45 protein-coding genes, 1 tRNA gene and 1 pseudogene (2 of these 47 cut by a window edge) are annotated in these 57,671 nt (G+C 32.3%); 21 read left to right on the top strand and 26 right to left on the bottom strand.

Going from position 1 to position 57,671, the window contains the following annotated elements; translation table 11 throughout:
* The 3 genes in view from KO500_RS08735 to KO500_RS08725 are tightly spaced (each overlapping or abutting the next) and all read left to right on the top strand, a layout consistent with a single transcriptional unit that may run on beyond the window.
* Positions 1-111, top strand: partial view of a HesA/MoeB/ThiF family protein gene (locus tag KO500_RS08735; RefSeq protein ID WP_215956152.1) — the 3' end only. The gene continues 960 nt to the left of window position 1, outside the view; only the last 111 of its 1,071 coding nucleotides appear in the window; its start codon lies off the left edge, out of view; its stop codon occupies positions 109-111.
* Positions 98-874, top strand: coding sequence for a sulfite exporter TauE/SafE family protein (locus KO500_RS08730; protein WP_215956245.1), 777 nt, complete (start codon positions 98-100; stop codon positions 872-874). Before KO500_RS08735 ends, KO500_RS08730 begins: the two co-directional genes overlap by 14 nt.
* Entirely contained in the window at positions 871-2,061 is a 1,191-nt protein-coding gene (locus KO500_RS08725) for a molybdopterin molybdotransferase MoeA (RefSeq protein WP_215956151.1), read from the top strand. Before KO500_RS08730 ends, KO500_RS08725 begins: the two co-directional genes overlap by 4 nt.
* A gap of 61 nt (positions 2,062-2,122) precedes the next feature.
* Here the strand turns inward: KO500_RS08725 and KO500_RS08720 are convergent, their stop codons facing one another.
* The 3 genes from KO500_RS08720 to KO500_RS08710 all read right to left on the bottom strand — a co-directional run bounded on the left by KO500_RS08720 (position 2,123) and on the right by KO500_RS08710 (position 7,585).
* The gene (locus KO500_RS08720) at positions 2,123-3,418 is read right to left on the bottom strand and encodes an amidohydrolase family protein (protein WP_215956150.1); all 1,296 of its coding nucleotides are present in this window, start codon (positions 3,416-3,418) and stop codon (positions 2,123-2,125) included.
* Positions 3,419-3,428: 10 nt separating this feature from the next.
* Entirely contained in the window at positions 3,429-6,377 is a 2,949-nt protein-coding gene (locus KO500_RS08715) for an amidohydrolase family protein (protein WP_215956149.1), read from the bottom strand.
* A 140-nt stretch (positions 6,378-6,517) separates the two neighbouring features.
* Positions 6,518-7,585: a DUF3810 domain-containing protein gene (locus KO500_RS08710; protein ID WP_215956148.1), complete on the bottom strand. Its 1,068-nt coding sequence runs from the start codon at positions 7,583-7,585 to the stop codon at positions 6,518-6,520.
* A gap of 84 nt (positions 7,586-7,669) precedes the next feature.
* Here KO500_RS08710 and KO500_RS08705 point away from each other — a divergent pair, with 84 nt between their 5' ends.
* Positions 7,670-9,127 carry an aminoacyl-histidine dipeptidase gene (locus tag KO500_RS08705; protein WP_215956147.1) on the top strand — a complete coding sequence of 486 codons (1,458 nt, stop codon included), beginning with the start codon at positions 7,670-7,672 and terminating at the stop codon, positions 9,125-9,127.
* Positions 9,128-9,204: 77 nt separating this feature from the next.
* On the opposite strand, the gene KO500_RS08700 is transcribed toward KO500_RS08705, so the two are convergent.
* The 4 genes from KO500_RS08700 to KO500_RS08685 form a co-directional block, all read right to left on the bottom strand.
* Positions 9,205-10,308, bottom strand: coding sequence for a glycoside hydrolase family 5 protein (locus KO500_RS08700; RefSeq protein ID WP_215956146.1), 1,104 nt, complete (start codon positions 10,306-10,308; stop codon positions 9,205-9,207).
* 195 nt (positions 10,309-10,503) lie between these two features.
* Positions 10,504-11,643, bottom strand: a complete 1,140-nt coding sequence (locus tag KO500_RS08695) for a peptidylprolyl isomerase (protein ID WP_215956145.1) — start codon at positions 11,641-11,643, stop codon at positions 10,504-10,506.
* A 23-nt stretch (positions 11,644-11,666) separates the two neighbouring features.
* On the bottom strand, positions 11,667-12,200 hold the full coding sequence (gene gldI / locus KO500_RS08690) for a gliding motility-associated peptidyl-prolyl isomerase GldI (protein ID WP_215956144.1): 534 nt from the start codon (positions 12,198-12,200) through the stop codon (positions 11,667-11,669).
* Positions 12,200-13,216, bottom strand: a complete 1,017-nt coding sequence (locus KO500_RS08685; protein WP_215956143.1) for a DHH family phosphoesterase — start codon at positions 13,214-13,216, stop codon at positions 12,200-12,202. Before KO500_RS08685 ends, gldI begins: the two co-directional genes overlap by 1 nt.
* 78 nt (positions 13,217-13,294) lie before the next feature.
* Between KO500_RS08685 and KO500_RS08680 the strand changes: the two genes are divergently transcribed.
* Positions 13,295-14,332 (top strand): alkaline phosphatase D family protein, encoded by a 1,038-nt coding sequence (locus KO500_RS08680; RefSeq protein ID WP_215956142.1) that lies wholly within the window; start codon positions 13,295-13,297, stop codon positions 14,330-14,332.
* A 101-nt stretch (positions 14,333-14,433) separates the two neighbouring features.
* Positions 14,434-14,853, top strand: a complete 420-nt coding sequence (locus tag KO500_RS08675) for a nucleoside-diphosphate kinase (RefSeq protein ID WP_215956141.1) — start codon at positions 14,434-14,436, stop codon at positions 14,851-14,853.
* A 79-nt stretch (positions 14,854-14,932) separates the two neighbouring features.
* On the opposite strand, the gene KO500_RS08670 is transcribed toward KO500_RS08675, so the two are convergent.
* From KO500_RS08670 to recF, 3 genes are read right to left on the bottom strand one after another with little or no spacing between them, the layout of a single operon-like run.
* Positions 14,933-15,229, bottom strand: coding sequence for a DUF721 domain-containing protein (locus tag KO500_RS08670; protein ID WP_215956140.1), 297 nt, complete (start codon positions 15,227-15,229; stop codon positions 14,933-14,935).
* Positions 15,229-15,651, bottom strand: a complete 423-nt coding sequence (locus tag KO500_RS08665) for a hypothetical protein (RefSeq protein WP_215956139.1) — start codon at positions 15,649-15,651, stop codon at positions 15,229-15,231. Before KO500_RS08665 ends, KO500_RS08670 begins: the two co-directional genes overlap by 1 nt.
* Before the next feature lie 47 nt (positions 15,652-15,698).
* Complete coding sequence (gene recF / locus KO500_RS08660; protein WP_215956138.1) at positions 15,699-16,784, bottom strand: DNA replication/repair protein RecF; 1,086 nt, start codon at positions 16,782-16,784, stop codon at positions 15,699-15,701.
* 125 nt (positions 16,785-16,909) lie between these two features.
* Between recF and KO500_RS08655 the strand changes: the two genes are divergently transcribed.
* From KO500_RS08655 to KO500_RS08625, 7 genes are all read left to right on the top strand, one after another.
* A complete protein-coding gene (locus KO500_RS08655; RefSeq protein ID WP_215956137.1) occupies positions 16,910-17,683 on the top strand; it encodes a tetratricopeptide repeat protein in 774 nt (257 codons plus the stop codon).
* A 7-nt stretch (positions 17,684-17,690) separates the two neighbouring features.
* Positions 17,691-18,173, top strand: coding sequence for a 6,7-dimethyl-8-ribityllumazine synthase (gene ribH, locus KO500_RS08650; RefSeq protein WP_215956136.1), 483 nt, complete (start codon positions 17,691-17,693; stop codon positions 18,171-18,173).
* Positions 18,174-18,292: 119 nt separating this feature from the next.
* Positions 18,293-18,610 (top strand): hypothetical protein, encoded by a 318-nt coding sequence (locus KO500_RS08645; protein ID WP_252732459.1) that lies wholly within the window; start codon positions 18,293-18,295, stop codon positions 18,608-18,610.
* Positions 18,610-20,490, top strand: a complete 1,881-nt coding sequence (mutL, locus tag KO500_RS08640; RefSeq protein ID WP_215956135.1) for a DNA mismatch repair endonuclease MutL — start codon at positions 18,610-18,612, stop codon at positions 20,488-20,490. Before KO500_RS08645 ends, mutL begins: the two co-directional genes overlap by 1 nt.
* Positions 20,490-21,233: a rhomboid family intramembrane serine protease gene (locus tag KO500_RS08635; protein ID WP_215956134.1), complete on the top strand. Its 744-nt coding sequence runs from the start codon at positions 20,490-20,492 to the stop codon at positions 21,231-21,233. Before mutL ends, KO500_RS08635 begins: the two co-directional genes overlap by 1 nt.
* Position 21,234: 1 nt before the next feature.
* Positions 21,235-22,101 carry a rhomboid family intramembrane serine protease gene (locus KO500_RS08630; RefSeq protein ID WP_215956133.1) on the top strand — a complete coding sequence of 289 codons (867 nt, stop codon included), beginning with the start codon at positions 21,235-21,237 and terminating at the stop codon, positions 22,099-22,101.
* A 4-nt stretch (positions 22,102-22,105) separates the two neighbouring features.
* A complete protein-coding gene (locus KO500_RS08625; protein ID WP_215956132.1) occupies positions 22,106-23,125 on the top strand; it encodes an endonuclease/exonuclease/phosphatase family protein in 1,020 nt (339 codons plus the stop codon).
* Positions 23,126-23,128: 3 nt separating this feature from the next.
* On the opposite strand, the gene KO500_RS17320 is transcribed toward KO500_RS08625, so the two are convergent.
* The 11 genes and pseudogenes from KO500_RS17320 to udk form a co-directional block, all read right to left on the bottom strand.
* Positions 23,129-23,437, bottom strand: a complete 309-nt coding sequence (locus KO500_RS17320) for a DUF6122 family protein (protein ID WP_252732458.1) — start codon at positions 23,435-23,437, stop codon at positions 23,129-23,131.
* Complete coding sequence (locus KO500_RS08620) at positions 23,430-24,065, bottom strand: WbqC family protein (RefSeq protein WP_215956131.1); 636 nt, start codon at positions 24,063-24,065, stop codon at positions 23,430-23,432. The genes KO500_RS17320 and KO500_RS08620 overlap by 8 nt, the downstream gene beginning before the upstream one ends.
* A 49-nt stretch (positions 24,066-24,114) precedes the next feature.
* Positions 24,115-25,812, bottom strand: coding sequence for a signal peptidase I (lepB, locus tag KO500_RS08615; protein WP_215956130.1), 1,698 nt, complete (start codon positions 25,810-25,812; stop codon positions 24,115-24,117).
* Positions 25,813-25,833: 21 nt separating this feature from the next.
* Positions 25,834-26,538: a 4-hydroxy-tetrahydrodipicolinate reductase gene (gene dapB / locus KO500_RS08610; RefSeq protein WP_215956129.1), complete on the bottom strand. Its 705-nt coding sequence runs from the start codon at positions 26,536-26,538 to the stop codon at positions 25,834-25,836.
* A 2-nt stretch (positions 26,539-26,540) separates the two neighbouring features.
* On the bottom strand, positions 26,541-27,209 hold the full coding sequence (locus KO500_RS08605) for a DUF5683 domain-containing protein (protein ID WP_215956128.1): 669 nt from the start codon (positions 27,207-27,209) through the stop codon (positions 26,541-26,543).
* Positions 27,199-28,104, bottom strand: a complete 906-nt coding sequence (locus KO500_RS08600; protein WP_215956127.1) for a ParB/RepB/Spo0J family partition protein — start codon at positions 28,102-28,104, stop codon at positions 27,199-27,201. The genes KO500_RS08605 and KO500_RS08600 overlap by 11 nt, the downstream gene beginning before the upstream one ends.
* A gap of 3 nt (positions 28,105-28,107) precedes the next feature.
* Complete coding sequence (locus KO500_RS08595; RefSeq protein ID WP_215956126.1) at positions 28,108-28,881, bottom strand: ParA family protein; 774 nt, start codon at positions 28,879-28,881, stop codon at positions 28,108-28,110.
* 433 nt (positions 28,882-29,314) lie between these two features.
* Positions 29,315-30,946 (bottom strand): annotated as a pseudogene (locus KO500_RS08590) (methylmalonyl-CoA mutase family protein); the annotation flags it as partial.
* A complete protein-coding gene (locus KO500_RS08585; RefSeq protein WP_215956125.1) occupies positions 30,939-32,303 on the bottom strand; it encodes a methylmalonyl-CoA mutase subunit beta in 1,365 nt (454 codons plus the stop codon). The pseudogene KO500_RS08590 and the gene KO500_RS08585, both read right to left, overlap by 8 nt.
* The gene (locus tag KO500_RS08580) at positions 32,296-32,628 is read right to left on the bottom strand and encodes an FtsB family cell division protein (protein WP_215956124.1); all 333 of its coding nucleotides are present in this window, start codon (positions 32,626-32,628) and stop codon (positions 32,296-32,298) included. The genes KO500_RS08585 and KO500_RS08580 overlap by 8 nt, the downstream gene beginning before the upstream one ends.
* A 34-nt stretch (positions 32,629-32,662) precedes the next feature.
* Positions 32,663-33,271 carry a uridine kinase gene (gene udk / locus KO500_RS08575; RefSeq protein ID WP_215956123.1) on the bottom strand — a complete coding sequence of 203 codons (609 nt, stop codon included), beginning with the start codon at positions 33,269-33,271 and terminating at the stop codon, positions 32,663-32,665.
* A 151-nt stretch (positions 33,272-33,422) separates the two neighbouring features.
* Here udk and KO500_RS08570 point away from each other — a divergent pair, with 151 nt between their 5' ends.
* On the top strand, positions 33,423-34,634 hold the full coding sequence (locus KO500_RS08570; protein WP_215956122.1) for a multidrug effflux MFS transporter: 1,212 nt from the start codon (positions 33,423-33,425) through the stop codon (positions 34,632-34,634).
* 76 nt (positions 34,635-34,710) lie between these two features.
* Here the strand turns inward: KO500_RS08570 and acs are convergent, their stop codons facing one another.
* From acs to nagB, 5 genes are all read right to left on the bottom strand, one after another.
* Entirely contained in the window at positions 34,711-36,618 is a 1,908-nt protein-coding gene (gene acs, locus KO500_RS08565) for an acetate--CoA ligase (protein ID WP_215956121.1), read from the bottom strand.
* A gap of 310 nt (positions 36,619-36,928) precedes the next feature.
* A complete protein-coding gene (locus KO500_RS08560) occupies positions 36,929-38,005 on the bottom strand; it encodes an anhydro-N-acetylmuramic acid kinase (protein WP_215956120.1) in 1,077 nt (358 codons plus the stop codon).
* 2 nt (positions 38,006-38,007) lie between these two features.
* Positions 38,008-39,597, bottom strand: a complete 1,590-nt coding sequence (locus KO500_RS08555; RefSeq protein ID WP_215956119.1) for a glycoside hydrolase family 3 protein — start codon at positions 39,595-39,597, stop codon at positions 38,008-38,010.
* Positions 39,590-40,864 (bottom strand): MFS transporter, encoded by a 1,275-nt coding sequence (locus KO500_RS08550; RefSeq protein WP_215956118.1) that lies wholly within the window; start codon positions 40,862-40,864, stop codon positions 39,590-39,592. The genes KO500_RS08555 and KO500_RS08550 overlap by 8 nt, the downstream gene beginning before the upstream one ends.
* Positions 40,865-41,006: 142 nt before the next feature.
* Positions 41,007-42,947, bottom strand: coding sequence for a glucosamine-6-phosphate deaminase (gene nagB / locus KO500_RS08545; RefSeq protein WP_215956117.1), 1,941 nt, complete (start codon positions 42,945-42,947; stop codon positions 41,007-41,009).
* A 187-nt stretch (positions 42,948-43,134) separates the two neighbouring features.
* Here nagB and KO500_RS08540 point away from each other — a divergent pair, with 187 nt between their 5' ends.
* The 7 genes from KO500_RS08540 to KO500_RS08510 form a co-directional block, all read left to right on the top strand.
* Positions 43,135-43,884, top strand: a complete 750-nt coding sequence (locus KO500_RS08540) for a DeoR/GlpR family DNA-binding transcription regulator (protein ID WP_215956116.1) — start codon at positions 43,135-43,137, stop codon at positions 43,882-43,884.
* A gap of 5 nt (positions 43,885-43,889) precedes the next feature.
* Complete coding sequence (gene murQ / locus KO500_RS08535; RefSeq protein ID WP_215956115.1) at positions 43,890-44,702, top strand: N-acetylmuramic acid 6-phosphate etherase; 813 nt, start codon at positions 43,890-43,892, stop codon at positions 44,700-44,702.
* A 472-nt stretch (positions 44,703-45,174) separates the two neighbouring features.
* Positions 45,175-53,754 (top strand): T9SS type B sorting domain-containing protein, encoded by an 8,580-nt coding sequence (locus KO500_RS08530; RefSeq protein ID WP_215956114.1) that lies wholly within the window; start codon positions 45,175-45,177, stop codon positions 53,752-53,754.
* 131 nt (positions 53,755-53,885) lie between these two features.
* Positions 53,886-53,960 (top strand) — tRNA-Pro (locus tag KO500_RS08525).
* Between the two features lie 307 nt (positions 53,961-54,267).
* Positions 54,268-55,341: a polysaccharide lyase family 7 protein gene (locus KO500_RS08520; protein WP_215956113.1), complete on the top strand. Its 1,074-nt coding sequence runs from the start codon at positions 54,268-54,270 to the stop codon at positions 55,339-55,341.
* Positions 55,342-55,380: 39 nt separating this feature from the next.
* Positions 55,381-56,658 carry an Nramp family divalent metal transporter gene (locus KO500_RS08515; RefSeq protein WP_215956112.1) on the top strand — a complete coding sequence of 426 codons (1,278 nt, stop codon included), beginning with the start codon at positions 55,381-55,383 and terminating at the stop codon, positions 56,656-56,658.
* An 11-nt stretch (positions 56,659-56,669) separates the two neighbouring features.
* On the top strand, positions 56,670-57,671 hold the beginning of the coding sequence (locus tag KO500_RS08510; protein WP_215956111.1) for a chondroitinase-B domain-containing protein. 1,344 nt of this gene lie beyond the right edge of the window; the window shows 1,002 of its 2,346 coding nt (coding positions 1-1,002); its start codon is at positions 56,670-56,672; its stop codon lies beyond the right edge, outside the window.

Here is a 57,671-nt window from a genome sequence, read left to right as displayed (position 1 = left end):
GGTATTCGTAGTCAGAAAGCTATAACTTTATTATCAGAAAAAGTACCAGAAGCAACACTGATTAATGTAACAGGCGGTATTAATAAATGGAATGAGTATGTTATTAGATAGTACTCATTTAATACTACTCTGTTTAGGGTTTTTTATTGTAGCAACATTATATTCTTCTGTTGGTTTTGGTGGCGGTTCTAGTTATTTAGCCTTACTAACTTTATTCTTGCCTAGTTTTTTTGCTATTCGCTCCATTGCGCTAATTTGTAATTTAGTAGTAGTTAGTGGTAGTACTTATTTATATTTTAAGCACAATCACGCAAAAATTAAAGATTTTATTCCTTTTATACTCACTAGTATTCCACTGGCATTTATAGGAGCAACTTTTAAGCTTGATGAGTATATTTTTTTTATCATTCTAGGGGTGTTACTAATACTTTCAGCAATTGTGTTAGCAGGTCAAACATTTTCTAAAAATAAAATAGAAAAAGAGGTGAAAAAATATCCTGCATATTTTAGTTATGTTACGGGAGGTGTAATTGGTTTTTTATCTGGTTTAGTGGGTATTGGCGGTGGTATTTTTTTGGCGCCATTATTAAATCATTTCAAATGGAACACACCAATCAAAATTGCTGCTTTGGCAAGTTTTTTTATTTTAGTAAATTCGGTTTCTGGAATTCTAGGATTGCTTAATGCGGGAACATTACAACTTCCTTGGAAAGAAACATTTTTTTTAATAATTGCTGTTTTTTTAGGCGGACAATTAGGAATTAGAATTAGTTTAAAAAAATTAACACCAAATAACATTAAACGATTAACAGCCTTATTAGTTTTTATTGTTGGTATTCGGGTGTTGCTTAAAAACGGATTAGAAGTGTTATGATAACATATGATGAAGCCTTTAGGAGGGTGATGCTGTACACACAAGATTTTGGGGAAGAAACAGTAGATTTAATGTCTAGTCAAAACAGAATTTTGGCGGAGACAATATATGCTGATAGAGATTTTCCTCCATTTAATAGATCAACAAAAGATGGAATTGCTATTAATCAATCTGCTTTAGAAAAAGGTTTGCGCACTTTTAAAATAGAAGGTGTAATAAGTGCAGGAATGCCGCAACAGATATTACAAGATAGTTCAAATTGTCTAGAAATAATGACTGGTGCCGTTTTGCCTGAAAACGCAGACACTATTATTATGTATGAAGATGTTGATCTTAAAGATGGTTCCGCTACAATAAATGCAGACCCAAAAAAAGGACAAAATATACATTTTAAAGGTAGTGATAAAAAAGAGGGTACAGTTTTATTGGATAAGGGAATTCAAATTTCTGCTTCTGAAATAGGTATTTTAGCATCTGTTGGTAAAAGTGAAGTGTTGGTAAAAAAATTACCTAAGGTTTGTGTTATTTCTACTGGTGATGAATTGGTGCCAGTTGATGAAACTCCTTTGTCACATCAAGTGAGAACATCAAATGTACTTTCGTTGAAAGCGGCTTTGCTCGAGGAAAAAATTGATGCTACTCATTTACATATTTATGATGACAAAAAAGGTATTGAAGAAAGACTGAAAATAGCTACTAAGCATTATGATGTTTTATTATTAAGCGGTGGTGTATCAAAAGGTAAGTTTGATTTTATTCCTGAAGTGTTAGATGAACTTGGTGTTGAAAAAATATTTCATAAAGTATTGCAACGACCAGGAAGACCTTTTTGGTTTGGTGTGCATGAAGAATACAAAACAGTGGTTTTTTCTTTTCCTGGAAATCCAATTTCAACTTTTTCTAATTATCATGTCTATTTTACACCTTGGTTAAAAAACTCCTTAGGTTTAGGTGTAAAGGATGAATTTGTAGAATTGGATAATGATACACCAATGCATCCATACTTAACATTATACGTTCCTGTAAAAACGAAATTTGAAAACGGTAAACTGTATGCCAAAACTGTTGAAAATAACGGTTCAGGAGATTTAACGTGTTTAGCTGAAGTAGATGGTTTTGTCTGTTTAGCATCAAGAGATACCGAATATAAAGAAGGTGAATTAGTTCCGTTTATTCCTTCGAAATAAAAAATAAAAAAAGCGACTGAAGAAATTCAGTCGCTTTTTCAACAATATAAATATTACTTTTCTATTTAGTCTCTTCGTATTTATTCATGTAACGTTTCCAAAGTTCTGTTTGGTGCGTTTCTAGTGAGATATCTCTACCATCAATATATGCTTTACTTAAAATATTTGTACGCATATCTAAAGCATCTCCTTCTGAAATAAAAAGAGTAGCGCTTTTGCCTACTTCTAAGGTTCCGTAATCAGCATCAATTCCTAAAATTTTGGCATTATTACTAGTAATTAACTGTAGTGCAATTTCTTTATCTAAACCTTGACCAACAATTTGACCTGCATAGAAAGGTAAATTTCTAGTCTGAAAATTAGATGCAGAAGCGTTTTGTAAACCAACCAGCAGACCTGCGTCAACTAATAATTTGGGGTTTTTATAAGGTAAATCATAATCATCATCTTCAAATTCAGGTAATGTATGCGTAAAATTAACTAAAATGGCTATATCATTTTTCTTTAAGAAATCTGTGATTTTATGAGCTTCATATCCACCAACCAATACAACTTCTTTTATATTATTTTCTTTAGCTAAAGTAATAGCATCTATTATTTCTTTTTCACCGTTTGCATATATGTATAATTTTTTTGAACCATCAAATAAACCTTGCATCGCTTTAAAAGCAAGATTCATTTCTTTAGGAGTGGACTTTCCATAAGCAAATGAATTTTTAATAAAACTTTTAATTTTATCTAACTCTTCAACATACTTGTCATTAGGTTTAAAACCAGAGTCTACACCAAAACTTCTACGGTCTTGCTTGAAATAATTTGGCCAATGCATATGAATGCCATCATCTTCTTTAACAATAGCATCTTCCCAATTCCAAGCATCAAATTGTACAATTGATGAGGTTCCTGAGATACGGCCACCTTTTGGTGTTACTTGAGCCAATAATACTCCATTAGGTCTCATGCTTTCTACAACTTTAGACTCAGCATTGTAGGCTATGATACTGCGTATATGCGGAATCATATCACCAATTTCATCTTGGTCATCACTTGCACGTACGGCATTAACTTCCACTAAGCCTAGTGACTTTGCAGGTGCAATAAAACCAGGGTAAATATGTTTGTCATTAGCGTTTATAACGGTACCTTTTCGTGCTATTTTCATGTTAGCACTACCAACGTAGGTTATTTTTCCGCCTTCAAAAATTACTAATGAGTTTTCTATAATTTTTCCATTACCTAAATGCGCAGTAGCGCCTTCAATTGTAATGGCTTCTGTCTGTTTTTTAGCGGGTGTTTGTTGGGCGAAACCAACACTTATACAGCTAAAAATTAAGAGTGTATATAATATTTTTTTCATGTTTGTATTTTTATAATGAATCACAATGAAATTCTTTATTCAATTTTTTTCTAGGCTTTTGAGTAGGTTTTCCACTTTCCTTTTCCTTAAGCATCATATTGATTAAGATGTTTCTTTCTTCTTGAATAAGTTTTCTTTGCTGCTTGTCTTTTTCAATATCAAAATATATGGTACCATCAATTATTGTTTTTTCTGCCTTAGCATAAACAGATAGCGGGTGATCTGTCCAAAGAACAACATCAGCATCTTTACCAACTTTTAAACTTCCAGTTCGATCATCAAGATGTAAAAGTTTAGCAGGGTTTATAGTTACCATTTTCCAAGCTTCTTCTTCTGAAACATCACCATATTTTACAATTTTACCAGCTTCTTGGTTTAGTCTACGTGACATTTCGCGGTCATCACTATTAATTGCAACTGTTACCCCTTGGCTATGCATTATTGCAGCATTATAAGGTATGGCGTCATTTACTTCATATTTGTACGCCCACCAATCGCTAAAAGTAGAACCACCAACACCATGCTCGGCCATTTTATCAGCAACTTTGTAACCTTCGAGTATGTGTGTGAAAGTGTTGATTTTGAAATTAAACTTTTCAGCAACTTTCATTAGCATGTTTATTTCACTTTGTACATAAGAGTGGCAACTAATAAAAACTTCACCATTTAAAATTTGAGCAATAACTTCCATTTCTTCATCATAGCGATAAGGCTTTCCGCTTTTTTTAAGTTCGTCATATTCTTTACCTCTTTGAAAGTAGTTCATATAAACTTGCTCAACACCCATTCTAGTTTGTGGAAAACGGCTAAAGCTCCCCCAGTTAGATTGTTTTACATTTTCACCTAAGGCAAATTTTATAAATTTAGGACTGTTGCTATAAATCATTTTATCAGCAGTTTCTCCCCATTTTAATTTTATAATTGCTGAGCGTCCACCAATAGGGTTTGCAGAACCGTGCAATAGTTGTGATGTTGTTACACCACCACCTAAGTTTCTGTAAATATTCATATCCTCACTATTTACAGCATCTTCCATAGTAACTTCAGCAGAGGAATTTTGTCCGGCTTCATTAACACTATATAAGCCAATATGCGAATGTTCATCAATAACACCAGCAGTAACGTGCTTTCCGGTAGCATCAATTACTTTAGCACCGCCAGCACTTAAGTCTTTTCCTATCTTACTTATTTTTCCATTTTTAATAAGTAAATCAGTATTTTTTAAAATACCATCATCTTCACTCGTCCAAACTGTTGCATTTTTAAATAGTATAGTCTCTTGTTTTGGTTTAGTAGCACTACCATAACCAATATTAGGGTAGTGGATAGGCATTAGAGTAAGAGCTTCTTTTTCTTTTTCTTTCTTTTCTTTTTCAGAAAAGCTTTTTGTTTTTATAGCTTTAAAACTTGTTTCTTCACCTGTTGGTAAAATTAAGCGACCACTTAATTCATCAGAAGAATTGCTTGCCAAGCTTGTCATTCTATATAGCTCATCATTTTTAGTAGAAAATGATAAGTCTAACCAATTGTTGACATATTTAATTTTAGAATCAAGCTTTATGGTATCTTCTTTAATTGTAGCTTTTGGTTTACTGGTTTGTCCTGCAATATTAAGCTTGAATGTTTTATTAGCAACAATCAAATCATAATCACCACGTATATCTTTTAAGTTGATATCATTTACTACACTTTTTTGACCTTGAACCCAGTTTTCATAAAGTGTAGTATTCTTGTCAAAAATATCACCAGAAGCAATTAAGAAGTTTGCATAACTACCTGATTTTAATGATCCTATTTGAGAACTTTTGCCTAAAATCTGAGCAGGAATTGTTGTTAATGCTTCTAAAGCTTTTGTTTTTGAAAGTCCGTAAGTAATGGCTTTCAATAAATTTTCTTTAAATGTTTTTGTAGATTTTGAATCGTAAAGTGTAATAGCGTATTGAACTCCGTTTTCACTCAATACTTTTGGGTTTGAAGGAGCTAAGTTCCAATGGCGCATATTATCTAAAGAGACATAACCAGCTTGATAAGGGTTCGAAACATCAAAAGCTACAGGGAAATTTAAAGGAAGAATATATTTAGCATTTGTCGCTTTAATTTCTGTGATACTTTCATACTCATCACCACCTGCTAAAATAGTATATTGAATTCCGTTAGCGTCTCCTATTTTATCAGCAAGTAAATCTTTAAATTTATCTTTTGCTTCAATAATTTGGGGAAGGTTTTTGTTTGCTATTAATGCCTCTAAAGAACGGTCTTTGGTATCAATATTACCTTTTGCATACCAATCCATATCATTATACATTTGGCGTAAAAGTGCAGTAGTTCCCATTAATGAGGTTGGGTATGCTTGTTTTTTAGTAATACTTCTGTTAAATGAAAAGTATTGAGCTGATTTATCATCAAGTACGCGATTAGCATCAGTTCCTTCAGAATTCAATGCGATAAGTATACCAGTTCCACGTGCAATACCATCTTGTAAGTGTGTATTTACAATTCCGAAACCAGCTTCACGCAATTCTTTGGCTTTTTTAGCATCAAACTTATACGTAGCAATGGCATTTGTTTCTGGCATAATGTGATCGTTCCAATAAAAACCTTCTCTAGTAGGTTCATATTCGGCTGTTCTACCTCTGCCAGGAGCTCTTTCAGGTTTTTTTATCCCAAAATCTGAATAAATATCAATAAAAGAAGGGTAGATAGATTTTCCTGAGACATCAATTGTTACAGTGTTTTTAGGTATTGTAACAGATTTTCCAGCTTGAACAACTTTACCGTTTTGAATAAGTAGAGTACCGTTTTCAATTACTTGATTTGGAGTAACATAGATTTTGGCATTTGTAAAAGCTGTGTAGTTGTTGTTTTTTGATTTTACACCGTCATTCTTCGGGAAATAATCTTGTGCAAGCAAAAAACTGCTACACCATAACATGGTGAGCACGAGTAAACGTGTTTTCATAAAAGTATTTTTGTTAATTAGTCTCTCTAAAAATAAGAGATAAACTTTTAAAAGACAGTATTGTTAATTTTTTTAACATCGAGTTAAGATATTAATGAAAGACTAGTAAAAAAGAACAATTAATATTAGTGAATAGAAAATTACAAAGGATGTTTTTGATGATAGCTTACAAGTAGTAAAACTACACGACTATAGCTTTCTATTCCGTCTTTCTGGTTATTTGCCTTTAAGAAAGAGCTGAAAATGGCTTTGAAAATAGGTTCGGTAACGTTTTCATACTGTTTCCAGAAAGCGGCTAATTCCTGATAATTTTTTTTGACACCAGGGTTAATCTGTAAAAGTAGTTTTTCAAAAGCTTCTTTATCATTTCTTTTAATATCTCTTAAACAATAATTTAAAGCGTAAGCATAAGCACTATATTTAAAATAACGATCATCATTATTCAATGTAACCAAATAACCAATTAAATTAGTTTCGTTTTCAGCGGAATATCCAATCTGGTGTCCCATTTCATGACCTGCAATTACTGGAAATCTAAAATTTGGCACTAAACTATTTACTTGTGCTTCATTAGTAAAGGGGTTCAGATAGCCACCATAGCCCATATAACTAAGTCCAATACTAAATAATGATTCTTTAGTGCTTGGTTGTTCGTATTTTAAGAAAGGGTGTATTTTTTTTAAACGAGCGTAACCTTCAATTGTTTTTTTGAATATTACCTTATTTAAATATGGATTTTTAACCATTTTAGTGCTATCATTTGTAATAGCCACTTGAGCTTCATTAGTTTTTGATATGAGTAAGGTTACAAAATCAAGTAAATCTTCTTTATCATGATTTTCAGTAATATTCAATTTACTGGCAATGGGTTCGCGGTAATAATTCAACCCCCAAGAAATATGAAATGTAAAGTAAGCAACGGCTAAGACAAATAAGATATTTCTTAAAAAAATAAGTTTGTTATCCCAAATGTATTTTCTTTTTACAAAAACGTATCTAATTGCTAGTATAATCAATATAGCGTATAATATATCGCCAATTGAAAAAGGTATCCACCCAAATAAAAAACGAAAAAATTTTGAAATATAGTTGTAAAGGTTGTCGCTGTAGTACCTTTCAATAAGGTTAGGGTAATGACTAATCCATTTGATAAAAAGTATTTGCGGTACTATGGATAGCGCTATTATGTTTTTAAAATTACCCTTCATTTAAAATTTAATAATCTTTTGTGCTATCAAAAATAGTGTAATCTTTTAGTATCCGTATTTTTGAGGTAGAATTATGATATAATTATGAGTAAAGAAGTACGACAATTAGTGCCAAACAATGTTTGGAATAAATTTGCAGATTTAAATGCAGTACCAAGACCTTCAAAAAAAGAAGAGCGTGTAATTGCATTTATGCTTGACTTTGGGAAGTCTTTAGGTCTTCAAACTTTTGAAGATGAGGTTGGTAATGTAATTATCAGAAAACCTGCAACCTTAGGGTATGAAAATAGAAAGATGGTTACACTACAATCGCATTTAGATATGGTGCATCAAAAAAATAACGATACTACTTTTGATTTTGATACAGAAGGTATTGCTATGGTTATTGATGGTGATTGGGTAAAAGCTAAAGGAACAACACTTGGTGCTGATAATGGTATGGGTGTTGCAACTATTATGGCTTTGTTAGAAAGTACTGATATTCCGCACCCTGCATTAGAAGCTTTGTTTACTATTGATGAAGAAACTGGTATGACAGGTGCAATGGGTTTAAAAGGTGGAATTTTACAAGGTGATATTCTTTTAAATTTAGATACCGAAGAAGATGATGAGATTGATATAGGTTGTGCTGGTGGTGTAGATATTACTGCAAAACGTACCTATAACGAAAAACCTGTGCCAAGAGGAGTGCAAGCTTTTAAAATTACAGTAAAAGGTCTAACAGGTGGGCATAGTGGTATGGATATTCATAAGGGTTTGGGTAATGCCAATAAAATTATGAATAGACTGTTGTATTTAAGTTCAGAGCAATATACTGTTAGAATAGCTACAATTGATGGAGGTAGCTTGCGAAATGCAATTCCGAGAGAAAGCGTTGCAACACTTGTTGTAGATAAGTCGCATAGCCAAGCTTTTCAGAAAGATATTGAAAATTGGTCTCAAATAATAAAAAAAGAAAAAACTTTAATTGAACCAGATTTGGAGATTTTACTTGAAGAGGTTAAAAAACCTAGAAAAGTTATGGGAATTGGAAGTCAAGAGAAGCTGCTGAAGGCTATATATGCTGCACATAATGGTGTTTATAGTATGAGTTTGGCAATTGTTGATTTGGTAGAAACTTCAAATAATGTAGCTAGAGTTATTGTGAAAAACGGAAAAGTAAAAGTAGGCTGTTTAACACGTTCTTCTGTTGAAACTGGAAGAGAAGATTTGGCAAATACATTAAGGTCAACATTTGAACTTGCTGGTTTTGATGTAAGTTTAAGTAGAGAGTATCCTGGATGGAATCCAAACCCTAATTCTGTAATTTTAAAAGTATTAGAGGCTCAATATGAGCAGGTTTTTAATGAGAAACCAAAAGTTGTTGCCTGTCATGCTGGTTTAGAATGTGGAATTTTAGGTCAGAATTATCCAGAAATGGATATGATTAGTTACGGACCAACAATAAAAGGAGCACACTCACCAGATGAACGTGTTAGTATTTCTTCAGTTCAGAAATTTTGGAAGTTTACTTTAGAAATTTTAAAGAATATTCCTGAGTAAATAAAAATAGTTTGTCAAATAAAAAGCTCCTTCTGCAACTGCAGAAGGAGCTTTTGTTTTTTATAGATAATGATAAACTAGTAAGTTGGGTTTTTAGCCAACATTTCAGTTCTAACCATACTTCCAGAAGTTGTTAGTTCACTCTCATTCCAATTTCCGTCTCCACTGGCGCCCGGGGTTAATGCCGCAGAACTTTCATCTTTATCTGCTATTGACCAATTACACCATGATATTTTGTTTTCATCTAAAAATGACCACCATGTATTTGCTGAGTCAACATCAATGGAACCTCCGCCAGAAGCTTCTGTAACACCAAATTCAGTAACGAAAATTGCTATATTGTTATTTATAGCTGTGCTAGCATAGTTTCTTAATTCTTCCTTATGAGTTGAAGAATAGTAGTGTAAGGTATAAGCAACATTATCATCATCAATTTCATTACCAACCACTTCATCAACACGTTGTGACCATGTTCTAGTACCGCAGACAATAATATTATTACTATCATATTGTCTTATAGTTGCAATTACACTTTCGTGGTATGGTTTTAAAACATCAACCCATGAAACATCTAAAGGTTCATTATAGGTTTCATAAATAATATTTGGATAATCACCATATTTTTGAGCTACTTCAGCAAAAAATGCTTTGGCTTCTTCTAAATTTTGTTCAGCATAATGACTGTGCCAATCTACAATTACATAAATACCGGCTTCAATAGCAGCATCAATTACGGTAAAAACTTTTGCTTTTTCAGTATCAGGATTACTTAAATAGCCATCAGAATCTTCAACACCCATTGATGCTCTAACAATTGTTGCATTCCAATCACTCTGTAGCCAATTTACTGTTCCAGAAGTGTAGAATTGTCCCATCCATTGACTCCAAAATAGCGACATTCCCCGTAATTGAATTTCGTTGTTATCCTGGTCAATAATCTTGCTACCAGAAACACTTAGTTGTCCATATTCTTCAACTACGGTAGTGTAATCCAAAGTTTCTTCTGTATCCTCTTCTTCCTCTTCGTTTTGTTCTTCTTCTGTTACCTCGTCCTCATCTTCAGAAATTTCTTCTTCTTCAGTTTCAGCAGTAATTTCATTTTCAAAAAAATCTTCATTATTTGAACATGATGTACATAAAATAAAGCATAATAAAATTGTGTTTAATAGTGTTCTTTTCATAAAGTGTTTAAATAAATAGGTTAAGTTCTAAAAGTGTCCAATAAATATGTTTTAAAAAAAACTTACTAGATTAACGTAATTGTTAATGAGTTAGTATTGCAGTTCGTCGAATATAGATTCGGGATAAAATAAAAAATCCCAGAACGAAAATTGTCGTTCTGGGATTGTAAAAATTAGTATTTTAATATAGGCTAACTATTCAGCTACACCAGTAATTTCTAAATCAAAGATTAAATCTGTACTTGGCGGTATTGGTCCTCTACCAGTTTCTCCGTAAGCTAAGTGATAAGGAATGAAAATACGTGCTTTTTGACCGATTTCCATATTCATTAAAGCTTCTTTAAAACCAGCAATTAAACCAGCATCCATTGATACAGGCATTGGTATTGCTTCATAACCGTTTTGTGCTTTTCTGTTTTCGTTAAACTGACCAAATTCAGTAGCAATAGTTTCAACATTACTGTCAAATAAACGACCATCTTCAAAATAACCTGCGTAGTATACGTTTACAGTTTGGCCAAGTTTAGTTTTTTGTCCGCTACCTTTATTAATTGTAAAAATTTTCAGGCCAGATTCTAAAGTTTGAGAAGCACTTTTTTGTCCTTCTAATTCACTTACAAATTTAGCTTTCGTTACTTTTAGCTTTTCTTCACGTTCTTTTGCTAACCTTGCGGCTTCTTTCTCTTTTAATTCTTCTTCTTCAAAATATTTAGACATTACGGCAACGGCATCAAACTTTTTAGCTTCTTTACCATTTCTAATAATCTCTACTTTATTCATTACCACATCAACTTCAGGTTTGTCTTTTGCTAAAGTTTTTACATTGGCAATAGAGTCAACAATATCTAAACCACTAACAACTTCACCAAAAACAGTGTGTTTGCCGTCTAAAAAAGGAGTTGCTTTATGTGTAATAAAAAATTGACTTCCATTTGTTTTAGGCCCAGAATTTGCCATAGATAAAATTCCTTTTTTATCATGTTTTAATGAATCTACAAATTCATCAGCAAACTTATAACCAGGAGAACCTGTGCCTGTTCCAGTCGGATCACCACTTTGAATCATAAAATCTTTTATAACTCTGTGAAAAGTTATTCCATCATAATAATTTTTCCCTTTAAGACTGTCTGTAACAAAAGGACTTTTACCTTCAGCAAGAGAAACAAAGTTAGCTACAGTTACAGGTGTTTTATCGTATTCTAATTTTACAATAATATCGCCTTTAGTAGTTTGTATATCTGCAAAGAGACCGTCACCTAAATCTTTAAATTGACTAGACTTGCAACTAGATAGTAATGCTGTTGCGATAAGAAAAACACTAAGAATTTTTTTCATTTTATTGAGCTATTTAATTTTTATTATTTTTTTTCGATTTTAAGTATTTCTACTGAAGATTTAATAGGGGTATTTGGTGCAATTCTATTATCATCACCGTGGTAGCCAAATGCTAATGAAGACGGGTAAATGAAAGTAGCTTTCTCATTTTCTTTTAATAAAGTGAAATTATTCCGTAACCCCTTAAATAAACTAGGCTTGTCAACATTTATTTGTTGTACTCCAATTTCTTTAGCACTATAAATGGTATCATTTGTAAGTGTCATGATATTATAAGTCATTGTTACAATATCTTCCCCTTTTGGTAAATAATTTAAAGTATCATTTTTAGTTTCGTAGTAATACCATGAACCTGTTTTAGTATTTAAGTAAGTATGCGAAGTGTCTTTACTAACTAAACCATATATAATTTGTACTTCTAGAGCTAAAAGATCTTTGTTGCGTTCAACAGTCGATTTTATAATTTTAGGTGTTGATGTACTTACTGGTTTACGGGCAACTGGGCCGTCACAACTACAAATTAATAGAATAGTAAGTAGGTATATAATATTTCTCATTAGTTAACTAATTCATTTTTAAATTCAGGTAGTATGCTCAAAAAGCGTGCGGCAGTTTCTTTCAATGATAAATCGCTCTTCCCGCCAGCAGCATTATCATGTCCGCCACCTTCAAAATATGTCCTTGCAAATTTATTTACAGAAAAATTACCTTGTGAACGGAATGATATTTTGATGATTCCTTCTTCTCTATTTTCAATAAAGATCACAGCAAACTTAATACCTTCAAGTGTTAATCCGTAATTAACAAAGCCTTCAGTATCTCCTTTTTTGTATTTGTATAAATCTAATTCATCTTGACTTAGTGTGATATATGCAGTACTATATTCGTCAAGAATGACCATATTTTTAAGGGCACAGCCTAATAAATGTAATCTACTTGGTGAATTTGTATTATAAATAGCATTGTTTATATCAGAATTTTTTGCTCCTTTATCAATAAGGTGCCCGGCAACTACATGTGTTTTACTAGTTGTTGACCTAAATCTGAAAGAACCAGTATCGGTCATAATACCTGTATATAAACAATTTGCCATTTCAGGAGTAACTTTATCACTATCACCTAAATAATCAATAAAATGATAAACCATTTCACAAGTAGAACTCATTGTAACGTCAGAATAAGTGACAACTGCATAATCAGAAGGTGCTTGGTGGTGGTCAATCATCACAAACTGAGCTGTTGCATCTTCCAAAAATTGCTCCATTTGGCCTACACGACCAAAATCATTAAAGTCTAAAGTAAATATTAGTGTAGCTTCACTTAGTGCATTTTTTGCCTGAGAATTTTCTTTTTCAAAATTTAAAATAGCATCACAACCTGGCATCCATTTCAAAAACTTAGGAGAATCATTGGGACTGACAACAGTAGCGTCATGGCCAGCATTTTTAAGGTAATGCCAAAGTCCTAAAGTAGACCCGATGGCATCTCCATCAGGGTTTTTGTGCGGTATGATTGCAATTTTTTGTGGTGTACTTAGTAGCTCTTTTATTTTGTTGATATCCTCTAAATTCATGCCCGCAAAGATACTAATTATAACATACAGGTAACATGTAAAAAACTATTTTTGTGTGAACCTAAAAATGAAGATGAGATGAAATTAATTACACCTATTTTATTTTTGCTGTTTGTGATAGCAGCTTGCAAATCGGTAGAGAGAAATTTAGATGTTCAACAACAAATTGTGGAAGAATCCGATTTTACAATTGCTTTTGGTTCTTGTAATAAGGCTGAATTTTCAAATGTTTTATGGGATGATATTTTAAAAACATCACCTGATGTATGGATTTGGGGCGGTGATATTGTGTATGCAGATACTGATAATATGACTAAGTTGAAAGAAGCGTATGCTACTCAAAATAATGTAGAAGGTTACAAGGTTTTAAAAAGTAGCGTGCCTGTTATTGGTACTTGGGATGATCATGATTACGGTGTAAACGACGGTGGCGTAGAATTTAAAGCTAAAAAGGGTAGTCAGCAACAGTTTTTAGATTTCATGGGGGTTTCAAAAACGAGTACAAGGAGGCAACAAGAGGGGGTTTATGCTGTTCATGATTATGATACTCCAAAAGGTAGTGTTAAGATTTTGGTTTTAGATACGCGGTATTTTAGAACAGCACTTACTAAAGATACAGAAACTAATAAACGCAATAAACCGAACGTTTATGGTGAAGGTACAGTTTTAGGTGAAGTACAATGGGAGTGGTTAGAAAACGAATTGAATACGAGTAAAGCTGATTTTAATATTTTGGTGAGTAGTATTCAAGTACTGTCTTATGAGCATGGTTTTGAAACTTGGGGTAATTTTCCACATGAAGTGGATAAGCTAAAAAAAATGATAGCATCATCAAAAGCAAAAGGAGTTGCTATTATATCTGGTGACAGGCATATCTCTGAATTTTCTAAAACAAATATTGAAAGTGTGTCTTATCCGTTGATAGATTTTACAAGTAGTGGTTTAACACATGTGTATGCTGATTTTACATCTGAAGAAAATAAATATAGAGTAGGAGAGGTTGTGCCTGTAATAAGTTTCGGGACTTTAAGTTTTGATTTTGAGGTAAATAAAATTACTTATAAGATTGTTGGTGATAATTCAGAAGTACTTGGGAGTTTAGAACAAGCCTATTAATTTGCGATTTTTGGCCTTAAAAGACTGAATTAACAGCTATTTAATATTGAAATAGTATAATATGTTATAAAAATAGTACTTTTGCGGAAAATTTAAGGAAAATGACAACAAATAGAACATTTACAATGCTTAAGCCAGATGCTGTTGAAAACGGACATATTGGTGCTATTTTAGACAAAATAAATGCTGCTGGATTTAAGATTGTAGCTATGAAATATACGCAGTTAAGTACAAGAGATGCTCAAGCATTTTATGCAGTACATAGCGAACGTCCTTTTTATGGTGAATTAGTAGAATTCATGACAAGAGGTCCTATCGTTGCTGCTGTTTTAGAAAAAGATAATGCAGTTGAAGATTTTAGAGCTTTAATAGGGGCAACTAACCCTGCAGAAGCAGCTGACGGAACTATTCGTAAAATGTTTGCAACATCTATGGGTGAAAATGCAGTTCATGGTTCAGATAGTGATGAGAATGCGACAATTGAAGCTTCTTTCCATTTTTCAGGAAGAGAGATTTTCTAAATTAGAAAATTAAATAATATAAAAAATGCCATCTGAATTTCAGATGGCATTTTTGTTTTATAAATATAGAGGAACTCTTTTATCTCAATACTAATTTTTTAATAACTTCTTTGCCTAGCTCTTCATTGAGCATGCGTATAATTTTAGATTTCCCTAAACTTAGTTCTTGTCTAAGTACTGATGATGATAATGAAATAAAAAGGGTATCGCTACGTAATTCAATGGCAGTGGTGTAATTATTAACGCCATTCCCCATTAATTTGGTCCAAGCTTCACGAGTATCAACTTTATCAATACCTTTTTGTAATTTATTGGTGCTGATAAAATCTTGTAAAGCTTCACTTAAAGGAATGTTTTCTTTGCGTCTTTTTGCCATTATTTTGAAATGTTTATAGGTTCATAGCGCTTGTAAAGGTACGTGATATCGTCTTCATTTGTAACTGAAAATTGATCTTTTGTAAGTGTTTTTAAACTTTCGGTCCAATCACTTAAATCATTTTTATAATTTAAAAAAATCTGATTTTCTTTTTTAAAAACGGTAAAAAATTCAGCGTCATCGTTTGTAATATATGAGCCGTTAAAATTTGGTTTCACTTTTTTTCTAAATCCTTTCAATTGTTCAATTTCTATATAGTCGATACTTTCATTAACAGTGTAATCTTTAGTTTGTCCATTAGGGAAAGTTACTTTTTGTATTTCCCAATAGCCATTCAATAAGGGTAGATCTTTTTCATCAATATTATTAGTGCAAGAATAAGAGAATAAAACCAAGCATATAAGCGATAATTTCGATTTCATATTTTTTAAATTTTAATGTAAATTATTATAGTACGGTGTTTTAAAAATTAGCTTCCTAATTTAAACATCTTGTATGATTGATGAATTGTTTTTATAACGGCTTCAGTTCTATCGGCATGAGTATCACTAATAAAAAGCTGTCCAAAATTTTCATCATTTACAAGGCTAATGATATGACTCACTCTGTTTTCGTCTAGTTTGTCAAAAATATCATCTAGTAAGAGTATTGGATTGGTGTTTGCTTGTGCTTTTATAAAATGGAATTGCGCTAATTTTAAGGCTATTAAAAAAGATTTTTGTTGTCCTTGACTTCCGAATTTTTTTATAGGATATTCGCCTAAATTAAAATTTAAATCGTCTTTATGAATACCAACACTAGTGTATTGTAATGCACGGTCTTTGTCTATGTTTTTATCAAATAGATTGAGTAAGCTATCATTTAACAATTTACTGTCGTAAACTAAAGATATATTTTCACTATCACCAGATATTACCTTGTACTGCTCTTTAAAAATAGGAATAAAAGTTTCTAAAAAGGCAACACGCTTATTAAAAATTTCAGTTCCATAACCGTCAAGTTGTTCGTTATAAACGCTTAGAGTTGTTTTGTCAAAAGTTTGATTAGCGGTAAAGTATTTTAAAAGTGAATTACGTTGGCTAAGTATCTTATTATATTTTAATAAGGTTTGTAAATACCCTTTATCTGATTGTGATATTACACCATCAATAAATTTTCTACGAGTGTCGCTACCTTCGGTAATTAAATCTCTATCTGATGGTGAAATGATAACTAAAGGTAAAAAGCCAATATGGTCAGATAGTTTGTCATAGGCTTTGCTATTTTTTTTTATAATTTTTTTGGCGCCTTTTTTTAAGCTACAAACTATTTTTTCTTCTCGATCATTTTTTTCAAAATTACCTTCAATTACAAAAAAATCTTCACCATGCTTTATGTTTTGAGTTGCAATAGGGTTGAAGTAACTTTTGCCAAATGAAAGATGGTAAATAGCATCTAAAACATTTGTTTTTCCAATACCATTTTGCCCAACAAAGCAGTTGATTTTATTGTCAAATTCAAAATTTTCAGAACTAAAATTCTTGTAATTTATAAGTGATAATTTCTTCAGAAACATTCTGTGTAAACCCTATTTTAAAGATTGAATTGTAGATGAAGGCGCAAATTATCGAAAAATAACGAATAAGAAGCTTTACATTATGAATAAAAACTTTATTTTTGCCCGATTATTAAAATTAAATAATGGCTACATACAAGAAGCGCGGTTATAAAGCAAAAGAAGTAAAGATTGAAACTACGGAAGAAGTAGAATTCAATGAACAAGACAGTACAACAGCAGAAGTTTTTAACACTTTAGAAGAAAGTGCTTCTAAATCTGAAGAATGGGTTTCAAAAAACCAAAACTACATTTTGGGTGTTATTGCTGTTATTGCAGTTGCTGTACTTGGTTATTTAGCTTTTGAACAGTTTGTAAAACAACCAAAAGAAGCTGAAGCAGGGAATGAAATGTTTTATGCTATGCAATATTACAACCAGGCATTACAAAGTGAAACTGCAAAAGATTCACTTTATAATTTAGCATTAAATGGTGCTAATGGTAAATATGGTTTAATTGATGTAATTGATAATTATAGTGGTACTCAAAATGCAAACTTGGCAACATATGCTGCTGGTATGTCATTTTTAAATACACAAAAATATACTGAAGCAATAGATTATTTAGAAAACTATTCTTCTGATGATATAGTTACTAATGCAATGGCAAAAGGTGCTATTGGTGATGCTTTTATGCAATTAAATCAACCGGAAGATGCATTGGGTTATTATGAAAAAGCAGCATCTGCAAATGCTAATGATTTTACAACACCAATGTTTTTACAGAAAGCAGGAGTAACAGCTTTAGAGTTAGGTGATAAAAGTGCAGCTTTAAATTACTTTGAAAGAATTAAAGAAGAATTTGCAAGTTCTACAGAAGCTAATCTGGTAGACGCTTATATTGCAATGGCAAAAAACTAAGATACGTATGGCTACAGCCAATAAAAATTTGTCGGTTTACGATAAAACAACAATCCCAAATGCGAAAAATTTTCGGTTTGGGATTGTTGTTTCTGAATGGAATACAGAAATTACAGAAGGATTATATAATGGAGCTATAGATGCACTTTTAGATTGTGGTGCAACTGAATCTAACATTATCCGTTGGGATGTTCCTGGTAGTTTTGAATTAACTTTTGGAAGTAAAAAAATGATTGAAAGTCAAAATGTAGATGCTGTTATTGCTATAGGTAGTGTTATACAAGGTGAAACAAAACATTTTGATTTTGTTTGTGACGCTACTGCTCAAGGTATAAAGGACTTGAATATTCTAACTGATACACCTGTAATATTTTGTGTGTTAACTGATAATACTATGCAACAAGCTATTGATCGTAGTGGTGGTATCCATGGTAATAAAGGTGCTGAGGCTGCAATTGCAGCAATTAAAATGGCGGCTTTAGGCGACTAGTGTTAAGTTTTACTATTTTTATTTTATCTTGATAACTTAGTAAAATATACTTTTTAGTGAGCAATTGTTAACAATTTTTGGCATCTAATAAAAGGTATTTTTCTGTATTTTCAGTACTTTTGATACTGAATCAAAACAAACTCATCTTGAGATTAAAAGGTTTTAAACTTCGTAAGAATACTAGTTTTAGATATGTTCCGCGTTATGCGGAAGACGAAGGTGTGGACAATCCTTATAAATTTGATTCTAAATTTTCAAAATATAAAAATGCTTCTATCTCTGGCGATATTAGAGGTCAGTGGGGAGAGGCAAGAAAGGCTAGTAGAACTAAAGGTAATCGAGAGATTAATTTTAGGCTAATAGTTATTATAGCCATATTATGCTTAATTGTACTGTGGTTTTTCGACTTTGATTTATCTCTATTTACCAGATTTTAATGGCCGATATTATTCAACTTTTACCCGACCATGTAGCGAATCAAATTGCTGCTGGTGAGGTGGTGCAACGACCAGCTTCAGTAGTTAAAGAACTTCTAGAAAATGCTATTGATGCAGGTGCTGATACTATTAAACTTATTATTAAAGATGGTGGTAAGGCATTGATACAAGTTGTTGATAATGGTAAAGGCATGAGCGAAACTGATGCTCGCTTAAGCTTTGAACGCCACGCAACTTCAAAAATTAAAAGTGCCGAAGATTTATTTAGTTTAAACACTAAGGGTTTTAGGGGTGAAGCGTTAGCTTCAATAGCTGCGATTGCACATGTTGAACTACATACTAAAACTGAAGATGATGAGGTTGGTACACAGCTAAAAATTGAAGGTAGTAAAATAATATCTCAAGAAATATCGGTTACGCCAAAAGGGACTTCATTGTGTGTGAAGAATTTGTTTTTTAATATTCCGGCAAGACGAAATTTTTTAAAGTCGAACCAAGTTGAATTTAGGCATATTACTGATGAGTTTCATCGTGTAGCTCTTGCTCATCCATCAATTCAGTTTAATTTTTATAACAATGGAAGTGAAATATTTAACCTTCCGTGTTCAAATTATAGGCAACGTATTGTAAACATTTTTGGTAGTAAAACTAATGAGAAACTTGTACCTGCCGATGAAGAAACACAAGTGGTTAAAATTTCAGGATTTATAACAAAACCTGAGTATTCAAAAAAGAGTAGGGGAGAACAGTTTTTCTTTGTAAATAATAGATTTATAAAAAGTCCGTACTTACATCATGCTGTAGTAAGTGCTTTTGAAGGTCTAATTAAATCAGAAAATCACCCTGGTTATTTTTTGTATCTAGATGTTGACCCTTCAACTATAGATATTAATATTCATCCAACTAAAACGGAGATTAAGTTTGATGATGAGCATACACTTTATGCCTTACTTCGTTCTACAATAAAACATGCTTTAGGGCAATTTAATGTGGTGCCTAGTATTGATTTTGATCAAGATCCTAATTTAGATACACCATATAATTATCAAAATAAATCAGCAGAACAACCGAATGTGGTTGTTGATGCAGGTTTTAATCCTTTCGCAACTGATAAACCAATAGATAAGACTTCTTCTGGAAGTAATGCTAATTCTTTTTCTGTACCCAAATTTGAGAAACCTAACACTAAAGGTTGGGAAAACCTATATGTTGGTTTAGAGTCTAACGTGGGTAAAGATTCTGATTTTAGTAGTATTAGTTTTGAATCTGACGTAATTACAGGTTCTATTTTTGACGAACAGCGTGAGCCAATTGATGCTGTAGCAACCACTTTTCAATTAAGACGAAAATATATTGTGACAACTATTAAATCGGGTATGGTTGTTATTGATCAGAGTAGAGCGCACCAAAGAGTTTTGTATGAAAACTTTTTAAAAAATATTACTGTTAAAGAAGCTGTAAGTCAGCAATTGTTATTTCCGTTGCAATTATCATTTTCAAAAGCAGATGTGTTAATTATTAGTGAGATAAAAGATAGTTTGCAAACTTTAGGTTTTGCTTTTGATAAAATTGAAGAGGAACATGTTGAAATTACTGGTGTTCCTTTGTTGGTACCGGAAAGTGAGGTTGGTATGGTTTTAGATCAATTGATCTCTGACTATCAAATGGATGTTGAGACTGACAGTTTTTCGCAATCTGATATTGTTTCTAAAACATTAAGTAAAACATTGGCAGTAAAAACTGGAGAACAATTAGATAGCGAATCACAATTAGCATTGGTGAACAATCTATTTGCTTGTAAGGAATTTAAAGTAAGTCCGTTTAATAAACCTATATACATTACTATTACAAGTGATGATATTGATAAAAAATTCTTGTAATGATTAAAATTACTGATGCTGTTAAGCATTTAATAATTATAAATGTGTTGTTTTTTATAGCAACACAACTGTATGGCGATCAAATGTATCAATGGTTTGCATTGTGGTTTCCTAAAAATGAAAACTTTCAAATCTGGCAGATTGTAACACACATGTTCATGCATGGTGGTACAACTCATATTTTATTTAATATGATTGGTTTGTGGATGTTTGGATCAGCTGTAGAGCGTTATTTGGATAAAACTCAATTTTTATTTCTTTATTTTTCAGCAGGATTAGGTGCTGTTTTGTTTCAGCTTGGCTTTTATTATTTCAATTTTATTCCAGCTTTTTCAGAATTACAAAGTTCTGGTTTGGCGGCGGATCAAATAACAGAAATGTTGACTTCTAATCGACTTATTGAAGGAGTGACAAATGCTCAAGTGACTCAATTAAGAACAATTGCTCCGTATTTTAATGCGTCAATGGTAGGTGCTTCAGGCTGTATTATGGGAGTTTTAGCAGCATTTGGTGTTATGAATCCTAATGCGGAGTTAATGATGATATTTTTACCAATACCGATAAAAGCTAAATATTTTATACCTGGTATAATTCTCTTAGATGTCATATCAGCTGTAACAGGCCAATCGTTTTTTAGTCCGAGTAATACTGCTTATATGGCACACGTAGGTGGTGCATTGATTGGTTTTATTATGATGTGGTACTGGAAAAAGAATTCATTTAATAAGAATCGTTGGAATTAGAATGAGTACAGATTTAAAATATCAATATGCCCGATTAAATATTGCTGAAAAAATAATAGCAATAAACGTAGTTGTGTTTATTGTTACACGACTTATTTCGGTTTTGTTTGGTATAACAGGTGTGTCTCTTGTAAGTTGGTTTGAACTGCCAAAAGATTTCTTTTCATTTATAACCCAGCCTTGGTCAATAATTACCTATTCTTTTTTACATGGTGGTTTTATGCATATTTTTTGGAATATGTTAATGCTTTTTTATGTAGGCAGAATGTTTGTAAACCTTTTTAGTAACCGTCGTTTTATAAATGTCTACTTTTTAGGAGTTATATTAGGTGGAATAATATTTTTATTAAGTTATAATATTTTTCCAGCATTAACAGGTCAGAATAATGTTTTAGTTGGTGCTTCTGCTGGTGTTACTGCAGTTTTAATTTTTCTATGTACATACACGCCAAACCAAGAGGTTCGTGTGGTATTCTTTAATGTTAAATTATGGTATGTTGGGGTGTTTTTTGTGCTAACTGATTTGATTCAAATTGGGTATGGTGCAAATATTGGTGGAAGATTAGCGCATTTAGGTGGTGCATTTTTAGGTTATATTTATGCTAAAAAATTAATGGATGGTGTTGATATTGGATCTGGTTTCTCTGGTATGATAGATTGGTTTTTAAATCTTTTTAATAAAGAAAAAAAAGCCCCATTGAAAACAGTGTATAGAAAACCTACGTCCAACTTAAAAAAAGAAGTTAGTTATGAAAAAGAAACTCATCAAAGACAAGTAGATGCAATACTAGATAAGATTAGTAAATCTGGTTATGAGAGTCTTTCAAATGAGGAAAAAGATTTTTTATTTAAAGCAGGAAAAGAATAGATTTATGAAAAAAATAAAAATTTTTATTAAAAAATTTATTTTTAGTGTGAATGTGTTTTTTGCATTGTGCTTATTATTATCTTGTTTTGTTCCGTTTATTTCTACTGCAAAATATCCTTTTGTAGCTTTCTTAAGTTTGGGTATTCCAATATTAGTTTTTATTAATATTGCCTTTATTATTTATTGGCTTTTTTTGCGTAAAAAACAATTTTTCTTTTCTTTTCTAATTCTTTTAATTAGTTATTTTTCGTTGTCTTCTTTCTATATGTTTCGATTGAATGAAACAGAAGAATCTAGTAAGGATTTAAGTATAATGTCTTATAATGTAAGAGGTTTTAATGATAATCTCATTCATGATTCAAACCTTTTTAACAAAATTAAAAAATTTATAATTCAAGAAGACCCAGATATAATATGTTTTCAGGAATTTGACTATTATCGTAAAAATTATTTTAAGGAATATAAATATAGTTACCATAAACATATTAAAGATAGGGAAAAGGTTAATATGGGTGTTTTTTCTAAATATCCTATAATTTCTAATGGTTTATTAAGTTTTCCTGATAGTGGAAATGATGGGGCGTATGTAGACGTATTATATAAAAATGATACGGTTCGTATATATAGTTTGCATTTAGAATCTTTACGCGTATCACCTCATAAAGATGCGCTTGTTAAGGAAGAGTCTTCTAAACTTTATGGAAGATTAACAAAAAGCTTTGTAAAGCAACAAGAACAAGCTGAGTTAGTTCTAAACCATATGAAATCAGTGCCTTATAAAACTATTGTTTGTGGTGATTTTAATAGTACTGAGTATTCTAATATTTATAAGACTATTAAGGGGAGGATGAATGATACTTTTAAGGAGAAAGGTGTAGGTTTTGGGAAAACTTATAATTTCAAATATTATCCAGCTAGAATTGACTTCATATTAGGGGATCACCGTTTGAAAGTGAAATCACATAAAAATTATGATGTAGAATTCTCTGATCATTTTCCAATAATGGCATCATTTGCTTTTTAAAATTTACATAAGCCAGCAGTCTGTATAATCTGCTATTATATGTATTACTAAAGCAATGCCGAATATTCTTGTTTTTTTAAAGAAAAGAAAGCTTAAATAGATTGTGATAGCCCAATAGGTATGTAAAAAATGAAAATTAATACTACATCTATTCGGATCAAAAATAGGACTTGCAAATAAATGGTCTACATCAATCAAAATACCAGATAAGAGTATTAGTGTGGCTTTAATTCTGTTTTGTTTAAAAAAAAGAAAACCTATAATTATGGGTACTATAAAGTGAATTCCATAGTGAATACAAAACCTAAGCATCTAAAAAATCTAAAGATATACTCTGTAAGTATGTTAAGGCATTTGTTCCTTCGTTAAATAATAAATCTAGAATGCTAAGGTTTTCAATGAAACCATTTCTATCTCCAAATACTTGTACATAAGGTTCGTATTCAACATTTACCAACTCCTTAGCGCTTATTAAAAAACGAGCATCAGTTTCGTCTGTTTTTAATTCTTTATGGTAAATGGAGGTCTTTTCTGTTGGTGTGTCAATTTGTAAACAGTCACAAATAACTTCAATCGTTTTTAGGTTAAAGTCAAGAAGATTATTGTGCTCTCGATTATATAGTGTTGAAATTTCATCCTCATAATATTCAAAAAAAGGAGATGTTCTGTATGCTGTTTGTAGTGTGCGCCAATGTTGCCTTTGCCAAGCGTATTTATTGTCTATTTCTACACTATCATAGGTATTTCTACCTTTGCTTTTTCCATTATGTTTTACAGGTATGCTTAAGGTGTGAAAACCACGGTCATTAGCAATGTTTGATCTGTTTCTAAAACTTTGTTTTTGGTAATTTCCAGAAACTTCCCAGGTAATATCTCTTTGTGCTATTACAGCAAAATTTAGAATGTTTAAAAAATACCCTGGATGTAAGAATGTTTTCAAAAGTTGTTGTGTTGTTTAATATTTTTTAAATACCAGTTAAGGATACGAGCTATTCTTCTTTTGATTTTTTCTTTTTTCTGAAATAATCAAAAACAAAATAACCAACTAAAAGAATCAAAAAGTACTTGAAGTATGAGGTTGGTTCTCCTTCACCATTAACAGTAGTAAATACTCTGTCCCAACGAATCTTCCAATTTCCTATTCCCTCAGTAAAGTGATCGATACTCATCCATATAAATACAGGGGTTCCTACGATATGATCTTCAGGAACATAGCCCCAAACACGACTATCTTCTGATCGGTGCCTGTTATCACCCATCATCCAATAATAGCCTTGTTTAAAAGTATATGTATCAGTAATTTGGTTATTAATTTTAATCTGATTACCTGCAACAGTCAATGTGTTATGTTCGTAATCTTTAATTATCTTTTTGTAATAAGGTAAAGTTCCAAGGTTTAATTTTATTGTCTCGCCAGCTTGTGGTAAATATATAGGTCCAAAATTATCAGAAGTCCCTTGAAGGTTTTTATCTTGAGGGAAAACATCAGTACTTGGTTTTTTATAACTGAATCTATCTACAGAAACAATACCTGATTTTCCAACTAAATTTTCAGCTTCTTGTTCAGTCATATTGAACAATGCCATATTTTTGACATTTGTAGCTTTTAAAAAAGAAATAACTTTATTATCAGATATGCCACCAGTATAATAGTTGTATAATGAGTCTGATTTTATAAATTCTAAACTCGTTCTTGTTTCTAAAATTTCATCAGCTTTGTCTTGTAATAAAGCTTCTTTAGGTATTTTAATAACACCACCAGAATAGGTTTCTCTGCCAACAAGTTGAATTATATTGTTGTCAATATCATTTTTGGTTGTGATTGTATGGATAAATTCAGGTTTAGCACGGTCAGACAATACTAATTTTTCGCCGTTAATATAAACATCACCATTTTTAACAGCTAAAGAATCACCAGGTGTACCCACGCAACGCTTTACGTAGTTAGATTTTTTATCGATGGGTTTAATAACACCTTTTTGTTTTTTGTAAAATTGATATACAGTATCTGCAGGCCAACTAAAAACAACAATATCATTCTTTTTTACTTTTTTAAACCCTGGTAATCTAAAATAGGGTAGTTGTGGTTTTTTCAAATATGATTTTATGCCTAAACCAGGAATGGTATCATGTACCATTGGTGCTGCAACTGTTGTCATTGGTGTTCTAGCTCCGTAATGAAATTTACTAACAAATAGGAAATCCCCGACTAAAAGAGTTTTTTCTAAAGAACTTGTTGGTATAACATAAGGTTGAACAAAATAGGTATGAACAATACTTGCAGCAACAACTGCAAATACGATAGAGCTTACCCATTCACCAGCCATTGTTGTTGGTTGTAAACTTCTTTCTTTTATGTGTTCAACATCAAGAGCGTAGTTTACATAGTATGTATAAAAGCCTAGTGTTAATAAAACTAACCAAGTGTCTGTTAATGAATTTCTGCCAAAACTTCTAATTGTTTCAACCCAAACTACTGGAAACATTAATAAATTAATAATTGGTATGAAAAGTAAAATTACCCACCATGTTGGTCGGTTTATAATTTTCATTAATACAATCGCATTGTAAATTGGAACAATTGCTTCCCAAGATTTTCTACCAGCTTTAACATAAAGTTTCCAAGTACCTAAAAAATGAATTACTTGAATAACTAAAATGAAAATTAACCACTGTGCTATACTCATTTTGTTTTGTTTTTATAGTTTTTATTGAAGGTGTAAAACGTCTTTCATGTTAAAAACACCATGTTTGCCAATAATCCATTCAGCCGCAATTACTGCGCCTAGAGCAAAACCTTCTCTGTTGTTTGCAGTGTGTTTAATCTCGATACTATCAACATCACTATTGTAATTTACGCTATGTGTTCCTGGCACATCAGCTTCTCTTACCGCTTTAATTGGTAAAGAGTGCTCTTTTGTGATTTTGTCAAGCTCCCAGCCAGTATAACCAGTGTTTTTTATAACACCTTCGGCTAAAGTAATTGCTGTTCCGCTTGGAGCGTCTAATTTTTTAGTATGATGAATTTCTTCTAAAGTAACATTGTAGTCTCTTAAGTTAGACATCATTTTGGCTAAGTATTCATTTAATTCAAAAAATAAATTTACACCTAGGCTAAAGTTTGATGCGTAAATAAAAGCACCATTATTCTCATTACATAAAACAATAGCATCTTCATACTTATCTAACCAGCCTGTAGTACCAGATATAATTGGTGTATTATTCTCTAAACACATTTTTATATTGTTAAACGCAGCGTCTGGCTGACTAAAATCAATAGCAACATCAATAGTAGAAAAATCAATATCAGTGCTGTTCTTATCTATCTTGGCTACTATTGTATGGTTTCTTTTTAGGGAGATTTCTTCAATCATTTTTCCCATTCTACCATATCCAAAAAGAGCAATATTCATTATTAAAATTTTAAAGTTAGAGCCATTCCGATATTTTTTCCGGAGGTGACTTGATCATAATTTAAGTAGGGTTGAAACTCCACACTCAGATTATCATCTACGTTGAATTGTTTTAGATGCGCATCAACATTTGCATCAATTATATTAAGAACGTAAATACCAATAGTAACCAAGAGCATCAAATCTCTGTCTTCTTGATATTTTTCCTGAGAACTCTGTAATGCATCAGTCGAATACTCTGGTTCAGTTAATTCTTCGTCACTAAATGGTGCTAAATCATAAAACTCATCATCTGTAAAACCAGCTAATCGTCTTTTGTATGCAGTTCTAAATCTTTGGTAGAGTTTATTGTTGTAGTCATAGGCATAGATACTCGTGCCTAATGCAGCGATTACTATAGGTATTTTCCAGTAGCTTTTATTATAAGCTTGTCCTAAACCAGGGATTACTGCAGAATAAAAAGCGGCTTTTGCCGGAGATAAGGGATTGATTGTTTTTTGTTTTACAAAAATAGAATCTTCAATCATAATTCCTTGGCTTCTAAAATTGCCTTGAATGGAATCTAATTGCTGATCTTTTTGAATTACTTTTTCTTCCTCATTTTCTTGAGCAAAAGTCAAGAAAGATATTACAAAGAAAAATACTAATAAATACGATTTTTTATTCACCAAGAATTAATTTTTTAATTCGATCAAAGTCCTCTTTTGAGTGGAAAGGAATTACTAGTTTTCCTTTTCCTTTTACACTAGCTTTAGCTTCAATTTTAGTAGATAAAAATTTATTAAAATCTTTAATACTATTCTCTACAAAAGCAGGATTTGATACAACCTTATTATTTGGTTCTTTTTTATTGGTGGTCGGATTCTGAAATTCTTTAACCGCTTTTTCTGTTTCTCTTACAGATAAACTGTCTGTTATAATTTTTTCGTATAACGAAATTTGATCACTCTTTTTTTCAATGTTTACAAGTGCTCTACCATGCCCCATACTCAAAAAACCATCTCTGATTCCTGTTTGTACAATTGGGTCTAAGCGAAGTAAACGTAAATAATTAGTAATAGTAGAACGTTTTTTACCAACGCGTTCACTCATTTTTTCTTGCGTGAGTTGAATTTCGTCAATCAAACGCTGGTATGACAATGCAATTTCTATAGGATCTAAATCTTGCCTTTGGATATTTTCTACCAAAGCCATTTCTAATGATTCTTGATCGTTTGCAATACGAATATAGGCAGGTATTGTTTGTAAGCCTATTAGTTTTGATGCTCTAAACCTACGTTCACCCGATACTAATTGATATTTGTTAAAATCTAATTTACGAACAGTAATAGGCTGTATAACACCTAACTCTTTAATAGATGATGCTAGTTCACTTAACGCATCATCATTAAAGTTAGAACGTGGTTGAAAAGGGTTAACTTCTATAGCAACTAAATCTAGTTCTACGATATTGCCAACCACTTTATCTGCATTTTTATCTGATACTGTTTTTATATCATTATCAGGATCTTTTAATAAAGCAGATAACCCTCTTCCTAACGCTTGCTTATGTGTTGCTTTCGCCATTTATTATGCTGTTTCCTTATTTTTTTTTAATACTTCATGTGCTAGGTTAAGGTAATTTTCAGCTCCCTTACTACTAGCATCATATTTAATGATACTTTCACCATAACTAGGAGCTTCACTTAACCTTACATTTCTTTGAATAATGGTATCAAAAACCATTTCACTAAAATGTTTACGAACTTCTTCAACCACTTGGTTTGAAAGTCGTAATCTAGAATCGTACATTGTTAATAACATTCCTTCAATATCTAACTCAGAATTGTGAATACGCTGTACACTTTTGATAGTATTTAATAATTTACCTAAACCTTCAAGAGCAAAATACTCACATTGTATAGGTATTATAACAGAGTCAGATGCGGTAAGGGCATTTAATGTTAATAAACCTAATGAAGGTGCACAGTCAATTAAAATATAATCGTATTTTTCTTTAAGTGGAGCAATGCTTTTTTTAAGCATATACTCTCTTTGATCTTTATCTACTAATTCAATCTCAATAGCAACAAGATCGATATGTGCAGGGATTAGGTCAACATTTGGGGATGTTGTTTTAATGATAATTTCCTCTGCAGTTTTAGTATGTTCTAAAAGCTGATATGTTCCAACTTCAATACTATCCACATCAATTCCAAGACCAGATGTAGCATTTGCTTGGGGGTCAGCGTCTATTAATAAAACCTTTTTTTCTAGCACGCCTAGGGAAGCGGCAAGGTTTACAGTGGAGGTAGTTTTACCTACACCACCTTTTTGATTAGCTACGGCTATAATTTTGCCCATATTTTGTAAGTAAGTTTGATGGTAAAAATACGATTATTTACAATTCTATAAAATGTATTTTGTTAACAGTTCGTGAATAAATCAACACAGACCGGTTAAAGTTGGTTAAAATCTTGTTTATAAACAAGATAAAATATGAACAATATGTTTTTTAATTCTTAAATCGAAAATAATTACGGCTACAATATCAATTATGAATTGATAGCTTTGTGGTATAATTACTCAGTTTGCAACCCACTAAATATTTTTTCAATTATTATTTTTATTTCAGCTAAGAAGGTAATAAACAAATTGGTAGTGATTATTGTTTAAAAACAATGAATATCTAATATATATTAGATATTATTTAGGACACCTAAATTTTTAGCTTAACTGAATGTTATTTTTCAGTTTAGATTAATGAATTAAAATGAGTATTTTTATCTTAAAAACTAATTACTTCTATAGCATTACTAATTTCACTTAAAGTAGCTCTAGCTCTAGCGGCTTCAATAGCTAATGCTAGCAAATTTTTATTTGGTTGAATTGTTTTTTGAATTTCTTCGGCGGTAGTCCTTAATTGTTTCAAGGTATCCGCTACTTTTTCTTGATTTCTTTCTGAGGTTAATTTCTTTGAACTATCTAAGTGTTGTTTGTGAGCCTCTTTATTTTCGATTTCTAAAATATTTAAAGGCTCTTTTTTTTCAAGTTGATAACAATTTACATCAATTATTTTGTCACGGTCAGTAACTATTCGGGCTTGTTTTTTTGTAATGGCTTCTTCAATGCGCATTTTTGGTATACCCGCTTCAATAGCTTTTGTCATGCCACCTAACTCTTCAATTTCTTCAATTAATTCCCATGCTTTTTGTGAAATTTCATGAGTTAACGATTCTACATAATAACTACCTGCCCAAGGGTCAACGGTTTTGGTAAGCTTTGTTTCTTCGGCAATATAAAGTTGTGCGTTTCTAGCAATTCTAGCAGAAAAATTGGTTGGTTTTGCTATTTTTTTATTTAAGGCTTTGGTGTGTAAACTTTGTGTGCCCCCTAAAACGGCCGCCATGGCTTCAATAGTTGTTCGAGAAACATTATTAAATGAGTTTTGCTCAATTAAACTCCAACCAGTGGTTTGACAATGAGTTCTAAGTTTTAAAGATTTTTCATTTTTAGGATTAAATTGTTTTACAAGTTTGGTCCATAGCATTCTCGCTGCTCTTAATTTTGCAATTTCCATAAAATGATTCATTCCAATCCTGAAAAAGAAACATAGGTGAGGGGCAATGTCATCAACTGTTAAGCCAGCTTTTTTTACTTCTCTTAAAAATTCAATTCCATCAGCAAGGGTATATGCTAGTTCAATTTCGGTTGTTCCGCCAGCTTCTAGTATGTGGCAACCAGAAATACTTATTCTATTAAATTTTGGCATGTTTGTACTGGTGTATTTTAAAATGCCAGCAATAATTTGCATGGAAGCTGTTGGTGGGTATGTGTAGTCATTACGCACCATAAATTCTTTTAAAATATCATTTTGTATTGTACCTGATAATTGTTTTTGTGATATACCTTTTTCTTCTGCAGCTACAATAAAAAACGCTAGAATAGGTAAAATAGCACCATTAATAGTCATTAAAATCGAAATTTGATCTAAGGGAATTCTATCAAATAAAATTTTCATATCCTCAACGGTGTTAATAGTAACACTGGTTTTATTAACCTCACCAATTATACGCTCATGATCACCATCATAACCGCTATGGGTAGTTAAATTAAAAGCTACTGAAAGTCCATTTTTTTCAGAATTTAGATTTCGTTTGTAAAGAGAATTACTTTCTTCGGCTGTTGAAAAACTAGCATATTGCCGAATAGTCCATGGTTTTTTAGTGTACATTGTAGCATATGGCCCTCTTAAAAAAGGAGGGATTCCGGCAGCAAATTTGGTATGCTTAAGATTTTTAATATCCTCTTTTTTGTAAATGGATTTTATAGTAATGTCTTCTGCAGTTTCAAAAGAATTTATTTCTTCATCGTCTACTTTATCAATAGCTGGCTTTAAAGTGATATGTTGAATGTCTTTTCTATTCATCATCCAATCTTTTTTGTTCGATTTCTTCAGCTAATCGAGATTCAATAATAGGTTCAAGTATTGATTTTCTTGGTTTGTTTTTTGTAAATGGATAAATTTCAATGGCATCTTTCATTTTATCTAATGGTGATGCGTATTTATTAATACCTATTAGAACTTCATTTTGAGTGTTAAAAAGTTCTTGCTCTTTTTTAGCACTCTCTTTTATTTTTTTCTGAATAGCATGGTTTTTTAATTGAGATAAAAAACCACCACTTTTTTCTAAAAGTTTGAATAATTCTAAAGCCTTTTCTGCTAGTTGATTTGTTATTGAAGTTATATAATAAGAACCATCTGAAGCATTAGTGGTTTTATCAAAATAACTTTCTTCTTTTAATAATAATAACTGATTGCGAGCAATTTGTTCAGCAAAATCATTGTTTTTATGATAAATAGCATCATACGGTAAATTACAGATTGTGTTCGTACCTCCTAAAATGGCAGACATACATTCTGTTGTTGTGCGTAACATGTTACTATTGCAATCGTAAATTGTTTTGTTTCTTCTGGAAGGTATTGAAATAATGTGACAGTTGGTATTACAATTGTATTCTGGAGCTAAAGAAGTCCAAAGTAGTCTTAAGGCTTTAATTTTAGCAATTTCAAAAAAGTAATTTGAACCAACGGCTATTTTAAAATTGAATTTAATTTCTGTTAAACGAGATTCAGGTATTCTATTTAAATATTCGTTGGCGTGTGCTAATGTGTATGCTAGTTGTTGTGTAATATTGGCACCGGAGTTTTGATAATTTGAAGCGTCAATAGTTATGTTATTGCAGTGTGCAACAATTTCTGAGAATAATTTAAAATCAGTTTCTTGATTATGATACCAATTTCCACTTTTTGCTAAGTGGTTTATAATATCAAAATTATAATAGAAGCATGCTTTGTGTTCTTTTTCAATTTCGTAAAGTTTCTTAATGTATTCTGAAGCTAAAAATTGAAATTCGAAATGAATATTTACGGTTTGTAAATCAATGTTTTTTAAAAGAATTGAGCAATCTACTTCATTAGTAGGAATGATGAAGATTAGACTTTCAATTCCTTTTTTTAAAATAGTTAAGGCTTTTAAGTTTGCTCTTTCTGCATTGCTTACGAAAATTGTTTGTGCAATGTGCCAAGTATTTATCTGTACTTGTGAAAACGGAATTTCTTCAAGATCTTCAACGGTATAAAATGGTTTTACTTTTATGCCTTCAGGAGACTCCCAAACTAATTTTTCATTATAATCATCACCTTTTAAATCAAACTGAATTTTCTGTTTCCATTGTTTAGGAGATACTTCTGAAAATTCGTTGAAAAGGTTTTGATTACTCATCTTCTACTTGTTTGATACTATCTTGATATTCAATTAAATAAATTTCCTCGTTCTTCTTTTTTAAATAGTAGTTTTCTCGGGCAAATTTTTGAAGCTCTTCCTTGTCTGATAATTTTTCAATTATGACTTTATCTTTAGCTATTTCTTCTTTTAAGTAAGATTTTGTTTTCTCTAATTTATCAATTTCTTTCTTAAGCTCTAAATGTATGAGAAAAGAGTTTGTGTCAAAAAATAGCATCCAGACGACAAAAACCGTAAGAACCAGCACGTACATATTCGTGATAATGCTAAACCACTTTTTGTTTTTTAGGTCTTTGTATTTCATACAATGATTTTTAACTCAACTAAGTTAATTAAAATTAAAGTAGTTTTTCGTTAATAATACTCTTTACAATTTCAACCGCTACGGTATTGTACTTATTGTTAGGTATTATAATATCAGCATATTCTTTTGAAGGCTCAATAAATTGAAGATGCATAGGTTTTAAAACCGTTTGATATTTACTAATTGTTTCGTCTAAATCCCAACCACGTTCAGTAACATCTCTTTTTAGTCTTCTAATTAAACGCTCGTCAGAATCAGCATGAACATAAATTTTTATGTCAAACATTTTGCGAATTTCTGGGTTTGTTAAAATCAAAATACCCTCAACAATCATTACTTTACAAGGGTGTGTAGGTACAGTTTCATCAGTTCGGTTACACTCTAAAAATGAATATACAGGTTGTAAAATTGATTTTCCAGCCTTTAATTCATGTAAATGTTCAATTAAAAGTTTAAAATCGATAGCACTAGGGTGATCAAAATTTGTTTTTCTGCGATCAGCTATTGATAGATGTGAAAGATCATGGTAATAAGAATCTTGAGAGATAACGGCAACTTCTTCATTTGGTAATTCATCAATAATTTGATTTACAACTGTAGTTTTTCCACAGCCAGTACCACCCGCAATTCCAATAATCAACATCTGCTTTTATTTTTTCGACAAAAATAGGAATTTGAAATAGAAATAACCACAGCCATTTATTAACAATTTAGAAAGAGTTTGATAGGTTAATATTATGTGAAATGAAGGTGTTAATTAGTGTTAAGAAAAAGCTTATGTCTATTTTTGCCTGATGCAAAAACAACAAGCAAAGCCTAATTTTGAATTTATTGCATTGATGGCATCTTTAATGTCTATAGTAGCACTTACCATAGATGCTTTATTACCCGCTTTATCAAATATTGGATTGTCTATTCATAGCCATGATAGTACTGACAATAAATTGTTGGTTACTATGATATTTTTAGGCTTAGGGGTTGGTCAGTTGTTTTTCGGTCCAATGTCTGATAGTTACGGAAGAAAACCGATTGTTTATACAGGTTTTGCAGTCTTTATTGTAGCTAGTATTATTTGTGTTATTGCCCCTTCATTAGAGGTGATGATTTTTGGTCGTATATTACAGGGTGTTGGCTTATCAGCATCTAGAACAATTTCAATTTCAATTATTAGAGATACTTTTGAAGGTAATTATATGGCGAAAATTATGTCATTTGTTACTGCCTTCTTTATTTTGGTTCCAGTAATTGCTCCTGCAATAGGTAAAGTAATATTAGATGCTTTTGGTTGGAGAGCAATATTTTATTGGCAAGTTGCTTTTGTGATTATACTATTTTTTTGGTTTTGGAAAAGACAACCTGAAACCCTGCACCCAGAATATAAAGTACCGTTCAAATCAGCTGTTTTTATAAGTGGTTTTAAAGAATTAATCAAACATAAAGAAACTTTAGCATGTACTATGGTTTCTGGTTTTGTTACAGGTTCTTTTTTGGTTTATTTGAGTTCTGCACAGAATATATTTGAAGAACAATATGGTTTAAAAGAAGAGTTTCCATACTTGTTTGCAATGCTTGCCATATCAATAGGAGTTTCAACATTTTTAAACGGAACATTAGTTTTGCGTTACGGAATGCGAAAATTAGCATTTATAGCACTTCTAAATTTTACAGGTGTTTCATTATTATACGTGTTTTTATTTTGGGGAAAAGAAAACCCTAGTATTGAAGTGTTAATGCTATTCTTATCATTAGTATTTTTCAGCATCGGATTTATATTTGGTAACATGAGATCTATTGCAATGGAGCCAATTGGTCATATTGCAGGAATTGGAGCGGCAATGACAGGTTTTATATCTACAATAATTTCAATACCAATAGCTACTTTTATTGGTAATTATGTTGTTGATAGTGTTTTGCCATTGTTTTTTGGTTTATGTGTTTGTGGAGCATTAGGCCTTACTTTGTTTTTAATATTTAGACAGCCAGCTTCAGAAGTTGTGTTAGATTAAAGTTTTATACTTTTTAAATAGAAAGCCCTTCTAAAATTTTTAGAAGGGCTTTTGTTTGTATTTGCTTTACAGATAATTACATTGCATTATCAATAATTTCTTGAACTACTTCAGGATTTAATAATGTACTTGTATCTCCTAAATTTGAAGTGTCATTACTGGCAATTTTACGTAAAATACGACGCATAATTTTTCCGCTTCGTGTTTTAGGTAAACCACTTACAAACTGAATTTTATCCAGTTTGGCAATTGGGCCAATGTGTTCTGTAATCTGTTGATTAATTTCTTTTCGTAAATTATCTCTATCTCTGGTTTCACCAGTTTCTTTAAGAATCACATAACCATAAAGTGCATTTCCTTTTACATCATGAGGGAAACCAACAATAGCTGACTCTGCAATTGCTGGGTGCTCGTTTATAGAATCTTCAATTGGTGCAGTTCCTAAATTATGACCAGATACGATAATGACATCATCAACACGACCTGTTATTCTGTAATAACCAACAGCGTCTCGTAATGCGCCATCTCCAGTGAAATAATTGTTTTTATAAGCGGTAAAATAAGTGTCTCTATAGCGTTCGTGATTGTTCCAGATAGTACGTGCCATGGATGGCCAAGGAAATTTTATACACAAACGTCCATCAACTTGATTACCTTTTATTTCTTTTCCGTTTTCATCCATTAATGCAGGTTGAATGCCTATAAAAGGTAATGTTGCATAGGTTGGAGTTACTGGTGTTACATAAGGTATTGGCGTAATCATTATACCACCAGTTTCTGTTTGCCACCATGTATCTACAATCGGGCTTTGTTTTTTACCAACATTATTATTGTACCAATGCCAAGCTTCTTCATTTATTGGTTCGCCAACGGAGCCTAATACTTTCAGACTTGATAAATCATGAGACTCGATGTAGTCAAGTTTTTCTTTAGCTAAAGCTCTAATAGCTGTAGGCGCAGTGTAGAATTGATTTACTTTGTGTTTTTCAATAACTTCCCAAAAACGACCAAAATCGGGGTAACTTGGTACACCTTCAAACATTAAAGTTGTAGCCCCGTTTGCTAACGGACCGTAAACAATATATGAGTGACCGGTTATCCACCCAATATCGGCAGTACACCAGTATACATCTTTTTCTCTATATTGAAATACATTTTTAAAAGTATATGCAGTGTAAACCATATAGCCACCAGTAGTGTGCACCATACCTTTTGGTTTGCCTGTTGAGCCAGAAGTGTATAAAATAAATAACGGGTCTTCAGCATCCATTGTTTCAGCAACACAATCGCCATAAGCATCATTTAAAAGCGGTTGCAACCATTTGTCACGTCCTTTTTTCATCTCAATATCAGAATTGATGCGTTTGGCAACTAATGTCGTTTTTACGCCTGGGCAATCTTCTAAAGCTTTATCAACAATACCTTTTAAATCAATAGTTTTTGAACCTCTGTATGATCCATCAGATGTAATTACTATTTTACAATCTGAATCATTTATTCTAGCAGAAAGTGCGTTTGATGAAAAACCAGCAAATACGACAGAATGTATTGCTCCAATTCTTGCACAAGCTAAAACTGTAATAGCTAATTCAGGAATCATTGGTAAGTAAACACATACACGATCACCTTTTTTAACACCATTATCTTTTAAAACGTTTGCCATTTTACAGACACGCTCGTATAATTGAAAATAGCTTATATGTTCAGCCGGGTCTTCAGGATTATTAGGTTCAAAAATAATTGCTGTTTTTTCACCACGTGTTGGTAAATGTCTATCAATACAATTCTCTGTAATATTTAATTTAGCGCCTTCAAACCATTTGACTTCTGGTTTAGAAAAATCCCAACTTAAAACATTGTCCCATTTTTTTCTCCATACAAAATGCTCTTCTGCAATTTCTTCCCAAAATCCTTCAGGGTTACGTATAGATTTACGATATACCTGAAAATATTCTTCTAAATGTTTTATGTGATAATTACTCATCAGTATTAAAATTTTAAATAATTAATTTTTTGTTTTTCAATGGCTTTGTTGTTTAATTAAATAATTGTTTGTTAATAATAATTTAAATTTCGGTTGGTGGTGTTTTAGGGGAGATTTATTACTAATTCTAGACTAGAATTAGTTTTTCAAGTCTTTAGTATAAAAGAATTGTAATTGAGAAGAGTTAATAAATACCTGAGTTTTATTCTTTGATAGGTAAAAACCTCATTTTGTTTACTAGACATTATTTTTGTTAAATTAAGTTGAGATAACTAATATAACAATTTGATTTTATATAATCTATAATTTTTTAACTAGAAATGTAAATTACACCGCTTGAAGAGTTTCTTTTTGCTCCAGTTACAGAACACAAAACATTAGTTTGTTTTTTTATGCGTAGAACCCCCATTAAAGCAAAGATTAAAGCTTCTTTAAAATCTATGATTTTTTTTGAAGGAATTATAATGTTTACTTTTTTGCCAAGTTTATCTTGTAAGGTGTTAATTAGAAAAGTATTCAAAGCTCCGCCACCAGTAATTAGTAAATTACTTTGTTCATTTGAAGTGTTTTTTAAAACTTGTTCTGCAATTTTGTCGGTAATATGATGAATGGTGGTATGGAGTAAATTTTCAGTAGTATCATTGGTGTTGTCTATTATAGGGACTACTTTGTTAATAAACCATTCATACCCGATAGATTTAGGGAAAGGGAGTTTGTAAAACTCTAAATCATTCAATGCATTGAGCATTGGCTTATTCAGTGTTCCTTTTTTTGCTAGTTGACCACCATTATCATACGCTAAATTAATTTTTTTAGTAATGTAATTTAGCGCCATGTTAGCCAGGCCAATATCATAAGCAATTCTTTTGTCATTTATATCAAAAGATATATTACTGATACCGCCCAAGTTCAAACAAAAATCATAATCATTAAAAAATAAAAGATCTCCAATGGGCACTAAAGGTGCACCCTGGCCGTCTAATGCTACATCATTAGTTCTGAAGTCTGATATAACTTCAATTTCGGTTTCATTTGCAATATGTTGTCCGGATCCTATTTGAAAGGTAAAGCCTTTTTTGGGTTGATGGTGTGTGGTGTGTCCGTGACTTGCAATATAATCTACAATTAACTTTTTTTCATTAATAAAATCTTTTGTTTGTTGCCCTAGCCAAGTACCGTAACTGTTATGAAACTCTAATAAATCGGAAGCAGAAAGTAGAATTGAGTTTTTTAATTTCGATTCCATTTCAGAAGTATAGGAGACCGTTTTTGTAGCTTTTATGTTAAATTTCCAGGTGTTTTTTTCTTTCCAAATATGGCAATAGGCTAAGTCTAATCCGTCTAAAGAAGTGCCAGACATTAAACCGATGATCTTATAAATTTTCATAATTATATTGCTTTTATCGTAACAGGAATTTTACCAGGAGCGTTGCATTTTTCTAAAAAGTGATTGGTAGCATTTTCTTGAAAAACTTTAAAATTTTGATATGCAATTATTGTTGCGGTTGTTTTGTCTGCTTTAATATGATTTAAAACATACGGATTTCCGAAAAGATAGAGCACAACGTTCTTTGTTAAAATAAGCTCGTTTATAAAATTAATTTCTTCTTTAGAAATATCGAAAAGATTTGTTGGTTTTGTCTTCGGAGGAAATAATGCAATTAAAATGTTTTCATGGTCTTCAAATTTGCTCTTTAATTTATCAATTGAGTTGCTTTTTGTTGAAAATTTATCAAAAGGAATAGCGGTTTCAATCTTGTTAAAAAATGTTGAGGTTTGGTTTTGTGAGATCTCAAGGCCAATAAAAGTATTGTCTTTAAAATCAAATAGATTGCCGTGATATAGCGTAAGGCTTTCTTTTGCAATTTTAGTGTTTAAGGTGTCAGAATTTTCAAAATTGGTTAATTCGTTAGTGGCTTTAAATGCTTTTTCTTTTAATTTCCAGATACGTTTAAAACTTTTTTCAATTTGAGCTTCAGATGCATTTTCTAAAATTTTTTTAGCACCTTCTGTAATGTTTTCGGCAAAACATAGAATATCATTACCAGCATCAAAAGCTAACCATTCTAACTCTCCTTTTGTAGCGTAGTTTTTTGAAACCGCATGCATATTTAAAGCATCGGAAATAACTACGCCTTTAAAATGTAATTCGTCTCGTAATAAATCTTTTAACATTTTTTTTGATAAGCTAGACGGAATGTTATCACCATCTGCCAGCGAAGGAACAGATAAATGGCCAGCCATAATGCTATCAACATTATCTGTAATTAATTTTTGAAAAGGATAAATTTCATTGGCAAGTAATTCTTCTTTACTTTTTGTTATTAATGGCAATCCTAAATGAGAATCAATTTCAGTATCACCATGACCTGGAAAATGTTTCAAACAAGTTAAAATTCCTTCACTTTCAGTTCCTTTTATAAATGCTAATGCTTTGCTAATTACATTATTTTTGTCTTCTCCAAAAGATCGGTAGCCTATAACTGGATTGTTGGGGTTGTTATTGATATCTACCACAGGAGCTAAATTCCAATGTATACCCGCTAGTTTGCAATCTTTTGCAATCTTTTTACCAACCTTAAAAAGTAATTCGTCATTATTTTGAATGGCACCTAAAGTTATTGCATATGGGTACTGTGGTGTATTTTCAACACGCATGGCGAGTCCCCATTCGGCATCAATGCTAACTAATAGTGGATATTTTGCTATTTGCTGATAACGATTGATTAATTTTTTTAATGTTTTAAAGCTGTTTTTATGGTATTCAACCTTTTTTTTACCTTCAAAATTAGTTGCAGCGCTTGCTCTGCTATGAAAAAAACACAAGCCTCCAATATGCTGTTCTGTAATTAGTTTTTCTATTTGTAAAATTTCTTTTTCAGAATCATTTATAAATGCAGCAGGCATAAACAATTGTCCAATTTTTTCTTGAATTGGAATTGTTGATTTTGTCTCGCTATAAGAAAGTAATTTATTCATTAATAGTATTTTCTTTTTTTCCGAAATTAGTAGGATATTTTAAAAAACGAAAAAGAATTAATGATGGTACTGCGGCGATAACTACCCAAATAAAAAAACCATCATAACCCAACCAATTTTGAATGTAACCACTTATCATGCCGGGTAACATCATTCCTAATGCCATAAAACCAGTGGCAATTGCATAATGGGAAGTCTTGTGTTTTCCGTCAGCAATATAAATTAAATACATTAAAAAAGCTGCGAAACCAAAGCCGTAGCCAAATTTCTCTAAGACAATAGTAACTGTAACAATTGTTATGCTTGTTGTTTTTGTTATTGCCAAAAAGGCATAGAATAAATTAGGAATATTTAATGATAAAATCATGGGAAGCATCCATTTTTTTAATCCGCTTTTCGAAATTACAATCCCTCCTAAAATACCACCAATGGTTAATGCTATAACCCCAACGGTACCAAATAAAACACCAAGTTCTTGTGTGGAGTAATTTAAACCTCCTTTACTTGTTTCATCTAATAAAAAAGGAGATACCATTTTTACTAATTGTGATTCTCCTAATCGGTAGGTGAGTATAAATGCTAAAGCAATCCCTATACCTGGTTTTTTAAAGAAAGAGCTAAATATTTCAAAAAAATTATATTCTTCATTTACATTGCTGTTTTTTGCTGTTTCGTATTTGGGGGCAACAAAAAAGTTAGAAATAGTAAGTGCTAACATTAAAACAGCGGAAATAATCATTGTGTAACTCCATGCTCTAGTGTTATCACCATATTTATTTTCAAAAAAACCGGCAATAAAAACCAGCAAACCTTCTCCTGTAATCATAGCAAGTCGGTAAAATGTACTTCGCATACCAACGAAAAAAGATTGTTTTTTTTCTGTAAGTCCTAACATATAATACCCATCAGAAGCAATGTCATTTGTAGCAGATGCAAAAGCGGCCATCCAAAAACAAGCTAGGGTAGTGGTAAAGAACATGTTGGTAGGTATGGTTAAGCCAACACCTAATAAAGCAAATGTTATAAGTAGTTGCATTGTTAAAAACCATTTGCGTTTCGTGCTTTTTAGATCTACAAACGGACTCCAAATTGGTTTTAAAACCCAGGGTAAATAAAGTAGACTGGTGTAAAGACCAATATCTTCATTACTAACACCAAGCTTTTTGTACATAATTACCGATACGGTAACAACTAATACATAAGGTAAGCCTTGTGTGAAATACAAAATAGGTACCCAAGCCCAAGCTCCCTTATCTTTCTGAATCATCTATCAATTAGTTTCTGCTAAATTTATGAAAATTGAATTTGAATTAGATATAAAATAACAACAATTGGTTATTGTTAAAAAAATAGCGAGGCCGTAACAATTAAGTTACGACCTCGCTTGGGGTTTCAACAAATCAAAATCTTTATTTGAAATGGTAGCGTACAAAGCCTTCCATAGCTTCATATTCTGCCATACCTAATGCGTTGTATCTACGAGCAGTATCTTGGTTACGTTGCTCAGCACGTTGCCAGAACTCTCTTGAATCGTTACCAGGGAACATTGCAGCATCTTTTTGAGATTGGTGCTTGAAAATACCATTTCTCTTACGTTCCATATCTTTTGGTCCGATTGGCACTGTCATTTCCATATCAGCGATATCCCATTCTTGCCATGCACCACGGTATAACCAGAAGTAGCAATCGTCAATCCACTTAGCTCCATCTTGAACTAATTTTTCCATTGCTTCAAAAATTACCTGTAAACATACACGGTGCGTACCATGTGGATCAGATAAATCACCAGCTGCGAATATTTGGTGTGGCTGTATTTTGTTTAATAAATCGTAAGTAAGTTGGACATCCGCGTCAGAATGTGGTTTTTTCTTAACTGTTCCAGTTTCGTAAAAAGGAAGGTTTTGAAAGTGTGCATTTGCTTCTTCAACACCACAGTAACGGCAAGCTGCAAGTGCTTCTCCTTTTCTGATAAGACCTTTAATTCTTTGTATTTCTGGGCTATCAATTTGGCCAGGAGCTTTAGACTTTAAAAACTCTCTTACTTCTGATATTTGTTTATTTAAGCCATCAGTGTCTACTTGAATATCTTTAGCGAAATCCATAAAACGAATAACTTCATCATCAAATACCGCAATGTTACCAGATGTTTGGTAAGCAACATGAACATCATGACCTTGGTCAACTAAACGTAATAATGTACCACCCATTGAAATTACATCATCATCAGGGTGTGGGCTGAATATTAAAGAAGTTTTTCTTTGAGGTGTATTTCTTTCAGGTCTACTACTATCGTCAGCATTTGGTTTACCACCTGGCCAACCTGTAATAGTACGTTGTAATTGATTGAATACGATTAGGTTAATATGCTCAGCTGAACCTATTTCGGCAACTAAACTACCCATACCGTGCTCGTTATAATCTTCATTAGTAAGCTTTAATATTGCTTTATCTAATTTTTCAGAAAGCCAGATTGTAGCTCTTTTTATTAAGTTTTCATTCCAATCACAATCGCTAACTAACCATGGAGTTTGAACCCTTGTTAATGATGAAGCAGCGGCTTGATCTACAATATAGTCACAGTTACTGTGATTTTGTAAAAACGTTGCAGGAATTGATTCTTTGATAGGTCCTTCAACAGATTTTTTGATGATTCCGGCTTTACCTTCACCCCAAGCCATTAGAATGATGCGTTTAGCATCCATAATAGTACCAACACCCATAGTGATAGCTTTATTAGGAACGTTTTCTAAACCAAAGAAATCACTTGCGGCATCTAATCTAGTTACACGGTCAAGTCTAACCATTCTAGTTTGGCTTTTTAAAGATGAACCAGGTTCGTTAAAACCAATATGTCCAGTTCTACCAATACCCAATACTTGAATATCAATACCACCAGCTTCAGTAATTTTCTTTTCGTAAGCTTCACAAAAATCACGAACATCCTCTTTGTCTAAAGAACCATCAGGAATATTTACGTTTGATTCTTTAATATCGATATGATCAAATAAATGCTCATTCATAAAACGAACATAGCTATGAATAGACTCAGCATTCATAGGGTAATACTCATCTAAATTAAATGTGATTACATTTTTAAATGACAGACCATCTTCTTTATGAAATTTTACTAAGTTATCATAAACGTCAGTTGGTGTTGATCCGGTAGCTAAACCTAAAACAACGTTTTTACCTTCTTTTTGTCTTTCTTTTATTAAAGCGGCAATTTCATTAGCAACATATAATGATGCTTCTTTTGAATTGTCGTGAATTTCAGTATTTATTTTTTCGAACTTTTTAGCCTCATCTGTATTTGAGATAATGCTAACTGGTTTTGTGGATGATAATGCCATTTTTTTCTGTTTAAGATAATTCTTCGATGCAAATATAGCATAAAAAAACACAATTTGCTGTTTTGTGCTGTTTATTTTGCAATTTATTGCAATATTAATCTTAATTTAATGATTTGGTAATTTTAAGCAGTAAAAAAAAGCAAATATCTAATTTGCTATCTTTGTTTAAATTATTTTTTAGTTTTTTATGCTTAAAGAAGAAAGACAACAAGCTATTTTAAATGAAGTAGAGCTGCATAATAGGGTTTTATTAACGGATGTTGCAGAACTTTTAGAAGTATCAATTGATACCGTTCGGCGTGATGTAAAAGAATTAGATGCCAATAGTAAGTTACGAAAAGTTCATGGTGGTGCAGTTTCAATGGGTTTTACAAATAATGCGACACCCAATAATAATATTTATGCATTAGCAGATAAAATATTAATAGCTGAAAAAGCTTTAACCTTATTAAGTGATGGCAAAGTTATTTTTATTGATGGTGGAACCACGTGTAATGAGTTTGTGCGGTTATTGCCTGAAAATTTGAAGATTACTTGTTTTACAATTAGTTTAACGGTTGCTTTAAAATTACAAGAAAAACCAAATGTTAGAGTAATTTTTATTGGAGGTGAAATTGCAAAAGAATCTCAAATAGCAATAGGAGCAAATGTTATTCATAATTTATCTGAAATAAAAGTAGATTATAGTTTTATTGGAACAGGCTACGTTGATTCGTTATATGGATTAACAGAATTTGATTATGATATTGTTCAGGTAAAAAAAGCAGTTATTAAAGCTTCAAAGAAAACAGTGCTTTTATGTATTTCAGAAAAATTAAACTCACAACACCGTTATAAAACTTGTGATATTAATGCTATTAATACGATGATTACTGAGTTGCAACCTGAGAATAATTTACTTAATTTATTTAGAAATCACGACATACGTATTTTATAAAAAAAATGAAAACATTAAAAATTACTGAAACGCCTTCAAACTATGATAATTTGGAGCAAATGAATACAGCAGATTTGCTGTTAAGCATTAATAATGAGGATCAAAAAATTGCTAATGCTGTTGCTTTAGTGATACCAAGTATTACTAAATTAGTAGATGCACTTGCAGAACGTTTTGAAAAAGGAGGTAAGTTATTTTATATTGGTGCAGGAACAAGTGGTAGGTTAGGTGTTTTAGATGCTTCGGAAATTCCTCCAACTTTTGGTATGCCACATGAACGTGTTGTTGGTATTATTGCTGGAGGTGATACCGCAATTAGAAAAGCAGTTGAAAATGCAGAAGATAATACAGAGCAAGCTTGGTTGGACTTAAAAGAACACAATATTACTGCCAATGATGTTGTTGTAGGTATTGCGGCTTCAGGTTCTACACCATATGTTATTGGTGGTATAAATGCAGCTAATCAGAATGGTGTTTTAACAGCAGGAATTACAAATAACCCTGGTTCAAAATTGGCAGAAGTAGCAAATATTCCTATTGAAATAAATGTTGGCCCTGAATTTGTTACAGGAAGTACACGAATGAAAAGTGGTACTTCTCAAAAATTAGTTTTGAATATGATTTCTACAGCGCTAATGATAAAAATTGGTAGGGTTAAAGGAAATAAGATGGTGAATATGCAACTAAGTAATGGTAAATTGGTTGATAGAGGTACCAGATATATTATTGAAGAGTTAGGTATCCAATATGATGATGCAGAAGCATTGTTAATTAAGTATGGCTCTGTGAAAAAAGCAGTGGAATTTTACAATAAGTAATTAGTTCAATTACTGTGTTTTAAAAGCGGTTTGATCAAATAACGTCATATCGCTTTTGTATTTAAATTACGCTTTTTTTTAATAAAAAAGTGTTAAATATATATTTTTCTCAATTGCTTTTCTTTTTCTTTTTTTTAAAATCTTCTTTCATTTTCTCAATCATTTTTGTAATGTAAATTGCTTTAATGTCTATAAAAACTTACGTGGTATCGACGAATGGTAATTTAATGTAGTTAAGTGGTAAACTTGTAACGACGGTTCATTTTTTTAAATTTTAATAATTTTCATTGGTTTTACAGCTGTTTGAGCTCTTATTCTATATACTAATTATATAATTTTCCCGTTAAAATACTATTACAAATAATAAATCGAATCTTGTAAGTACAATTTTTTAGATTTTATATAGTAATAACAGCACTGAAGAATATTATTGATCCCAAGTCTTGAATATTCTTTAATAACCTACAAAACTATGTCAAATACAAAAGCTTGGCAATCTTGGTACAAATATGTACTAGTTGTATTCTTTTTAATAATTACCTCGGTAATTGCCAATACTAAAGCTTATAACTTTATTGGTAATTCAACAACTGAGTTATTTAATTCAATTAAAGAAATATCTACTTTTTCAAAAAGTAATGATGTTGATGTTTCTACGAAAACAATAACAACAACTTTCGAACCTTTAATGAAGACAGCAGCGGCGTCTCCTATGTTTTTTACTACAATTGTAGCAAATGCAGATGAAACTGAAACATGTTCAAATGATGGTGCAACCTTAGCTCGATTTAATTTATGTGGTAGTTTTGATGATCGTATTATAGCTTTAGATAATGTATATAGTACTTATGAGTGGCAGAGGCTTGATGAGAGTTCATGTTCTGATTTTGATATAGATTTGGAGTGTCCTACATATACATGTGGAAGTTCTTGGGTTGATGCAGGTAGTGGTTCATCACTAACGCTTGATGCGAGTTCAATCACTTCGGGTGTAGGAGCGGAATATAGAGTTAGAGTTGATGGCGGATCTTACTATTATATTAAAGTTAAAAAGAGTAGTATAAGTCAGACATATGTAAAAACAGACTATATATGTGGTGAGTTGGGTAGAATTCAAATTACAAACTTATCTAGTTCTTATGAGTATGCAATTGATGATGGTACTGGCTTTGGTGCTTGGCAAGGCGCGATTTTCGAAGATTTATTACCAGGAACTTACACAGTTAAAGCTCGTTTAAAAAACACAGACAATACTTGTGAGTATCCATACGAGCCAATTGAAATTGAAACTAAAGATATTGATGTAGATGTAACCTTTGTAGATGCTAATTGCTACGGAGAAAACGGAAGTATTAGTGTTCAAGTAAATAATGTTCCTGGTCCTTATAAGTATACGCTTCTTGATAGCGATGGGGCTGCTCAAGAGTTTTCATCATTCATAGCAAGTGATACTTATGATTTTGCTGCAGTAGGTTTTGGTACTTATAGTATTCAGGTTGATACGCAACAATGTTCAGATGTAGAAAGTGTTGATGTTAACGGAGATACAATCGTAATTGGTGAAGGTTTAGTTGCTTTATCAGCTTCTACAGAGGTAAATAGCAGTTTTGGATGTGCTGATATTACAAGTGTAGATGTTAAAGTAAATACTTCAGGTGGTGCTGCACCTTTTACATATACTGTAAATGGAGGTTCAACAGTAAGCTCTTCTTATACAGATGAATCTACATACACTGTTACATCACCTGGTGATTATAGCTTTTTAATTACCGATGCTAATGGATGTACAATTACAGCGTCAGCAACAGTTCAAGAATTAAGTCCGCCAGACGTAACAGCGTCCGGAATAGATGGTACGTGTACTAATGGTGGTGCTAAAATTAATTTCACAGTTAATAATGCAAATGGATATAATTTATCATACAGAGTTTCATCAACAGATAGTTGGGTGTCAACAACTCAAATTTCAGTAACAGATGGTACTTACGATGAGTTGGAAGTGCAATACGAGCAAGGAGGTTTTTCTTGTACAATTGTATTACCATCTGTAACCGTTACGAGTGATGCAACAATAAGTGGTTCAGCTACTAAAATCGCAGACGAGACTTGTGATGGTTCAGGTGGAACAGTAGAAGGTAGTATAGAATTTAGTCCGGCATCAGGAGGTTCGGGCACGAGTTATGAGTATAGTATTGATGGTGTAAACTTTCAGAGCACATTGTTGTTTTCTAATTTATCATCAGGTACTTATACACCAGTAATTATTGATGATAGTGGTTGTCGATTAGAGTTAACAGCTATTGAAATAGAAGAAGCTGATCCGCCAACAAATTTAGATTTTACACAATCGAATATTAATTGTGCTTTAGGTACTACTGATGTGGAGTTAACAGCTACCGCTAATAGTACAATTGCAAATTATAGTATAATTAGTCCGACTACAATAGATAACGGAACAAATAACAATTTTACGGGTTTAAGCACAACTACATCATACATTTTTCAAATTACAGATGCTAATGGTTGTATTTATACAGAAGGATTTACTCCAGTTGTAATTAGTTCAATTCGTGCTAGAGAAAAATCTGGTGGCGATAAAAGAGTTTGTAATGGAGAAACTGACGGAAGCGGTACATTTATAATTGACGGTTTTGCTACTTCTTATACCTACCAAATAAATTCAGAAGCAGTAAGTGCTGTTCAAACGGATAGTGAAATAGACTTAACTTCAAGAGGTGCAGGTACATATATTATAACAGTAACTGATACTGATACCGGTTGTACAGATACGGCTGAAATTACTATTGAAGAAGCATCATTGATTACATTATCACCTACAGTTACAGCTATGAGTTGTGATAATAATAATACAGGTCGTGTAATAGCAAGTGCCTCAGGAGGTTGGGGTAGTTATAGTTATTCGTTAACATATCCTGATGGTTCTGTTGATGGTCCACAGTCAAATGTTACTTTCTCAAATTTAACAGATGAATCTACACCAGGTTCACCTTATATATTAACAGTTGAAGATTCTGAAGGCTGTACTGAAACTTTTGAGTTTCAATTAACAGCATTATCATCGCCAACAATTTCAATATCGTCATCAAACTTATGTTACGAGCCAGTTGCTGGAGCATCAGTAACGGTAGATGCTACTGGCGGTGATTCAAGTTCTGGCTATGAATATAGAATTAATGGTGGTACTTATCAGTCTAGTGGTTCTTTTTCAAACTTATCACCAGGTACACATACTTTTCAAGTTAGTGATGTAAATGGTTGTACAGATGAAATTTCAGTGACAATTAACCCTCAATTAAGAGTGTCAACTTCAATAGAAACAGAAATACCTTGTGGGGGTAGTCCTGGTGAAATTTTAGTAGAACTTTCTGGTGGTTACCTTAGTTTAACAACACCTAAAGAATATCAAGTGAGTGTTGATGGTGGAGCATATAGTTCGCTAACAACAGTACCTTCAGACTCATTTACTTATGAAGTTGTTGCAGGTGGCACCTATGTTTTTAGAGTAACTGATAATGAAGGTTGTGAAGCATATTCAGAAGAATTAATTGTGGAAGACCCTGATAATATTGAAGCTACAGATGAAGTAATTACGGCGAGTTGTGGTGATCCTGATAGTGGTGGTGTAGTAATTACACCAACAGCATCTAGTGGAGTTCCTCCGTTTGAAATAGATTTTGATGGAGCAGGTTTTACATCGCAAACTGTTTATACTGGTCTAACATCAGGAGTAACATATAATTATACTGTTCGTGATTCTAGAGGGTGTTTAACTGTAGGTAAATCTGTTACAATAACAGATAACCCTAACGGTGCACCTGATGCAAATGTTTCTGCTTTAGAAGCTAGTTGTAGCGTTGCAGGTGAAGAAGTTTCAGGAAGTATAATTATAAATAGTGTTGCTGATGGTACTCCAGATTTTACTTATGTGATTTCTGATGCTTATGGTAATGAAATAATAACTGTAGGTCCTACATCCAGTACTTCAGAGACAATTACAGATTCAAGTTTAGTCCCAGGTACATACACTGTTAGAACTGTTGATGCTTCTGGTTGTACCGATGAAGATACGGTAACAATTGGGCAAACTACTTTAACAGTGGTGCCAGATCCAGTAACGCCAGCTTGTAATGCATCTGGTTTTTCAAATACTGTTACTATAATTGGCGGAGATGCTGCAGAAGATTTTCTAATCCGATTGACAACAGATACAAGTTCACCAGTTGTACCAAATATTCCTCCGAGACAACATACATTTGATAATTTAGAATATGGAGTTACATATACAGTAGAGGTTACTGATGTTGGAGCAGGTGGATGTATTTATTATATAGAAATTCCGCCACAAGACGCTGATTCTCCATTAAATATTACGGCAACATCACCTGTAGCTTTCTGTGATGACTCTGGGAATGGAAGAACTGATTTTACAGTTTCTGATTTTTCAGGAGATATAACAATTGATTTAATTGACCCAATCACAGGTGCAATTTTACAGACGGACACTGCGGATACAGCTACAGTAGGTACAGATTATGATGGTTTTTTCGAAATTGTTCCAGATCGTTATACGGTTAGAGTAACCGATAGTGATACTTGTACTGATGCTACGATTATTGATGTGATTTTAAATATTCCAAGTATTGATATAATATCTAATATACCAGCCAACTGTAATGCTCAAGGTCAGTTAACTGTTCGTGGTAGTGGTGGTGATGGAGGTCCTTATCAGTATGCATTTGTTCCAGCAGGAACAACACCAGATAAAGATGGAACTTTGACTCCTTCTGATACTAGTGATGATTTTTCATCAGCAACGACAGCTGTTTTAGATGGTAGTTTATCTGGTACTGCTTATGATATTTATGTTATAGATGGTAGAGGTTGTACTTTTAACGTAACTGAAAGCGTAATTTTATTACAACCAGAATTGCCAGAACCAACAATTGTTGTTGATAACCAATGTGATGCTACAGCTTCAGCTTTTGATATAACAGCCTCGTTGCCAGACTGGGTAAATTCGCCAACATTTACATTAAATGGAGAGAGTAAAACAGGTGTTTTTAATACTACAACAAACCTATGGGAAGTATCTTATACAGTAAGCACACCTGGTGATTATACGGTTGAAGTTATTGATGCAAACGGTTGTTTTGGATCTGGTATTGGTACAGTTTATGAATATTTGACGGGTACAGCAGAGTTTAGTACAATGCCAAGTTGTAATAATGATGATGGTGTAATTACAGTATCACCAAATGGAGGTAGTGGTAATTTTAGTTTCGAGTTATTTGATGATTCAAGTGCTTCTTTAGGTAGTAACACTACAGGAGTTTTTGATGATCAAACTCCAGGCGATTATGAAATTTTAATTACAGATAATGAAGTGACTGATGGTGTTGTTAATTGCCAGTACACAGTAAATGTGTCACTTGAAGATGCTACTCCACCAATAATTGAAGAAGAAATTAAAGAAGATATTACTTGTAACGGTGCTGATAATGGTAGTATAACTATTGTTTTGCAAGCGGGCTCAGATGTTGATAATCCAATAGAATATATATTAACGAATTTAGATGACTCATCAACTACAACAAATAGTACGGGTACATTCGATAATTTGTCTGAGGCAGATTATCAAGTAGAAGTGGTTACAGATAGAGGATGTAGTGTTACGTCAAGTGTTTTTGAAATCATTGAGCCAGTGCCTTTCCTTATTGAAGCTACAAATACTGATTTTGCTTGTGAAGTAGGAGCAAACAGATTTAGTTCAGCAACAATTACTGTTGATTTAGCAACAGTATCAGGAGTAGTGCAAGAAGGTACAGTAGGTTCCGGGTATCAATACAGTATTACAGGTTATGAGAACTACCAAACGTCAAATACTTTTGAAATTATTGATGATGGTACAACACAAAATATTACAGTATACGCAATAGATGGTAATGGCTGTAGAGATGAATTTGATGTTGTAATAGCACCACCATCTGAGGTGCAAGGTGCAATAGCAGTACAATCAGTTTTAAATTGTGAAGATGATGAGGTGGTTAGGATTACAGTAGTTGGTACAAGTGACTTTACTGTTCAAACAACTTCCGCAACAGCAGTAGCTGATGTTACAAATTCAGGTTCAAATGATTATGTTGATATTAATTTACCAGTTTCTGGTGAATATTTATTTGTAGTTCAAGATAATGTAACTGGGTGTTTATATCCATTACCAAGGCATGATGTTGTTGATCCAATTTCACCAATAGCAACTATTAGTGAAGCAACACCAATACAATGTTTTGGTGATAATAATGGAGAATTATTTATTGAAGTTTCGGATTATGATGGCGAATATGAGTACAATGTATATGAAAGTACAGATACTTCTCAAACAACATCATTAGCAACGGGTATTTTTAATACAGCTAATTATCCTGATGTATTAGGTGATGAGGCGAGAATTTCAGGTCTAGAAGGAGGTAATTACTTTGTAACGGTTAGAGCTATAGATAATCCTAAGTGTACTGATATTAGTAATGTAACTAATATTAGAACTCCAAATGGTGTGTTATCGGTTTCAACAGTTGAAATAGATAATGTAAGTTGTACTGATGATACAGGTAAAATTGTGGCTACTGGAGTTGGTGGTTGGGATTCTTCACCATATGAGTATAGATTATTAATGCAAGATGCAACAGGTACTATAGCTATAGGTTCAGAAACATATGTTGAGCTTGTTGCTTATGGTAGCGCAAATGAATTTACAGATTTATCAAGTGGTGATTATATCGTAGAAATTAAAGATGTTGAAGAATGTTCAAGTTCATCTGCAATAACTTTAAACCCTATTGATCCAATCGTAGCTGAAATTAGAGAAACGCAAGAATTAGTTTGTCCTGATGGTAATGATGCAATATTAGAATCTTTCGATCCTGCAAGTGGAGATAGTGATACAGGTGTAGCAGGTGCTAGTGGCGGTGTGCCAGGTGCAGGTTATAAATATCAATTACTATACTTAAATAGTAATGATAATACTGATATTGCCTCAACAAGCGGATTACAAGATAGTCCAACTTTTGATGGAATGACTAGTGGTTTTATTAGCGCAGGTTGGTATGCAATTGAGGTGTCATCAAGTTACAACTGTGTAACTGTTACAGAGCCTTACTATGTAGAGCCTCCAACACCAATTGACCCTAAATTAGTGCAGGTAACTGCTCCAGGTTGTGGTGGTGATGGTCAAATTCAGTTGAGTGTTGAAAATCCAGAAGCAGGATTTAGCTATGAGTATAGATTAACAAGTGCTGCTGATACTGATCCTTTTATTCAAATGGTAGGAACATCGGTACTTATTGATGCAACAATTGGTTTTTATCAATATGATGTTCGAAAAGTTGGTGATTCAGGCGTATGTAAGAGTTTATCTTCTGAAGGTATTACTTTGGTTGATGCTCAAGATATAGATTTAGTAGCTAATTTACCAGATGATATTTCATGTGCATCAGAAACTGATGGTCGTATAGAATCTTTCTCATCAGGAGGAGTTGGTGCTGAGATGTATACTTTGTATTTAGGTAATCCTACACCATCTGCAGCGTACACGGCTTTTAGTCCAGACCCTGCGGCAACGGTAGTAATGGGGCCACAATCAGATGGAACTTTTGAAGGACTTGATGAAGGTGAGTATTACATAACTGTAACTAGTGGTACAACTTGTTATGATGTTGAGGGGCCTCTAGTGATTGAAAGACCAGAACCTATAGTCTACAACATAACAACTACGAATATCAGTTGTAATGGTGAAGAAAATGGTACAATTACAATTGAAGTTTTAAGTGGAGGTGAAGGTTTAGTTCAATTTTCAATCAATCCTAACTTTAATGAATTTTTTATAGATAGTGATAATCCTAATATTTACACTTTTGAAAATTTAGATGCAGGTTCAGATTATGAAATTCTAATTCAGGATGAGCAAGGTTGTGGTGAGTTTGTAATGGTAGATCCAATAACAGAACCAGAAGTATTAAGTATATCAACAGTTGTTACGCAACCAGAAATTTGTTTAGATGCTTTTGATGGAGAAGTGCAATTTGCAATAACAGGCGGAACTCCTTTTGAAGATGTATTAGGTATTTCATATTATGAAACAAAAATTGAAGGAGAAGGTTTCCCTGAAATAGACCCAAGTGACATCACTGAAGGGTTCACGCGTAATGATGATTTACTGTTTACGAACCTTCAAGGGGGTGAATGGTATCATTTATATGTTCGTGATCAAAATGGTTGTGTTGATGAAACGTTTTTTGAAATTGAGCTTGGTGTCGATTTAACTGCAGAAGCAATTCCAGAATATGGTTGTGAAGGTATATTCCCTAATAGTACTGTAAATGTTGAAATGGCTGATAGTTCAGTAGTTTCAGACTTAATGTACAGTCTTGATGTTGATGACATCACCCTTGCAACATCACAAAGCACATTTGGTGATTTGCCAGCAGGAGATCATATTGTGTATATATACCATAGTAATGGTTGTATGACGCAAGTAGATTTTACGATAGAAGAATATGACCCGTTATCATTAACAGTTACAAAAACAGCTGCAAATGAAATAACTGCAGTAGCAGAAGGCGGTTATGGTAATTATGATTATTCATTCCAAGGAATATCCACTGGTAGTGTAAATACTTTTGAAGTATTTATGGATACGGATATAATGGTTCAGGTAGAAGATGAAAAAGGATGTTTTGTTACAGTAACCATTCCATTTGATTTTGATACTGTTCCTGAGTTTCCAAATTTCTTTACACCAGACGGAGATAATAATAACGATACATGGGAGCCTAACAATAGAGAGTACTTCCCTTATATTGAAGTGAAGATTTATGATAGGTATGGTAGAGTAGTAGCTGTATTAAATCAAATTACTTCGTGGGATGGGACTTATGAAGGTAACGATTTACCTAGTGGAGATTATTGGTATGTAGTTAATGCAAATGACGAAGATAAGCAACAGTATGTAGGTCACTTTACCTTATACAGATAAAATTAAATGTGCTATTAAAAAAAGGTGTCAATATTATTGACACCTTTTTTTGTTGAATAACTTTGATATAGAAATAATTATTATATATTTGCAGTCCGAAAAATAAAGGTCTTTTAGCCTTATCTTTTTTTCGGGGTGTAGCGTAGCCCGGTTATCGCGCCGCGTTTGGGACGCGGAGGTCGCAGGTTCGAATCCTGCCACCCCGACAAAACCTTCTGAGAAATCAGAAGGTTTTTTGTTTTTATACCGGTTTCCTCTCTTTTCAAGTGTAAATTATTTTGCCTCAATTTATGAGGCTTTCCGAGCTTTATTGGCCTTCAATTGCATTTTTAGTTAATAATTAAAAAGAAAAATCCTTTTAATTTTTTGATACTATTTAAATATAATTATATTTGGTACACCAAATTGGTGTACCAAATATTTAATAGTGAATAATTAAATAAGTTGCGAAATTATCTTTTTGATATTGTAAAAAACTTATTTTTAGTAAAAAAAGAATAAAAAATTAAGTAAATGAATATTTTAGATATTAAGCGATACTTTCAATCATTTTTATTAATTGGTGTTTTATTCTTAATGAATAGTTGTTCAAATACAGCAAAAAAAACCAAAAACGAAACTGAGAAAATAACTAAAAAGGTAAATACATACCCAAGTGACGTTATTCCATTTATGAAAGAATGGAAAATACTTTTAGGTGACGGTACTCATACTGAAGAGTTAGTTGACTATGCAAAAGATGATTTTTTCTACGTTGAGAAAGAAAATGATATAGATTGGGTGGTTTACAAAACACCTAATTCAGGAATTACGTCAAAAACATCAAGCAATACAAGAACGGAATTAGGACAAAAAAAACATTGGATTCCTGAAACAGGGGGTAAGTTAACAGGAACATTAAAAGTAAAACATGTTTCTACTTCTGGCGATGCAAGAGTAGCGGCTTCATATTCTGTAGTAGTTGGTCAAATACATAGTGATGAAGGTCATGAAAATGAACCTATAAAAATATTTTACAAAAAATTCCCAGGCCATACTAAAGGCTCTGTATTTTGGAATTATGAAATAAATACAGAGGGTGATAATTCTGGAAGATGGGATTATTCAACTGCTATTTGGGGTGATAATATGTCTGTTGTAGGAGAAACTCCTGATACATACCCTGAAGAACCACAAGATGGTATTGCTTTGGGTGAAGAATTTAGTTATGAGATTAATGTTTATAAAGGTATTATGTATTTGACTTTTACTAGTGATAATCATAAGACAGTAAAATTTACAAAAAACTTATTAAAATCTGATTTTTCTACTAAAGAAGAAATTCCTGAACAAATATGGTCATTATATGCAGTAATTGGTCGTGATGGTGTGGAACGAGAAAATGCTTATGCAGGTGAAATACAATATTTTAAACAAGGCGCATACAATCAAACCAACGGAAAATCTCCAGATAAGAATATAGTATGGAGTACAGGTTCTGAAACTTATGGAGGTGATATAGCTAAGCAATATGCAAATGGTTGCTATGCTGAGGTTTGGTTTAAAGAAGCTACGGTCGGAGAAGGAACCGATCCAAATAATGATTAAAATACCCTTAACTCAACCAACTATTTAAATAACCAAAACATGTCAGAAACTAAAGAGAAAAAATCCATTTTTAAAAAAATAATTGCTTTAGTTTTAAGTTTTGGCCCCGGTATTTTTGCCATAGGTTACACCATTGGTACAGGCAGTGTAACTTCAATGATAGTAGCAGGTAGTAAATTTAATATGGTATTACTATGGGTCTTGTTGTTAAGTTGCTTATTCTCTGGTATTTTAATGTTTGTCTATGGCAATTATGCTTTATTAACAGGAGAAACTGCACTTTTCGGCTTCAAAAAACATTTTAAATACGGTAAAACATTAGCAATCTTAATCATTATAGGAATTACGTTTGGTCAATGGAATTCATTAATGGGAATTTTAGGAATTTCTTCCAACATTATTTATGAAATTTTAGCAGTTAATTTTAAAGGGTTTAATGATATTAAATATGAAGTTGTTTTAGTAATTGCTATCGTTATAATAGTTTCATTTTACTTACTAATGTTGGTAGGTAAATATACTTTCTTTGAAAAAATACTAGTCATTTTTGTAACATTAATGGGTTTGTCATTTGTATTGTCATTATGCATGGTGCAACCACTACCTGTTGATGTAGTTAAAGGTCTAATGCCTTCAATACCTAATGTTCCTGACGGTAAAATGTTAGTAGCTGCTTTTGTTGGTACTACTATGGCAGCGGCAACATTTTTATCAAGACCATTATTTGTAAAAGGAAAAGGTTGGACTGTTAAAAATTTAAAAGATCAAAAGAAAGATTCTATAACAGCTGCTATTTTAATTTTTGTAATAAGTGCTACTATAATGGCAGTAGCTGCTGGCGCTTTATTTTATGAAGGTAAAGAAGTTGCAAATGTGTTAGATATGGCAAATACTTTAGAGCCAGTAGCAGGAAAATGGGCGGTAACTATATTCTTTTTTGGAGCTTTAAGCGCTGGTTTATCTTCAATATTCCCCTGTTTATTAATAGCACCACTCTTAGTTGCAGATTACCAATCGGGGCAATTAGACACGAGTTCACGTCAGTTTAAAATAATAACTGCTGTAGCTTGTTTAGTGGCTTTAATTGGTCCCGCATTTGGTGCAAACCCTATAGAAATTCAAATATTGTCACAAGTATTTAATGTCTTTATTCTTCCATTGGTAGTATTGGGTATTATTCTATTAGTGAATAGTAAGAAAGTAATGAAAGATTACAAAACCAGTATTTGGATAAACATTGGTTTGTATGCGGCATTATTTTTCTCATGCGTAGTATCTTATACTGGTGTAATTGGAATTATGACAAAATATTTTTAATAAATTTATATATGAAAACTCAACTTAAGTATTCTATTTTAGTATTCTCTTTAATATTCATTTTTTCATGCAAAGAGACTAATAAAAGTTCTGAAAATGATGATTTATTGGTGACGGATATAATTGAATTTAATGATGCTGTGAAAAATGCCAATCCAGGTGATGTGATCACACTAGCTAATGGAGTTTGGAATGATGCGGAATTGGTTTTTGAAGGAAATGGTACTTTCGAAAAACCCATTACTTTAACAGTAGAAGAAAAGGGTAAAGTAACTTTAGAAGGTAATTCTAACCTTCAACTAGCCGGAGAGTATTTAATTGTTGATGGTTTGGTGTTTAAAAATGGATACACACCCACTAATGCAGTTATATCTTTTAGGAAAAATAGAGAAGAAATGGCTAATAATAGCCGTCTGACGGATTGTGTTATTGATAATTATAATAACCCTGAGCGTCAAGTTCAAGATTACTGGATTACTATTTATGGAAAAAATAACCGAATAGATCATAATCATATTGAAGGGAAAAAGAATTTAGGTGTAACCATGATTGTTGGTTTGGATACTAAAGAGAGTAGAGCAAATAATCACAAAATTGATCATAATTATTTTGGACCAAGACCTACCTACGGAAATAATGGAGGGGAAACCTTAAGAATAGGAACAAGTCACCATGCATTGGAAAACTCAAATACTTTGGTAGAATCTAATTATTTTGATAGAACTAACGGTGAGCATGAAATTATATCAAATAAAGCATGCCAGAATACATTTAAATACAATACTTTTTTCGAATGTACGGGTACTTTAACTATGCGTCATGGTAATGAAACTCTAGTAGATGGAAATGTATTTATAGGTAATGGAAAACCTAGTACTGGTGGTGTTCGTGTAATTAATGAAACACAAACGGTTATCAATAATTATCATGTTGGTTTAACAGGCTACCGTTTTAGAGGAGCATTTGTTATGATGAATGGTGTTCCTGATTCACCTCCAAATCGTTATGTTCCT

It is taken from the genome of Cellulophaga baltica (genome assembly GCF_018861125.1).
GTDB lineage: Bacteria > Bacteroidota > Bacteroidia > Flavobacteriales > Flavobacteriaceae > Cellulophaga > Cellulophaga baltica_A.
Note: the sequence above shows the minus strand (reverse complement) of the source record. Positions and strands in the feature narration are given on the sequence as shown.

Bases quoted from the DNA above. Each gene is read 5' to 3' on its own strand.
- KO500_RS08730 (WP_215956245.1), top strand. From the start codon at position 98: ATGTTATTAGATAGTACTCATTTAATACTACTCTGTTTAGGGTTTTTT.
- KO500_RS08725 (WP_215956151.1), top strand. From the start codon at position 871: ATGATAACATATGATGAAGCCTTTAGGAGGGTGATGCTGTACACACAA.
- KO500_RS08720 (WP_215956150.1), bottom strand. From the start codon at position 3,418: ATGAAAAAAATATTATATACACTCTTAATTTTTAGCTGTATAAGTGTT.
- KO500_RS08715 (WP_215956149.1), bottom strand. From the start codon at position 6,377: ATGAAAACACGTTTACTCGTGCTCACCATGTTATGGTGTAGCAGTTTT.
- KO500_RS08710 (WP_215956148.1), bottom strand. From the start codon at position 7,585: ATGAAGGGTAATTTTAAAAACATAATAGCGCTATCCATAGTACCGCAA.
- KO500_RS08705 (WP_215956147.1), top strand. From the start codon at position 7,670: ATGAGTAAAGAAGTACGACAATTAGTGCCAAACAATGTTTGGAATAAA.
- KO500_RS08700 (WP_215956146.1), bottom strand. From the start codon at position 10,308: ATGAAAAGAACACTATTAAACACAATTTTATTATGCTTTATTTTATGT.
- KO500_RS08695 (WP_215956145.1), bottom strand. From the start codon at position 11,643: ATGAAAAAAATTCTTAGTGTTTTTCTTATCGCAACAGCATTACTATCT.
- gldI (WP_215956144.1), bottom strand. From the start codon at position 12,200: ATGAGAAATATTATATACCTACTTACTATTCTATTAATTTGTAGTTGT.
- KO500_RS08685 (WP_215956143.1), bottom strand. From the start codon at position 13,216: ATGAATTTAGAGGATATCAACAAAATAAAAGAGCTACTAAGTACACCA.
- KO500_RS08680 (WP_215956142.1), top strand. From the start codon at position 13,295: ATGAAATTAATTACACCTATTTTATTTTTGCTGTTTGTGATAGCAGCT.
- KO500_RS08675 (WP_215956141.1), top strand. From the start codon at position 14,434: ATGACAACAAATAGAACATTTACAATGCTTAAGCCAGATGCTGTTGAA.
- KO500_RS08670 (WP_215956140.1), bottom strand. From the start codon at position 15,229: ATGGCAAAAAGACGCAAAGAAAACATTCCTTTAAGTGAAGCTTTACAA.
- KO500_RS08665 (WP_215956139.1), bottom strand. From the start codon at position 15,651: ATGAAATCGAAATTATCGCTTATATGCTTGGTTTTATTCTCTTATTCT.
- recF (WP_215956138.1), bottom strand. From the start codon at position 16,784: ATGTTTCTGAAGAAATTATCACTTATAAATTACAAGAATTTTAGTTCT.
- KO500_RS08655 (WP_215956137.1), top strand. From the start codon at position 16,910: ATGGCTACATACAAGAAGCGCGGTTATAAAGCAAAAGAAGTAAAGATT.
- ribH (WP_215956136.1), top strand. From the start codon at position 17,691: ATGGCTACAGCCAATAAAAATTTGTCGGTTTACGATAAAACAACAATC.
- mutL (WP_215956135.1), top strand. From the start codon at position 18,610: ATGGCCGATATTATTCAACTTTTACCCGACCATGTAGCGAATCAAATT.
- KO500_RS08635 (WP_215956134.1), top strand. From the start codon at position 20,490: ATGATTAAAATTACTGATGCTGTTAAGCATTTAATAATTATAAATGTG.
- KO500_RS08630 (WP_215956133.1), top strand. From the start codon at position 21,235: ATGAGTACAGATTTAAAATATCAATATGCCCGATTAAATATTGCTGAA.
- KO500_RS08625 (WP_215956132.1), top strand. From the start codon at position 22,106: ATGAAAAAAATAAAAATTTTTATTAAAAAATTTATTTTTAGTGTGAAT.
- KO500_RS17320 (WP_252732458.1), bottom strand. From the start codon at position 23,437: ATGCTTAGGTTTTGTATTCACTATGGAATTCACTTTATAGTACCCATA.
- lepB (WP_215956130.1), bottom strand. From the start codon at position 25,812: ATGAGTATAGCACAGTGGTTAATTTTCATTTTAGTTATTCAAGTAATT.
- dapB (WP_215956129.1), bottom strand. From the start codon at position 26,538: ATGAATATTGCTCTTTTTGGATATGGTAGAATGGGAAAAATGATTGAA.
- KO500_RS08600 (WP_215956127.1), bottom strand. From the start codon at position 28,104: ATGGCGAAAGCAACACATAAGCAAGCGTTAGGAAGAGGGTTATCTGCT.
- KO500_RS08595 (WP_215956126.1), bottom strand. From the start codon at position 28,881: ATGGGCAAAATTATAGCCGTAGCTAATCAAAAAGGTGGTGTAGGTAAA.
- KO500_RS08585 (WP_215956125.1), bottom strand. From the start codon at position 32,303: ATGAGTAATCAAAACCTTTTCAACGAATTTTCAGAAGTATCTCCTAAA.
- KO500_RS08580 (WP_215956124.1), bottom strand. From the start codon at position 32,628: ATGAAATACAAAGACCTAAAAAACAAAAAGTGGTTTAGCATTATCACG.
- udk (WP_215956123.1), bottom strand. From the start codon at position 33,271: ATGTTGATTATTGGAATTGCGGGTGGTACTGGCTGTGGAAAAACTACA.
- KO500_RS08570 (WP_215956122.1), top strand. From the start codon at position 33,423: ATGCAAAAACAACAAGCAAAGCCTAATTTTGAATTTATTGCATTGATG.
- acs (WP_215956121.1), bottom strand. From the start codon at position 36,618: ATGAGTAATTATCACATAAAACATTTAGAAGAATATTTTCAGGTATAT.
- KO500_RS08560 (WP_215956120.1), bottom strand. From the start codon at position 38,005: ATGAAAATTTATAAGATCATCGGTTTAATGTCTGGCACTTCTTTAGAC.
- KO500_RS08555 (WP_215956119.1), bottom strand. From the start codon at position 39,597: ATGAATAAATTACTTTCTTATAGCGAGACAAAATCAACAATTCCAATT.
- KO500_RS08550 (WP_215956118.1), bottom strand. From the start codon at position 40,864: ATGATTCAGAAAGATAAGGGAGCTTGGGCTTGGGTACCTATTTTGTAT.
- nagB (WP_215956117.1), bottom strand. From the start codon at position 42,947: ATGGCATTATCATCCACAAAACCAGTTAGCATTATCTCAAATACAGAT.
- KO500_RS08540 (WP_215956116.1), top strand. From the start codon at position 43,135: ATGCTTAAAGAAGAAAGACAACAAGCTATTTTAAATGAAGTAGAGCTG.
- murQ (WP_215956115.1), top strand. From the start codon at position 43,890: ATGAAAACATTAAAAATTACTGAAACGCCTTCAAACTATGATAATTTG.
- KO500_RS08530 (WP_215956114.1), top strand. From the start codon at position 45,175: ATGTCAAATACAAAAGCTTGGCAATCTTGGTACAAATATGTACTAGTT.
- KO500_RS08520 (WP_215956113.1), top strand. From the start codon at position 54,268: ATGAATATTTTAGATATTAAGCGATACTTTCAATCATTTTTATTAATT.
- KO500_RS08515 (WP_215956112.1), top strand. From the start codon at position 55,381: ATGTCAGAAACTAAAGAGAAAAAATCCATTTTTAAAAAAATAATTGCT.